Annotated in this window: 52 protein-coding genes (1 of these 52 running past the window's edge); 28 read left to right on the top strand and 24 right to left on the bottom strand. The window is 67.2% G+C overall.

Translation table 11 applies throughout. The features are described from left to right. Positions 1–317 carry the 3' portion of a YidH family protein gene (locus KQ910_RS27080; RefSeq protein WP_216966905.1) on the top strand. Its footprint begins 52 nt before the window's first position, so the window shows 317 of its 369 coding nt (coding positions 53–369); its start codon lies beyond the left edge, outside the window; its stop codon occupies positions 315–317. 21 nt (positions 318–338) lie between these two features. Here the strand turns inward: KQ910_RS27080 and KQ910_RS26060 are convergent, their stop codons facing one another. Next, positions 339–944, bottom strand: coding sequence for a VOC family protein (locus KQ910_RS26060; RefSeq protein WP_216966901.1), 606 nt, complete (start codon positions 942–944; stop codon positions 339–341). Positions 945–1,028: 84 nt separating this feature from the next. Here KQ910_RS26060 and KQ910_RS26055 point away from each other — a divergent pair, with 84 nt between their 5' ends. The 4 genes from KQ910_RS26055 to KQ910_RS26040 are packed head-to-tail and all read left to right on the top strand — an operon-like array spanning position 1,029 to position 4,727. Next, the gene (locus tag KQ910_RS26055) at positions 1,029–1,664 is read left to right on the top strand and encodes a TetR/AcrR family transcriptional regulator (protein WP_216966898.1); all 636 of its coding nucleotides are present in this window, start codon (positions 1,029–1,031) and stop codon (positions 1,662–1,664) included. Continuing rightward, positions 1,661–2,653: an HlyD family secretion protein gene (locus KQ910_RS26050; RefSeq protein WP_216966895.1), complete on the top strand. Its 993-nt coding sequence runs from the start codon at positions 1,661–1,663 to the stop codon at positions 2,651–2,653. The genes KQ910_RS26055 and KQ910_RS26050 overlap by 4 nt, the downstream gene beginning before the upstream one ends. Continuing rightward, a complete protein-coding gene (locus KQ910_RS26045) occupies positions 2,650–3,576 on the top strand; it encodes an ABC transporter ATP-binding protein (protein WP_216966894.1) in 927 nt (308 codons plus the stop codon). Before KQ910_RS26050 ends, KQ910_RS26045 begins: the two co-directional genes overlap by 4 nt. A 2-nt stretch (positions 3,577–3,578) precedes the next feature. Beyond that, positions 3,579–4,727 carry an ABC transporter permease gene (locus tag KQ910_RS26040; protein ID WP_216966891.1) on the top strand — a complete coding sequence of 383 codons (1,149 nt, stop codon included), beginning with the start codon at positions 3,579–3,581 and terminating at the stop codon, positions 4,725–4,727. A gap of 71 nt (positions 4,728–4,798) precedes the next feature. Here KQ910_RS26040 and KQ910_RS26035 read toward each other — a convergent pair whose 3' ends face one another. Continuing rightward, a complete protein-coding gene (locus tag KQ910_RS26035) occupies positions 4,799–6,736 on the bottom strand; it encodes a primary-amine oxidase (protein ID WP_216966888.1) in 1,938 nt (645 codons plus the stop codon). 178 nt (positions 6,737–6,914) lie between these two features. On the opposite strand from KQ910_RS26035, the gene KQ910_RS26030 reads away from it, so the two are divergent. The 7 genes from KQ910_RS26030 (at position 6,915) to KQ910_RS26000 (ending at position 13,032) form a co-directional block, all read left to right on the top strand. Continuing rightward, positions 6,915–7,841, top strand: a complete 927-nt coding sequence (locus tag KQ910_RS26030; RefSeq protein WP_216966885.1) for a DMT family transporter — start codon at positions 6,915–6,917, stop codon at positions 7,839–7,841. After that, positions 7,838–8,608, top strand: a complete 771-nt coding sequence (locus KQ910_RS26025) for an SDR family oxidoreductase (protein WP_216966882.1) — start codon at positions 7,838–7,840, stop codon at positions 8,606–8,608. Before KQ910_RS26030 ends, KQ910_RS26025 begins: the two co-directional genes overlap by 4 nt. A gap of 129 nt (positions 8,609–8,737) precedes the next feature. After that, a complete protein-coding gene (gene pcaD / locus KQ910_RS26020; protein ID WP_216966879.1) occupies positions 8,738–9,532 on the top strand; it encodes a 3-oxoadipate enol-lactonase in 795 nt (264 codons plus the stop codon). 92 nt (positions 9,533–9,624) lie between these two features. Then, entirely contained in the window at positions 9,625–10,791 is a 1,167-nt protein-coding gene (locus KQ910_RS26015; protein WP_216966876.1) for an acyl-CoA dehydrogenase family protein, read from the top strand. Between the two features lie 128 nt (positions 10,792–10,919). After that, a complete protein-coding gene (locus KQ910_RS26010; protein ID WP_216966874.1) occupies positions 10,920–11,303 on the top strand; it encodes a hypothetical protein in 384 nt (127 codons plus the stop codon). 95 nt (positions 11,304–11,398) lie between these two features. Next, the gene (locus tag KQ910_RS26005; RefSeq protein WP_216966870.1) at positions 11,399–12,544 is read left to right on the top strand and encodes an alpha/beta fold hydrolase; all 1,146 of its coding nucleotides are present in this window, start codon (positions 11,399–11,401) and stop codon (positions 12,542–12,544) included. Next, the gene (locus KQ910_RS26000; RefSeq protein WP_216967151.1) at positions 12,541–13,032 is read left to right on the top strand and encodes a GNAT family N-acetyltransferase; all 492 of its coding nucleotides are present in this window, start codon (positions 12,541–12,543) and stop codon (positions 13,030–13,032) included. Before KQ910_RS26005 ends, KQ910_RS26000 begins: the two co-directional genes overlap by 4 nt. 17 nt (positions 13,033–13,049) lie before the next feature. Here the strand turns inward: KQ910_RS26000 and KQ910_RS25995 are convergent, their stop codons facing one another. Next, positions 13,050–13,778 carry a haloacid dehalogenase type II gene (locus KQ910_RS25995; protein WP_216966867.1) on the bottom strand — a complete coding sequence of 243 codons (729 nt, stop codon included), beginning with the start codon at positions 13,776–13,778 and terminating at the stop codon, positions 13,050–13,052. 185 nt (positions 13,779–13,963) lie between these two features. On the opposite strand from KQ910_RS25995, the gene KQ910_RS25990 reads away from it, so the two are divergent. Beyond that, the gene (locus KQ910_RS25990; protein ID WP_216966864.1) at positions 13,964–15,433 is read left to right on the top strand and encodes an MFS transporter; all 1,470 of its coding nucleotides are present in this window, start codon (positions 13,964–13,966) and stop codon (positions 15,431–15,433) included. Here KQ910_RS25990 and KQ910_RS25985 read toward each other — a convergent pair. The 3 genes from KQ910_RS25985 to KQ910_RS25975 are packed head-to-tail and all read right to left on the bottom strand — an operon-like array spanning position 15,418 to position 18,191. Then, positions 15,418–15,981 (bottom strand): LysE family translocator, encoded by a 564-nt coding sequence (locus KQ910_RS25985; protein WP_216966861.1) that lies wholly within the window; start codon positions 15,979–15,981, stop codon positions 15,418–15,420. The two genes, KQ910_RS25990 and KQ910_RS25985, sit on opposite strands and share 16 nt — an antisense overlap. Before the next feature lie 53 nt (positions 15,982–16,034). Then, the gene (locus KQ910_RS25980) at positions 16,035–17,309 is read right to left on the bottom strand and encodes a M28 family peptidase (protein WP_216966858.1); all 1,275 of its coding nucleotides are present in this window, start codon (positions 17,307–17,309) and stop codon (positions 16,035–16,037) included. A gap of 3 nt (positions 17,310–17,312) precedes the next feature. Continuing rightward, complete coding sequence (locus tag KQ910_RS25975) at positions 17,313–18,191, bottom strand: LysR family transcriptional regulator (RefSeq protein ID WP_216966855.1); 879 nt, start codon at positions 18,189–18,191, stop codon at positions 17,313–17,315. Positions 18,192–18,307: 116 nt separating this feature from the next. Here KQ910_RS25975 and KQ910_RS25970 point away from each other — a divergent pair, with 116 nt between their 5' ends. The 5 genes from KQ910_RS25970 (at position 18,308) to KQ910_RS25950 (ending at position 22,899) form a co-directional block, all read left to right on the top strand. Further along, positions 18,308–19,072, top strand: a complete 765-nt coding sequence (locus KQ910_RS25970; protein WP_229601029.1) for an amino acid ABC transporter ATP-binding protein — start codon at positions 18,308–18,310, stop codon at positions 19,070–19,072. Positions 19,073–19,100: 28 nt separating this feature from the next. Beyond that, positions 19,101–19,907 carry an ABC transporter substrate-binding protein gene (locus KQ910_RS25965; RefSeq protein WP_082752152.1) on the top strand — a complete coding sequence of 269 codons (807 nt, stop codon included), beginning with the start codon at positions 19,101–19,103 and terminating at the stop codon, positions 19,905–19,907. 127 nt (positions 19,908–20,034) lie between these two features. Beyond that, the gene (locus KQ910_RS25960; RefSeq protein ID WP_216966849.1) at positions 20,035–20,700 is read left to right on the top strand and encodes an amino acid ABC transporter permease; all 666 of its coding nucleotides are present in this window, start codon (positions 20,035–20,037) and stop codon (positions 20,698–20,700) included. Continuing rightward, positions 20,700–21,956 carry a M20/M25/M40 family metallo-hydrolase gene (locus KQ910_RS25955; protein ID WP_216966848.1) on the top strand — a complete coding sequence of 419 codons (1,257 nt, stop codon included), beginning with the start codon at positions 20,700–20,702 and terminating at the stop codon, positions 21,954–21,956. Before KQ910_RS25960 ends, KQ910_RS25955 begins: the two co-directional genes overlap by 1 nt. Position 21,957: 1 nt before the next feature. Further along, positions 21,958–22,899 (top strand): arginase family protein, encoded by a 942-nt coding sequence (locus tag KQ910_RS25950; protein WP_216966845.1) that lies wholly within the window; start codon positions 21,958–21,960, stop codon positions 22,897–22,899. Here KQ910_RS25950 and KQ910_RS25945 read toward each other — a convergent pair. Genes KQ910_RS25945 through KQ910_RS26870 form a run of 3 tightly spaced genes read right to left on the bottom strand, consistent with a single transcriptional unit; the run spans position 22,896 to position 26,894 of the window. Next, on the bottom strand, positions 22,896–23,681 hold the full coding sequence (locus KQ910_RS25945; protein WP_216966842.1) for a dienelactone hydrolase family protein: 786 nt from the start codon (positions 23,679–23,681) through the stop codon (positions 22,896–22,898). The genes KQ910_RS25950 and KQ910_RS25945 overlap by 4 nt on opposite strands. After that, complete coding sequence (locus KQ910_RS26875; RefSeq protein WP_229601028.1) at positions 23,678–24,169, bottom strand: adenylate/guanylate cyclase domain-containing protein; 492 nt, start codon at positions 24,167–24,169, stop codon at positions 23,678–23,680. Before KQ910_RS26875 ends, KQ910_RS25945 begins: the two co-directional genes overlap by 4 nt. After that, the gene (locus KQ910_RS26870; RefSeq protein ID WP_229601027.1) at positions 24,111–26,894 is read right to left on the bottom strand and encodes an acyl-CoA dehydrogenase family protein; all 2,784 of its coding nucleotides are present in this window, start codon (positions 26,892–26,894) and stop codon (positions 24,111–24,113) included. Before KQ910_RS26870 ends, KQ910_RS26875 begins: the two co-directional genes overlap by 59 nt. Between KQ910_RS26870 and KQ910_RS25930 the strand changes: the two genes are divergently transcribed. Continuing rightward, the gene (locus KQ910_RS25930) at positions 26,893–27,786 is read left to right on the top strand and encodes a LysR substrate-binding domain-containing protein (RefSeq protein WP_216966839.1); all 894 of its coding nucleotides are present in this window, start codon (positions 26,893–26,895) and stop codon (positions 27,784–27,786) included. The genes KQ910_RS26870 and KQ910_RS25930 overlap by 2 nt on opposite strands. A 37-nt stretch (positions 27,787–27,823) precedes the next feature. Here KQ910_RS25930 and KQ910_RS25925 read toward each other — a convergent pair whose 3' ends face one another. Then, the gene (locus KQ910_RS25925) at positions 27,824–28,792 is read right to left on the bottom strand and encodes a Bug family tripartite tricarboxylate transporter substrate binding protein (protein ID WP_216966836.1); all 969 of its coding nucleotides are present in this window, start codon (positions 28,790–28,792) and stop codon (positions 27,824–27,826) included. Between the two features lie 60 nt (positions 28,793–28,852). Between KQ910_RS25925 and KQ910_RS25920 the strand changes: the two genes are divergently transcribed. Next, positions 28,853–30,538 carry an N-acyl-D-amino-acid deacylase family protein gene (locus KQ910_RS25920; protein ID WP_216966833.1) on the top strand — a complete coding sequence of 562 codons (1,686 nt, stop codon included), beginning with the start codon at positions 28,853–28,855 and terminating at the stop codon, positions 30,536–30,538. Here the strand turns inward: KQ910_RS25920 and KQ910_RS25915 are convergent, their stop codons facing one another. The 3 genes from KQ910_RS25915 to KQ910_RS25905 form a co-directional block, all read right to left on the bottom strand. Further along, a complete protein-coding gene (locus tag KQ910_RS25915) occupies positions 30,539–30,964 on the bottom strand; it encodes a hypothetical protein (protein ID WP_216966830.1) in 426 nt (141 codons plus the stop codon). A 100-nt stretch (positions 30,965–31,064) separates the two neighbouring features. After that, a complete protein-coding gene (locus KQ910_RS25910; RefSeq protein ID WP_216966827.1) occupies positions 31,065–32,132 on the bottom strand; it encodes a serine hydrolase domain-containing protein in 1,068 nt (355 codons plus the stop codon). Continuing rightward, a complete protein-coding gene (locus KQ910_RS25905) occupies positions 32,129–32,437 on the bottom strand; it encodes an RNHCP domain-containing protein (RefSeq protein ID WP_216966824.1) in 309 nt (102 codons plus the stop codon). Before KQ910_RS25905 ends, KQ910_RS25910 begins: the two co-directional genes overlap by 4 nt. Positions 32,438–32,577: 140 nt before the next feature. Here KQ910_RS25905 and KQ910_RS25900 point away from each other — a divergent pair, with 140 nt between their 5' ends. After that, entirely contained in the window at positions 32,578–33,516 is a 939-nt protein-coding gene (locus tag KQ910_RS25900; protein ID WP_216966821.1) for a CARDB domain-containing protein, read from the top strand. Between the two features lie 58 nt (positions 33,517–33,574). Here the strand turns inward: KQ910_RS25900 and KQ910_RS27315 are convergent, their stop codons facing one another. Both KQ910_RS27315 and KQ910_RS25890 read right to left on the bottom strand, forming a co-directional pair. Next, a complete protein-coding gene (locus tag KQ910_RS27315; RefSeq protein WP_369408454.1) occupies positions 33,575–34,138 on the bottom strand; it encodes a YMGG-like glycine zipper-containing protein in 564 nt (187 codons plus the stop codon). A gap of 186 nt (positions 34,139–34,324) precedes the next feature. Next, on the bottom strand, positions 34,325–35,272 hold the full coding sequence (locus KQ910_RS25890; protein ID WP_216966819.1) for an OmpA family protein: 948 nt from the start codon (positions 35,270–35,272) through the stop codon (positions 34,325–34,327). 172 nt (positions 35,273–35,444) lie between these two features. On the opposite strand from KQ910_RS25890, the gene KQ910_RS25885 reads away from it, so the two are divergent. Next, positions 35,445–35,723, top strand: coding sequence for a hypothetical protein (locus tag KQ910_RS25885; RefSeq protein ID WP_216966817.1), 279 nt, complete (start codon positions 35,445–35,447; stop codon positions 35,721–35,723). Positions 35,724–35,853: 130 nt separating this feature from the next. Continuing rightward, the gene (locus KQ910_RS25880) at positions 35,854–36,702 is read left to right on the top strand and encodes a TauD/TfdA dioxygenase family protein (RefSeq protein ID WP_216966815.1); all 849 of its coding nucleotides are present in this window, start codon (positions 35,854–35,856) and stop codon (positions 36,700–36,702) included. 24 nt (positions 36,703–36,726) lie between these two features. On the opposite strand, the gene KQ910_RS25875 is transcribed toward KQ910_RS25880, so the two are convergent. Continuing rightward, entirely contained in the window at positions 36,727–38,295 is a 1,569-nt protein-coding gene (locus tag KQ910_RS25875) for an ABC transporter substrate-binding protein (RefSeq protein WP_229601026.1), read from the bottom strand. Further along, positions 38,288–39,937 (bottom strand): GMC family oxidoreductase, encoded by a 1,650-nt coding sequence (locus KQ910_RS25870; protein WP_216966812.1) that lies wholly within the window; start codon positions 39,935–39,937, stop codon positions 38,288–38,290. Before KQ910_RS25870 ends, KQ910_RS25875 begins: the two co-directional genes overlap by 8 nt. Before the next feature lie 104 nt (positions 39,938–40,041). Here KQ910_RS25870 and KQ910_RS25865 point away from each other — a divergent pair, with 104 nt between their 5' ends. Then, positions 40,042–41,184 carry an amidohydrolase family protein gene (locus KQ910_RS25865; protein ID WP_216966810.1) on the top strand — a complete coding sequence of 381 codons (1,143 nt, stop codon included), beginning with the start codon at positions 40,042–40,044 and terminating at the stop codon, positions 41,182–41,184. Positions 41,185–41,264: 80 nt separating this feature from the next. Here the strand turns inward: KQ910_RS25865 and KQ910_RS25860 are convergent, their stop codons facing one another. The 6 genes from KQ910_RS25860 to KQ910_RS25835 all read right to left on the bottom strand — a co-directional run bounded on the left by KQ910_RS25860 (position 41,265) and on the right by KQ910_RS25835 (position 45,897). Continuing rightward, positions 41,265–41,876, bottom strand: coding sequence for a hypothetical protein (locus tag KQ910_RS25860; RefSeq protein ID WP_216966808.1), 612 nt, complete (start codon positions 41,874–41,876; stop codon positions 41,265–41,267). After that, positions 41,873–42,406, bottom strand: a complete 534-nt coding sequence (locus KQ910_RS25855) for a TIGR00645 family protein (protein ID WP_216966806.1) — start codon at positions 42,404–42,406, stop codon at positions 41,873–41,875. Before KQ910_RS25855 ends, KQ910_RS25860 begins: the two co-directional genes overlap by 4 nt. Positions 42,407–42,414: 8 nt before the next feature. Beyond that, positions 42,415–43,425, bottom strand: coding sequence for a serine hydrolase domain-containing protein (locus KQ910_RS25850; protein ID WP_216966804.1), 1,011 nt, complete (start codon positions 43,423–43,425; stop codon positions 42,415–42,417). 140 nt (positions 43,426–43,565) lie between these two features. Then, positions 43,566–43,805 (bottom strand): Lrp/AsnC ligand binding domain-containing protein, encoded by a 240-nt coding sequence (locus KQ910_RS25845; protein WP_216966802.1) that lies wholly within the window; start codon positions 43,803–43,805, stop codon positions 43,566–43,568. Positions 43,806–43,832: 27 nt separating this feature from the next. Beyond that, positions 43,833–45,449: a DEAD/DEAH box helicase gene (locus KQ910_RS25840; protein ID WP_216966800.1), complete on the bottom strand. Its 1,617-nt coding sequence runs from the start codon at positions 45,447–45,449 to the stop codon at positions 43,833–43,835. Positions 45,450–45,600: 151 nt separating this feature from the next. Next, the gene (locus KQ910_RS25835; RefSeq protein WP_216966798.1) at positions 45,601–45,897 is read right to left on the bottom strand and encodes a cupin domain-containing protein; all 297 of its coding nucleotides are present in this window, start codon (positions 45,895–45,897) and stop codon (positions 45,601–45,603) included. Positions 45,898–45,988: 91 nt separating this feature from the next. Here KQ910_RS25835 and KQ910_RS25830 point away from each other — a divergent pair, with 91 nt between their 5' ends. Together KQ910_RS25830 and KQ910_RS25825 are read left to right on the top strand one after the other, a co-directional pair. Next, positions 45,989–47,329, top strand: coding sequence for an MATE family efflux transporter (locus KQ910_RS25830; protein ID WP_369408458.1), 1,341 nt, complete (start codon positions 45,989–45,991; stop codon positions 47,327–47,329). Positions 47,330–47,403: 74 nt separating this feature from the next. Continuing rightward, positions 47,404–47,817: an MAPEG family protein gene (locus KQ910_RS25825; protein WP_216966794.1), complete on the top strand. Its 414-nt coding sequence runs from the start codon at positions 47,404–47,406 to the stop codon at positions 47,815–47,817. Positions 47,818–47,932: 115 nt separating this feature from the next. Here KQ910_RS25825 and KQ910_RS25820 read toward each other — a convergent pair whose 3' ends face one another. Beyond that, positions 47,933–51,436 carry an FAD-dependent oxidoreductase gene (locus KQ910_RS25820; RefSeq protein WP_216966792.1) on the bottom strand — a complete coding sequence of 1,168 codons (3,504 nt, stop codon included), beginning with the start codon at positions 51,434–51,436 and terminating at the stop codon, positions 47,933–47,935. 155 nt (positions 51,437–51,591) lie between these two features. Here KQ910_RS25820 and KQ910_RS25815 point away from each other — a divergent pair, with 155 nt between their 5' ends. Both KQ910_RS25815 and KQ910_RS25810 read left to right on the top strand, forming a co-directional pair. After that, entirely contained in the window at positions 51,592–52,614 is a 1,023-nt protein-coding gene (locus tag KQ910_RS25815; RefSeq protein ID WP_216966790.1) for a COX15/CtaA family protein, read from the top strand. 62 nt (positions 52,615–52,676) lie between these two features. Beyond that, a partial coding sequence (locus KQ910_RS25810; RefSeq protein ID WP_229601035.1) for an SEL1-like repeat protein occupies positions 52,677–55,763 on the top strand: 3,087 nt, incomplete at its 3' end.

Here is a 55,763-nt window from a genome sequence, read left to right as displayed (position 1 = left end):
GCACGTTCCTGGCCTGGATACGGACGGCGATCGCGGTGATGACGCTGGGCGTCGCCATCAACCGCTTCGCGCTCTTCCTGATGGAGATCCACCAGGTCCTGCCGGAGGTGCGCCACCTCGCCAACCGCCATGTCGAGAAGCTCGGCATCGGCCTGGTGATCCTGGGCATCGTCATGCTGGTCGGCGCGACCTGGCACTATCTCCATGTCGGCCGCACCATCGAGGACGAGACCTACCGGCCGGCCAACAAGGTAATGGTCGGCACCGCCATCCTGATCATCGTGGTCGGCGGCTCGGCCCTAACCTGGCTGTTCTAGGCGCGTGGCCGCGCGGGCGGACTAGCGAGGAGAAGGCGCCGACTGCGGCGCGGCGGGCGGGCCGTCGGGCATGTCGAGCAATTCGCTCTCCGGCGCACCGGCCTCGTACGCTTTCGCGAGAACCTCGGGATCGAAGGCGACGCCGATCGGATTCTTCCTGAACGCCTCGGTCTGGAAGTAGGCCGCGGTCGCCTCCTTCGTGGGATAGCGGTCGACCTGCAGCTCCACGCCGTTTCCGTCGGGGTCGCGATAGTAGATCGACACGGTCGGCCCATGATGGATGCAGCGCGACGGCTCGATTCCCAGCGCCTTCACGCGGCGCCAGGTCGAGAGCAGCGCGCCGATGTCGGCCAGCGTGTAGGCCACGTGCGCCAGGCCCGAGGTCTTGTCATCCGGCGCCTTCAATCCCGCCAGGTTCACGATGCCCAGGCGATGATGCTCGTCGTCGTAGGTCAGGAAGCAGATGTAGTCGGTGCGCTGGACGATGCGCATGTTCAGCACCGCCGAGTACCAGTCGATCATCGGCTGCACGTTCGAGGAACGCAGCACGAAGTGGGCGAACAGCACGGGCGTCGCGGGCTCGGCGCTGAGCGTCCGGCGGCGCGCGGTTTCGATCACAGTGTCCATGGCGACCTCCTGCCCCAGTCTAGGCCTCCTTATGCGGCGCCGGGAGCCCTTGCGGATAAACTTACTGACTGGTAAGTTACTTATATGAGCAACGCCAAGCAGCGCCGCGCGCCCGCCGAGCGGCCGCAGGAAATCCTCGAGGCGGCCCTCGCCCAGTTCGTGGAAACGGGCTTCGCCGGCACGCGCCTCGACGATGTCGCCCGGCGCGCCGGGCTCTCGAAGGCCGCGATCTATCTCTATTTCGAGGACAAGACCGCCCTGTTCAAAGGCGTGGTGCAGCATGCCGTCGCCAGCAATGTCGGCCGGATGGAGGCCATGCTCGCGGACCATCGCGGGCCGGTCGCGCCGCTGCTGCCGCGCATCCTGGAATTCATGGCCGACCGCATCGAGCATTCGCCCATGGCGGCTGTCGCCAAGCTGGTTCTCTCCGAATCGCGCGCCTTTCCCGAGATCGGCCAGTTCTACCTGAAGGAAGTGATCGGCCGCGGCCTGCCGCTGATGGAGCGGCTGATCAAGCGCGGCATGGAGCAAGGTGAGTTCCGCAAGGTCGATGCGTTCCTGACCGTCCGCTCGATGATGAGCCCCATGCTGCTCGCCATCCTGTGGCGCACCGTGTTCGAGCCGATCGGCGCCGACAAGCTCGATGTGCAAGCCCTTGCCCGCCATCACGCCGACCTCATGCTGCACGCCCTTCGTCCCGCGGCGGGAGACGTCGCATGAAACGCGCCCCGCTGGTCGTCGTCGTGGCCCTCGTGGCCGCGCTGCTCGTCTCCTACGTCGTCTGGGGCGACCGTCTGCTGCTGATGGTCGGTATCGGCACGGATGACGGGCGCTATCTCGGCTATGTCGAGGGCGAAACCAGCCTGATCGCGCCGCCGATCGCCGGACGGCTGATCGAACGCCCCGTCGAGCGCGGCGGGCGCGTGAAGAAGGGCGACCGCCTGTTCGTCATCGATCCCGTCACCGCGCGAGCCGAGGTAGCCCGCGCCGAGGCGATGCTGGCCGAGGCCAAGGCGCGTCACCAGAACATGCTCACGGGCAAGCGACAGGAGGAGCAGGACGTGATCCGCGCCCAGCGCCGCGAGATCGAGGCGGCGCTGGTGCAGGCCGAGACCGAGCTGAAGCGGCAGACCGAACTGGTGGCGCGCAATATCTCGACCCATCAGGCCTTCGAACAGGCCGATTCGCAGGTCCGCCAGCTGCGCTCGCGCGCGGCATCGCTCGAGGCGCAGGAGCGGGTCGGCGACCTCGCCGCGCGGCAGAGCGAGATCGCGGCCGCGGCCGCACTGATCGAGCAGAACCAGGCCAACCTCGCGCAGGCGCAGAAGCGCCTCGAGGACCTGATGCCGGTCGCGCCCGAGGATGCGCTGGTCGAGAACACCTTCTTCAATATCGGCGAATGGGTGCCTGCGGGCTCGCCCGTAGTGTCGCTGCTGCCAGACTTCCGCGTGAAGCTGCGCTTCTTCGTGCCCGAGGAAGAGGTGGCGCGCGCCCGGACCGGCCGCGAAGTCTCCTTCACCTGCGATTCCTGCCCGGCCGGGCTCAGGGCGACGATCATCTACGTCTCGCCGCGCGCCGAATACACGCCACCGGTGATCTACTCGCAGAGCGCGCGGACGAAGCTCGTCTTCCTGGTCGAAGCGCGGCCCACGAATGCGAGCACGCCGCTGCCGCCCGGCCTGCCGGTCTCGGTCGAGCCGCTCCCATGACGCTCGCCATCGACGTCCACGACCTGGTGAAGCGCTATGGCACGCGCACGGTCGTCGACAGGTTCAGCCTCTCCCTCGAACGGGGCCGCATCTGCGGCTTCCTGGGGCCCAACGGATCGGGCAAGACGACGACCCTCCGCATGATCTGCGGCCTGCTGACGCCCGACGGCGGCGGCGGCACCTGCCTCGGCTACGACCTCGTGCGCGACCGCGAGGAGATAAAGCGCCAGACCGGCTACATGACGCAGCGCTTCGGTCTGTACGAGGATCTCACCATCCGAGAGAACCTCGAATTCGTCGCCCGCGTCTACGGCCTCGACCGTCTCAAGGACCGGATCGACCGGTCGCTCGAGCGGCTCGCCCTCACGACGCGCCAGGGCCAGCTCGCGGGCTCCCTGTCGGGCGGCTGGAAGCAGCGGCTGGCACTCGCCGCCTGCGTTCTGCACGAGCCCAAGCTGCTGCTGCTCGACGAGCCGACCGCCGGCGTCGATCCCAAGGCACGCCGGGCCTTCTGGGACGAGATCCACGCCTACGCCGCCGACGGCATCACCGTGCTGGTCTCGACGCATTACATGGACGAAGCCGAGCGCTGTCACGAGATCGCCTACATCGCCTATGGCGCGCTGATGGCACGCGGCACCGCCCACGACATCATCCGCCAGTCCGGCCTCTCCGCGTTCATCGCCAGCGGCGCCGGCGCCGACCGGCTGGCCGCGAAGCTGCGGGAGGCGCCGGGCGTCAGCGCCGCCGCCGCCTTCGGCACGACCCTCCATGTCTGCGGCCCCGACCGCGCGGCACTCGAACGGGCGATCGCGCCCTGGCGCGGCGATCCCGGCATCGCCTGGGAAGAAGCCGAGCCGACGCTGGAAGACATCTTCATTCACCTTATGGGACGGGCGCAGGACAATGCGCCCGGTGGCTGACCATGCGTTGGTTCGCCGTCCGGCGCGGTTTCCTGAAGCGGCTCGGCGCCATCATCGTGAAGGAGGTGCTGCAGCTTCGCCGCGACCGGCTGACCTTTGCCATGATGTTCGGCATGCCGATCGTGCAACTGCTGCTGTTCGGCTATGCCATCGACACCGATCCGCATCGCCTGCCGACAGCGGTGATCGCGGCCGACCAGAGCCAGATCACACGCACCGTGCTCTCGGCATTGAACAACACCGGCTACATGCGGTTCACGCATCATCTGACGAGCGAGGACGAGGCCAACGCGCTGCTGCAGCAGGGCGAGGTGCAGTTCGTCGTCACCATCCCGTCGGATTTCACGCGCCGACTGGTGCGCGGTGAGCGGGCGCAGATCCTGATCGATGCCGACGCGACCGATCCGATGGCCGCGGCCAATCCGCTGGCCGCCGCCGGCCCGTCCATCGCCCAGGCCCTGAAGCGCGACTTCGTGGGTCCGCTGGCGGGCCTGCGCGACCGGCCCGACGCTGTCGAGGTCGTGGTGCAGCGCCGCTACAATCCCGAAGGCAAGTCGCGACTCAACATCGTGCCGGGCCTGCTCGCGGTGATCCTCACCATGACCATGGTGATGATGACGGCACTCGCCGTCACCCGCGAACGCGAGCGCGGCACCATGGAGAACCTGCTCGCCATGCCGGTTCGGCCGATCGAGGTCATGATCGGCAAGATCGTGCCCTACATCGCCATCGGCACGGTCCAGGTCACCGTCATCCTGCTGGTGGCGCGCGTGCTGTTCGACGTGGCGATCCAGGGCAGCGTGCCGCTGCTGGCGACCGGTACGGCTCTGTTCATCACCGTGAACCTCGCCATCGGCTTCACCATCTCGACGCTCACGCAGAACCAGTTGCAGGCCATGCAGGCCTCGTTCTTCATGATGCTGCCCTCCATCCTGCTGTCGGGCTTCATGTTCCCGTTCCGCGGAATGCCGGTCTGGGCGCAGTGGATCGGCGAGACCCTTCCCGCGACGCATTTCATGCGCGTGGTGCGTGGCGTCATGCTGAAGGGCGCCGGCTTCGACGACATCGCCACCGAACTCGCCGCCCTGCTCGCCATGCTGCTGATTGTCTCCCTCGTCGCGGTCAGCCGCTACAAGGTCACGCTCGACTAAGGCGAACGATCGACGACCAGCCGGAACGGGCTGGCGGCGTCGGGAGCGGTCTCAGCGGGATCGAGGACGGGTCAGTCGACGCAGCAACTCATGCTGCTTGCGGAGGGCGGTACGTCGAGAGCCGGATTCTCCGTGAAGAATCCGGCGGGATGAAGGGCGAAACCGGCGGTGATCACGGGCTGGACCGGAAAATCCTCGGGGCGCGGGATATGGTGCAGACCGAAGCTGTGCCAGACCACGACATCGGTATCGACCAGCGGGCGGTCCGAGGCCGTCCAGGCCGGCAATCCGTCGCCGCCGCTGCTCTGGTTGGGGTAGCGGCCGGCCGCGTAGATCTCGTCGGGATGGTAGGCGGTGACCCAGAGTTGCCGGGTCATGAAGGCCGCGCGACGGGAGACCATCGACTGGGGATGCGAGAAGGTCGGGATCGGGCTCAACGGCAGCAACTTGTAGGCCGTGGGCTGGCCCAGCCGGTTGCGGGCCTCCCCACTCTCGATCTTCCAGAAGCGGGCGGCATTGAAGTCGACGTTGCGCTGCGCGCCCTGCTCGCTTGCCAGGACCGTCTCGCGCGTGGTGAAGGCATTGCCGTACGGATTGTCAGCACCCATGGGCAAGGCCACGGTATCGACCTCGACGACGCGGTTGCGCTCGCCATCGACCGCCATGTCGAGGCGCATGTTGAACACGTGCTGATGGTAGTGGGCATAGACGCCCGGTGACACGATCGTCCCATAGTCCGGCGCTTCGCCGGGCCGCAGGCCGGCGGTGTTCAGGATGCCGGTCGCCTTCATTTCGAAGTGGATCGAGCCGTCCTGGTGAAAGTACCAGAACGAGCCGTACTCGTAGTTGCCGATCGTCGAGATCGACGACACGACCAGCCGGCGGGCGCGCCTCACATCGACCTCGCCCGTGAACAGGTCGGTATGCTTCCACAGGATGCCGAAATCCTCCTCGTGCAGGCAAACCGCGCTCTCGATGCAGTAGGGATCGCCCTTGCTGTCGGCCAGCCAGGCGTCGAAGTAGCGGATGGCGCCGAGACAATCGCAGCCCAGCGTCAGGGAATTGGCGAGCACGCCGATGCCGTACTCGCCGACATCGAAGGCATTCTTGCGAAAATGCCCGCCGCGGGGGTGTCCGTAGGGCACGACCATCTCGGACAACGCGGCCCGGTGCAGCACCGGCCGCAGCCGTCCATCGTCCTCGTAGCCGATCGCATGCAGCACCAGCCCTTCGCGGGCATTGAAGCCGACGCGGAAGCGCCATTTCTGCCAGCGCACCTCGTTGCCTTCGACGACGAAGCTCGGGCCGGCCGGCTGGACGATTTCCAGGGGCTTCACGTCATCGCGAAAGACGCTTCGATAGCGGGCGGCATAGTTGCGATCGAGCCTCGGGAGATCGGCCACGCCGTAGTCGTCGACACGCAGCACCTCGGCACGGTCGAGATCGACGACGGCACACAGACCTTCGATGGGATGGGCATAGCCGTTGTCGTGCTTCTCGCTCCGGTACCAGCAGAAAGTATGCGAGAGCCGCCGGCCCTCTTCGTCCGGCAGCCCGTAATTGCCGGCCGACCAGGGGTCGACTTGCACGTTTTCGATGTCGGTAATGCCGCGCCGGGCCAGGGCCTCGCGGAAGCGGGGATCGGCCCGCGCGACCTCTCCGACCAGCGTGATATCGTCGACCAGGATGCGCGGCCGAACGCCGGGAACGTGCCGCCAGTCGACGACCTTGTCGGCGACAAGGTCCACCCGGGCCTCCCAGACCTTGCCGTTGGTGCGGTCGAAAGCGCAGACGAACGCCTCGCGCGGAAACGAAGCACCCGCCCGGAAGTCAGTCACGACGCTCTTGTCGGGCTCGTGCAGACTCACCGTTTCGAACATCATGCCCGGCCCGAGATCGTGTGCCGCTCGCACGGCCGCCGACGCCTGGCGTATCTCGTGGGGGGTCAGTGGATCGAGCGGATGACCGGGGGCCGCGTGCGTCAGGGTCTCGGCGTTGGCATCGGGCATGTGTTCTTCCTCTCGACGGCATTCTCACGTTGACGATCGCAGATCGCAAGCAGCCCCGTTCCGAGTTGGGCCGCGGCGCCACAGACGACGATGTTGCCCCGCAATTACCGCGCCGAGGGGCTGACCTGCGAAAGCAGTACCTTGACCCGCTTCCCGTATCGGCTTCCTCTGCCGCGGCATGTCCGCCCCCGCTATCGACTCGCCCGATACGCTGTCACGCTGGATTCCCTCTCGCACGGCGCGGGGGTTCTTCCTCGCCGTCGTCTCCGGCATCTTCTTCAACTTCCTGAACGCCTCGGTGAAGGAGCTGGCGGGCGAGATGCCGCCGCTGTTCGTCGCGTGGGGCCGCTGGGCCGCCGGCATCGCCTTGATTGCGCCCTACCTGCTGTGGCGCGCCGGCCTCGCCGGCATGAAGACGCAGGACCTGAAACTCCACTGCTTCCGCGGCCTGTTCCACACGTCGGGCTACGCGCTGTGGTACGAGGCCGTCGTCTGGCTGCCGCTCGCCACCATGGCGGCGCTGAGCTTCACCGGGCCGATCTTCGTCACCGTGGGCGCGGTGATCTTCCTGCGCGAGACCGTGCACTGGCGGCGCTGGCTGGCGGTCGGCATCGGTTTCGCCGGCATGCTGATCATCGTCCGGCCGGGCCTCGTCACGGTGAATCCCGGCATCATCTACATGCTCTGCGCCGTGCCGCTGATCGCGGGCTCCAACCTCGTGGCCAAGGTCGTGTCGGGCCGCGACAAGCCGGCGGTCGTCGTGCTGTGGCAGAGCGTGGTCGGCGCAATCTGCTTCACGCCGCTCGGCATCTGGTTCTGGCAGACGCCGACCGCGGACCAGCTCCTGCTGTTCCTGTCGGCCGGCTTCTTCGGGACGATGGGCTATTTCTTCATCACCTGGGCCTATCGCCTGCTCGACATTTCCGCCCTGCAACCCATCACCTTCCTCGGCATCGTCTGGGCCGCCTTGATGGACGTGGCGGTCTGGGGCAAGACCTCCGACATCTGGACGTTCGTGGGCGCCGCCGTCATCGTGGCCTCCACGACCTACATCGCCCACCGCGAGGCAAAAGCGGGGGCCGCCGCGGGAGGAAAGAAGACATGACGGATCGTCTGGCAGGCAAGGTTGCGCTCATCACCGGGGGCGCCTCGGGCCTCGGCGCCAATGCCGCAGAACTGATGGCCAAGGAAGGCGCCAGGGTCGTCGTCGCCGACGTCGCCGCCGACCGCGGCAAGGCCGTGGCCGATCGGCTGGGCTCGGCCGGTCATTTCGTGAAGCTCGACGTCACCAGCGAGGACAACTGGAAGTCCGCCATCGCCGAGACCGTGACCAAGTTCGGCGCCATCCATGTGCTGCTGAACTCCGCCGGCATCGGCCTCAGCAAGACGGTCGAGGAGATCACGCTGGAGGAATGGCGCAAGGTCCACGCGATCGACCTCGACGGCGTATTCCTGGGCTGCAAGCACGGCGTCGCGGAGATCAAGAAGCACACCCAGAAGCTCGGCGGCTCGGTGATCAACATCTCCTCGATCTCCGGCATCATCGCCGGCGCCAACATGGCGGCCTACAACTCGGCCAAGGCCGGCGTCCGCCTGCTCTCCAAGTCGGTGGCGCTGCACTGCGCCAAGTCCGGCTACAACATCCGCTGCAACTCGGTGCACCCGACCTTCATCGACACGCCGATCCTCGACAAGTATCGCGACCGCTTCGGCCAGGACCTGATGCAGCAGAAGCTGGGCAAGCAGGTCCCGATCGGCCGCCTCGGCCGGCCCGAGGAAGTGGGCTGGGCGATCGTCTTCCTCGCTTCCGACGAATCGAGCTTCATGACCGGCTCGGAAGTGATCATCGACGGTGGCATCTCGGCGATGTGAACCATCTGTCGTCCTGAGCGCAGCGAAGGACCTCGCATTGCGGTCAGGGAGCGCCTACAGCCAGCGTGAGATCCTTCGCTGCGCTTAAGGGCGGGGATTACCCCGCCCGCGATGACATTGGGGCCAAAAATGCTTCTCAATCTCGACGGACGTAAGATCTACTTCGACCTCGCCGGGCCGCAGAACGCGCCGGCGGTCTGCTTCACCCATTCGCTGGCCGCGGATGGCGGCATGTGGACCGAGCAGCTTGTGCCGTTGCTGGCCGCCGGCTATCGCGTGCTGCGCCTCGACATGCGCGGTCATGGTGGCAGCCAGCCGGTCGAGGGCGACTACACGATGGACGAGCTGGCGGCCGACGTGAAAGGTGCGCTCGACGTGCTGGGCATCTGGAAGGTCCATTACATCGGCCTGTCGATCGGCGGCATGATCGGCCAGGGCTTTGCCCTCGCCTACCCCGAGCGCCTGCACTCGCTCACGCTGTGCGACACCCATCCCTCCTCGCCCGACGATTCCGCGGGCCAGTGGGACCAGCGCAAGGCGGCGGTCCGCGCGAACGGCGTCAAGGCGCTGGCCGACGGCAACATGGAGCGATGGTTCACGACGGAGTTCAAGGACGCCAATCCGACCCGCTGGAAGGAGATCCATTCGACGATCTGCGGCACCTCGGACGCGGGCTTCCTGGGCTGCGCCGCGGCCATCCAGAACTTCGACTATCTCGACCGGCTGCCGACCATCAAGATCCCGACCCTGGTGATCTGCGGCGACGACGATCCCGCCACGCCGCCGGATCGCAACAGGCTGATCGCGTCGAAGATCCCCGGCGCGCGCTACGAGGACATCGCCAAGGCACGCCACCTGCCCAACGTCGAGCGGCCCGAGCCGTTCAACCGCCTCATGATGAGCTTCCTCGGCCTGAACAGATAAACCCGGGTGTCATCCCGAGCGCAGCGAGGGATCCTTCACCTGTCACCGATAAAGCCCCCTCGCCGTTGGCCCGGGACGACACGGAGTTAGAAATGGATTTCGCCTTTTCCGAAGACCAGCTCGCCATCAAGGACAGCGTCGCCAAGCTCTGCGCCGGCTTCGACGACAAATACTGGCTGAAGAAGGACAAGGACGGCGGCTTCCCCGAGGATTTCTACCGCACGATGGCCGATGCCGGATGGCTGGGCATCGCCATGCCGGAGGAGTACGGCGGATCCGGCCTCGGCATCACCGAGGCCTCGATCATGATGCAGGCGGTCGCCGAATCGGGCGCGGCGCTGCAGGGCGCCTCGGCGATCCATCTCAACGTGTTCGGACCCAACCCCATCGTGGTGTTCGGCACCGAGGAACAGAAGAAGCGCATCCTGCCCGACATCATCAAGGGCAAGGTGAAGGGCTGCTTCGCCGTCACCGAACCCGATGCCGGCCTCAACACCACGGCGCTCGAGACCAAGGCCGAGCGCGACGGCAACGGCTATGTCGTCCACGGCAAGAAGACCTGGACCACGACGGCGCAGGTCGCCGACAAGATGCTGCTGATCGCCCGCACCACGCCCAAGGAGAAGTGCAAGCGGCCGACCGACGGGCTGTCGCTGTTCTACACCGACTTCGATCGCGGCAAGATCGAGGTGCGCGAGATCGAGAAGATGGGCCGCAAGGCGATCGACACCAACCAGGTGTTCATCGACGGGCTGAAGGTGCCGCTCGAGGATCGCATCGGCGAGGAGGGCAAGGGCTTCCACTACCTGCTGCACGGCCTCAATCCCGAGCGCATCCTGATCGCCGCCGAAGCGATCGGCATCGGCAAGGCCGCCCTCGCGCGCGCCACGCAATATGCCAAGGAGCGGGTCGTGTTCGGCAGGCCGATCGGCAAGAACCAGGCGATCCAGCATCCGCTGGCCGAGAGCTGGATGCAGCTCGAGGCGTCCAACCTGCTGACCTTCAAGGCGGCCTGGCTCTACGACAACGGCAAGGAATGCGGCGCGGAGGCCAATTCGGCCAAGTATCTCGGCGCCCGCAACGCCTACGACGCCTGCGAGCGCGCCATCCTGACCCATGGCGGCTACGGCTACGCCAAGGAATTCCACGTCGAGCGCTTCCTGCGCGAGGTCATGATCGCCCGCATCGCGCCGGTGAGCGAGCAGCTCATCCTCTGCTACGTCGCCGAACGGGTGCTGGGACTGCCGAAGAGCTACTGATCGCTTCGGGGAATTGGGGCTAAACCGGGGCGGTCGCCGGACGTTTGTATCGTTTGTATTGGCAACCGCCGGTCGATTCCGGACGTTTATTGGGTATCTGATCGCAACCCATTCCCCGGGAGCAGTCCATGACTCGCAACCAGCTCAACGCCGGCCTCGCGCTCGGCAGCGCCCTTCTCGTTGCGGGTATAGCAGCCTTTGCTCCACCGATCCCGCCGGCTTCGGCTCAGAGTCACGCCGAGCGGATCTGCCGTGAACAGGGGCTCAAGCCGACATCCGAGGGCTACGAATACTGCCTGTCGCAGGCGACACGCGCCCTCGAATGGGGCAAGCCGGAGATCGCCCACACGATGGCCCGCGTCACGGCCGATGCTCGCGATGCCTGCCGCGACTATGGGTTGGTGCCGGCAACGTCCGGCTACAAGGCCTGCATGGATCGCGAAACCCACGCGCGTCGCCTGCTCGTCTTCACCGACGAGCCGCAGTACGACAAGGAAATCGCGACCCAGTAGTCACTGACCAAGTTGGTGATCGCAGAGCGGACCGGCCAGCAAAACCAGTGCTGGACCGGCCTGCCATTCCGACTGCGGTACGCTAGACTCGTTCCATGCAACCGCTTCCCGCCTCCGTCCTCCCCGCCGGCGTTCGCGCCCGCATCCTTCCCGGCATCAATGGCCTCGACATCCATGTGCTCGAGGCGGGCTTCGAAAAGAAGGGAAGCCCCGCGGTGATGCTGTTCCACGGCTTTCCAGAAGTGGCCTACAGCTGGCGCAAGGTGATGCCGGCGCTCGCCGCGGCCGGCTATCACGCGATTGCGCCGGACCTCCGCGGCTATGGCCGCACGACCGGCTGGGACGCCGACTTCGACGCCGACCAGATCGGCTTCCGCTTCACCAACCTGCTGCGCGACGCGATCGGCGTACTCTACGCGCTGGGCCATCGCACCGCCGAAGCTGCGGTTGGCCACGATTTCGGCTCGTCGGTTGCCTCCTACGCCTCGCTGGTGCGGCCCGACATCTTCAGGCGCATGGTGCTGATGAGCGCGCCCTTCGCGGGCCCCTCGCCGGTGCCGTTCGACACCGACGGCAAGCCCGCGCCCGCCAAGGGAACCGACATCCACGCCGCGATGGCGACGCTGCCGCGCCCGCGCAAGCATTATCAGTGGTACCAGTCGACCCGCGAAGCCAACGAGGAACAGTGGCATCCCAAGCAGGGCCTGCACGACTTCCTGCGCGCCTACTATCACTACAAGAGCGCCGACTGGAAGGCGAACAAGCCGTACGAGCTGAAGGGCTGGACCGCCGAGGAACTGGCGAAGATGCCGACCTACTACATCATGGACCTGGCCGAAGGCATGGCCGAGACGGTGGCCAAGCAGATGCCGAGCGCCGCCGAGATCGCGGCCGCCAAGTGGCTCACCGACGACGAACTCGCGGTCTATGTCGGAGAGTACGAGCGCACCGGCTTCCAGGGCGGCCTCAACTGGTATCGCGCCCGCACCAGCGGCCGCGTGACGCCGGAACTGGAAATTTTCACCGGCCGAACCATCGACCAGCCTTCGACCTTCATCTCGGGCAAGAGCGACTGGGGCAACTACCAGTCGCCCGGCGCGCTGGAGAAGATGCAGAAGAGCGCCTGCACCAACATGAAGGAGATCTACATGGTCGAGGGCGCCGGCCATTGGGTGCAGCAGGAGCAGGCTGCGGAAGTGAGCCGGCTGCTGCTGAAGTTCCTGAAGGAGAGCGCGGCCTGACCGCGCCGCGTCCGGTCGCGGCCCATGACGAGGCCACGATCCTCGCGCTCAACAACGCCCATGCCATCGAACTCTCCTGGCTCGCGCCCGAGCGGCTGAGCCAACTGCTGCGGCAGGCCTTTTACGCACGCTGCATCGGCGAAGGTGCCGCGTTCCTCATGGCGTTCGACGAGGGCGCCGACTACGACAGCCCCAACTATCTGTGGTTCCGCGAGCGCCATCGCCGCTTCGTCTATGTCGATCGCATCGTGGTCGATCCGGCGATGCGCAAGCGCGGGCTGGCGCACTGTCTCTATGAAGACCTTTTCCGCCATGCCGCCGATGCCGGGCACGATCGTGTCGTCTGCGAGGTGAATTCCAATCCGCCCAATCCGGCCTCGGACGCGTTCCACGAGGCGCTCGGCTTCGTGGAAGTCGGCCACGCCGTCCTTCACGGCGGCGCCAAGACCGTCCGCTACCTGGCCCGTTCGTTCGTCCCGGCACCCTGACACGGGAGAGGCCCGGGCTAGGCTCCGAGAGCCTCGGCGAGATCCACGAAATCCGTAGCGAAGACGTCGAACCAGGGTTCGGGCGCGACGTCGGGCTGGACGCCCGGTCCGAACTCCAGCGGGCGCGCCACGAACGCCGTGCGCATGCCGAAGGCGCGCGCTGCCTTCAGATCGTATTTGTGGCAGGCCACCATCATGATCTCATCCGGCCGGAAGCCCAGAAGATCGACCGCCAGCTGATAGACGGCCGGCGCGGGCTTGTAGCTCTGCGCGAGTTCCGCCGTCAGCACCGCGTCGAACGGCAGCCCCGCATGCTTGACCACCGCGACCATGGTCCTCATGCCGGCGTTGGAAAGCGTCGAGGTAACGAAACGCCGGCGCAGCCGCGCGAGACCTTCCACGCTGTCGGGCCAGGCATCGAGGCGACTCCAGACCTTGTTCAGTTCGTCGCGTTCGGCGGCAGTGAAGGTGGCCGAGAGTCCGTGCTGCTGCAGCAGGACGTCCAGCGTCTCGCGATAGATGCGATCCACCCGCAGCCACGGACGCTTTCCCGCGATGATCTCGTCGAGCACCACACGATAGAGACCCCGCCAGTCGGCGGACAGGATGCCCCAGTCGACGGAAAGGCCCTTGGCGCGGTTTACCGCCTCGCCCATGCGCAGCAGCGGCCGGCAGAAATCGGCGCAGGTGCCCTGGACGTCGAAGGTTAGCGCCCGGACGGTCGCCAGTGATGCCGAAGCCGCCATGTCCCCGATCCTCTCCCCCTTGCCATTGCCCGAGCATCGCAGTCGAATTCGGCTGGCGTCAAACGACTGGCACGCGATAACGTCCTCGCGGCCGTCGCGCAGCATCGGCAACCACTCACGAGGATCCCGCCCTGACCGACGCGTCACCCGGCCCACTTTCCTTCAAGACGATTCGGGCCGCCGTGATGGCCGGGAAGGAGCCGCCGCCGCTGCCAGCCATCGCCCGCCTGAAGTCCTATCGCTGGTTTGTCGTCGGTACCGTGTGCATCGGCGCGTGCATGGGCCAGATCGACGCCAGCATGACGCAGGTGCTGCTGCCGCGGCTCGAAGTCGAGTTCGGCGCACGCCTCAGCAGCGTGAGCTGGGTCGCGGTCGCCTATCTGCTGGCCATGGCCTCGTTCACGCCGATCTTCGGGCGCCTGGCCGACATGTTCGGCCGCAAGCTTTTGTATCTCGGCGGATTCCTGCTCTTCATCATCGGCTCGGGCCTGTGCGGCTTCGCCACCGACCTGCCGACGCTGATCTTCTTCCGCATCCTGCAGAGCGTCGGCGCCGCGCTCCTGACCTCGAACAGCATCGCCATCGTCGTGATGGCCACCGGCCCCGAGGAACACGGGCGCGGCCTCGGCCTGCAGTCGGCGGCCCAGGCGATCGGCCTCGGGGCAGGACCGGCCATCGGCGGCCTGATCCTCGATACGCTGGGCTGGCAGTGGGCCTTCTGGATCAATGTGCCGATGGGACTGATCGGCATCCTGCTGGGCTGGCTCACCCTTCCCCAGACCAAGTCGTTGCCCAGTACGAGCCGCTTCGACTGGTACGGCGCGCTCCTGATCGCGCCGGCGCTGACGGCGGTCGTGGCCGTGCTGAACGAGGGCCATGCGTGGGGGTTCACCTCGCCCGCGCTGATCGGCTGCCTGTTCTTCGGCATCCTGTGCCTGGTCCTGTTCGTGCGGGCGGAACGCCGCGCCACGGCCCCCCTGCTCGACCTGCATCTCCTGACCAAGCGCGCCTTCCTGCTGGGCAACGCGGCGAACTTCCTGTCCTACGCCGTGCTGTTCGGCGTGTTCTTCCTCATCCCCTTCGTCCTCGTGCGGATCTACGACGACTCGGCCCTGGCGGCGGGACTCCGACTGTCGATCCTGCCCATCACGCTGGGACTTCTGGCCCCGGTCGGCGGCGCCCTCTACGACCGACTGGGCGCCCGCACGCCGACCTCGTGCGGCATGCTGATCTGCATCGCGAGCCTCGCGATGATCTATGCCTTCCTCGACGGCTCGGCCGAGAACCTGCCGCTGGTCACGCTCGCGCTCGCAATATTCGGCGTCGGACAGGGCCTGTTCATCTCACCCAACACCAGTGCGATCATGTCGACCGCGCCGCCCGAACAGACAGGACAGGCGGGAAGCGTCCTGAACGTCGTCCGCCTGATCGGCATGAGCACCGGCATTGCCGGCGCCTCGACCCTGTTCGCGCTGGGCCTCGGTCGAGCCGACGGGAGTACGCTGGACCTGCCAACCGCATCGCTCGTGGCGGCGAGCCGCGAGGTCATCCTCCTGCTGGGCGGTCTGGCGGCCCTCGCCGGCCTGATATCGTTGCTGCGCCCCGCGCCACCTCAGGCTCCGCGCACGGACGCGGGCCGTTACGTGAGCGAATAGACCGTCACCGCCACGAGAGCCGCGGCGAGCCAGACGTTGACGCGCCGCGACCACATCGGATCGCGCAAGACTCGCCCGAACGCTGTCCCCGCCGCCAGCCACGCGCCATGGATCAGCACGACCATGCCGGCAAGCACCACGATCTTGACGGAGGCTGGCAGGCCCGAGCCCGTGAACACCGCCGCGATGGCGACATAGGCCTTGGGATTGGCGAGGGCCAGCAGGAGACCGCCGCCGAAAGATGGCGCATCGCGCGACGCGTCATGCATTGCGAGCGGCGGTGCCGTCGCGATCCGGAAGGCGAGATAGAGGATGTAGCCGACCGATGCGACGAGCAGGACGGGCGCGATCCGCGGCAGCGCCAGCAGCATGGCCACCACGCCGGTTGCCACCGCGAGCAGGACGAGAACGGTGCCGGCAATCAGCCCCGATGTGTAGGCGATGGACCGTCGCAGACCGAACGCCGCCCCAACGGCCGTGACGCTGATCGTCGAGGGACCGGGGCTGCCCATGACGAGGAGAGAGGCCACGAGGAGCGACAGCAGCATGCGCCGAGCCTAGGGCCCGCCCGGCCTCGCCGTATTGAACGTTCGTGCGATGCCTACGCCATCCGCCAGCGCGCCGCTTCCGCGGGATCGACGGTGCAGGCGGCCGCGACCAGCGCCGCCGTGAGCAGCGTGGCCTGCCGCAACTCCGATTGCGCCACCTTGTCCCGCGTATCGGCCGGCGTCAGCACGACCCGTAGATGCGCGTTGGGATCGTCGAAGCCCGCCACGAGACGGATGGCCGGAATGCCACCCGCAGCAAAGTTCGCGTGGTCGGAATTGGTCATCAGCGGCCGCACGGTACGCAGGGATTGACCGTTGGCTTCCGCCACCCCCAGCAGGAACGGCTCGACGCCGGCATAGCCGCTGGTGAGTGCCGCGAGGTTCGGACTGCCCGCCACCGAATCGAGATTGACGTTCAGCGCGATCTTCGCGCGCTCGGCCTCGCCCAGCGCCTTCACATATTGCGCCGAGCCGGTCAGCGCCCATTCCTCGACACTGAAGAACATGACGCGCAATCCCCGCCGCCACTTCGCCACTTCCGGCGACAAAGCGCGCGCCACCGCCAGCACGGCGGCGAGGCCGGTGCCGTTGTCCATCGCGCTCTCGGCGAGGTCGTGGCCGTCGACATGCGCCGACAGCACCACCCATTCGTCGGTCTGGCCGGGATAGTCGTAGACCAGCGTCTCGGTCTCGGCCGGCCCCTCCGCGGTCTCGATGGCGATCGTGACCGTGGGAAAGCCGGTCGAACGGCGCGCCAGCTTCGCCGCCGTCTCCGGCGAAATGCCCAGCGCGGGAATGCCCTCGCCCGTGTCGCGGCCCGAGGAGCCCGCCACCACGTGACCGGCCAGCGGCCCGGCGATCAGGAAGCCCACGGCGCCGTTCGCGCGCGCCATGTCGTACTTGCGGCGGCGATGAATGGTGCCGGCCGCGAACATCAGCTCGTGCCGCACCAGCACGATGCGCCCGGCAATCTCGGCCTTGTGCGCCTCGAACTCGTCGGGCGTGCCACGGCCGAGATCGATCACCTCGGCCGTGAGGCCCGACGGCGGCGTGGCGATGGTGCGGACCAGCGGATGGCAGGGCGCGAAGCTGCCGCCGGGCAGTTTCAGCGTAGCCGACTTCGCCTGCCAGCCATTGTAAGGCACCGGGATCGACCGCCCGGAATTGGCCGGTGAGGCCGCGCGGACGCGCTCGCGCAGCAGCGCGAAGGCCCGCTTCTCACTCTCCGTGCCGGAGAGACGCCCGCCGCAGTCGCAGATGTCGTTGAAGTCGCGCCACAGCGCCTCGTCGGCCGCGAGGCGGCCCATCAGTCCCGCGTCGAGACGCATGGCTTACCCTTTCAGCTTGTCGTCGAGCATGTCGAGGAACGCCGCGGCGAGCACCGACGGCTCGCGGTCGCGGCGATGGAAGGCACCGATCTCGTAGGTGACGGCCGGCTCGAACGGCCGCGCCACCAGCCCGAGATGCTCGAAGCCGCGCGCCGACAGCGGATCGACGATCGACCAGCCGGTGCCCGCCGCCACCAGACCGCAGAGCGTGGCAAAGAACTCCGCCTCGACCACGGCATTGAGGGACACGCCGGCCGCCGAGAAGACGCCGCGGATGCGATTGGGCACCTGGTGCGAGCGCGCCGGCATCACCATCGGATGCGGCGCGAGCAATTGCGGCGTCAGCAGCTTGCAGGCCGCGAGCGGATGGCGCGGCGGCAGGATCGCGACGCAGCGCATCCCGTAGCGCCGGACCTCGACCTGGCTCTCGTCGATCGGCAGTTCGGCGATGCCGATGTCGAAGCCTTCGCTCGGCAGGAGCTGGCTCACGACATCGGAATGGCGCGAGATCAGCCGCACCGACACGCCCGGCCGCTCGTCCAGGAACTTCGCCACGAGGTTGGGCAGCAGCGAGATCGCGGCCGAAGGATGGCTGGCGATCACCAGCCGGCCCGACTGGCCCTCGCGGATCTGCGCCGTCGCGGCCTGCAGCCGGTCGACCTCGCCCAGCACGCGGCTTGCTTCGGCATAGAACAGCACGCCCTCGGCCGTCGGCTTCAGCCGACCGTTGGCCCGCTCGAACAACGGGAAACCCACCGTCTCTTCAAGGCGGGCGATCTGGGTGCTGACCGCGGGCTGGGTCACGCCCATGGCGCCCGCGGCGGCGGTCATGGAGCGATGGTCGACCACCGCCCGGAAGGCTTCGAGGAGCTTGACGTCCATATGCTATAAACAGTCGTTATTGGTCATTTTTGCAATTCCTTAGGACTCTACTAGCAAAACCCCTGCCGATCCGGCAGTCTCCGATGGAGCGGCATAGGAATTGCTTATGGAGTGACATGAGCAGCACGGCCCCCCTCATCCTCGCGGACGGCATCACAAAGCGCTTCGGCGCCAACCAGGTACTGACCCGGGTGTCTCTGGACGTTTCCGAGCGCGACGTGGTCTGCGTCGTGGGCCCGTCGGGTTCGGGAAAGACCACGCTGCTGCGCTGCCTCGCCCTGCTCGAGGAGCCGAGCGAGGGCCGCATCGTGATGCAGGGCGTGCCCATTTCGACGCCGGCACCGAACAAGCAGGTCAAGGCGGCCGGGCGCGCCGTGCGGTCCGACATCGGCATGGTGTTCCAGCACTTCAATCTGTGGCCGCACATGTCGGTGCTGCAGAACCTGATCGAAGCGCCGATACGCGTGAAGAAGATGCCCAGGGACGAGGCAGTCGCCATCGCCGAGGCCCTGCTGAAGAAGGTCGACCTGTCCGACAAGCGCGACGCCTATCCCGCGCGCCTCTCCGGCGGCCAGCAGCAGCGCGTGGCAATTGCCCGCGCGCTCGCCATGTCGCCCAAGGTCCTGCTCTTCGACGAGGCAACCAGCGCGCTCGATCCCGAGCTGCGCCGCGAGGTCCTCGCGGTCATGCGCCAGCTTGCTCGCGAGGGCATGACCATGCTGGTCGTCACTCATGAGATGGGATTCGCGCGTCATGTCGGCACGCGCACCGTATTCATGGATCGCGGCGAGATCGTCGAGGCGGCGCCGGGATCTGCGTTCTTCGATGCACCGCAGACGGAGCGCGCCAAGCGCTTCCTGCAGCAGTTCGAGGATGAGTAACGGGGAAGGTTAAACAAGGAGGCTTGTCATGGGTGTAGCAAGGATTTTGGGAGCGCTCGCGCTGGCGGGCACGGTTGGCGCATTTTCGATCACGGGCGCCGAGGCACAGCAGACGCAGTCGCGTCTCTACGAGGTGACCAAGAGCAAGAAGCTCCGGGTCTGCCAGTTTCCGCTCTACTATTCGATCTCGTTCCGCAATTCCAAGACGGGCGAGATCGAGGGCATCGATGCCGACCTGGCGAAGGAATTCGCCAAGGAACTCGACGCCAAGCTCGAGATCGTCGAATCGAGCTTCGGCTCGTTCATCGCCGACCTTCAGGCCGGCAAGTGCGAGATCGGCATGTTCGGCGTCGGCGCCACGATGAAGCGCGGCCAGGCCGTCGAATTCTCCAAGCCCTACCTGCTGACCAACCTCTATGCGGTCACGCGCAAGGACAGCAAGATCAAGGAGTGGAAGGACATCGACCAGAAGGGCGTCAAGGCCGCCGTCTCCCTGGGCAGCTACATGGAGCCCTTCATGAAGGGCTATGTGAAGAACGCCGAGGTGGTGTCGGTGGCGCCGCCCAACACACGCGAGGCCGAGCTGGTCGCACAGCGCGTCGACGTCATCATCACCGACTTCCCGACCGCCATCAAAGTGACCGACGAGTTCGACTGGGCGACCTACATCCTGCCCAACGAGAAGCTCGCCATCACGCCGTACGCGTATGTCGTGCCGCAGGGTGACCAGATCTGGCTGAACTACGTCAACCTGTTCGTGGACACGATCAAGCTCGACGGCCGGCTGCTGAAGTACGCCAAGAAGCACAAGCTCGACCCGATCGTCGCGCCATAATCAAGCTTGCCTCCCCCGTCAGCGGGGGAGGTGTCAGCGTCTTATGCTGACGGAGGGGTCATGACCCCTCCGTCGCCGCAAGCGGCGCCACCTCCCCATTTGAATGGGGAGGAAAAGTGAGGAGTGGATGTTCAAATACCAATTCCGCTGGGACACGGTCTGGGGAAGCTTCGACTTCCTGATGGGCGGACTGCAGATGACGCTCGTCATCTCGGCCATCACCCTGGTGCTGGCGATGCTCGGCGGGCTGATCATCGCCCTGCTCGACATGTCGCGCTTCCGCGTGCTGCGCTGGATCGGTATCTCGATCGGCGAGGTGGTGCGCAACACGCCGATCCTGGTCCAGCTCCTGTGGGTCTACTACGTGCTGCCGATCGTGTTCGGCGTGCGCATCGAGGCGCTGGTCGCACTGATCATCGGCCTCGCCCTCTACCAGGCGTCCTTCATCTCCGAGGTCTACCGCTCGGGCATCCAGAGCGTGCCCAAGGGCCATCGCGAAGCGGCCCAGGTGCTGGGCCTGACGCCGTTCCAGTCGTTCAACCGCATCGTGCTGCCGCAGGCGATCCGCATGACCCTGCCGCCGCTCGCCTCCAACTTCGTGCAGCTCATCAAGTTCTCCTCGCTGGGCGCGGTCATCTCGGTGAGCGAGATCACAAGGCGTGGCATGGAGCTTTCGGCGACCAACTTCCGGCCGCTCGAGACCTTCACCTTCATTGCCGTGGTCTACTTCTTCATCTGCTGGCCGCTCGCCATGGCCATCCGCTTCTGGGAACGCAGGCTGCAGGCTCGCTGATGTCATCCAAAGTCCGTACCGAGCTGGCGCGCAAGGTCGAAGGCTCGCTCGACCGTCTCATCGAGGTGACGCGGCGGCTGGTGGCCGTCGCCTCGCCCAACCCGCCGAGCGACACGTTCGACGTCGCGCAGGTCGCCGAAGCGCTGCTGCGCGAGATTCCCGGCATCGAGATCGAGCGGGTCGAGCCTGAGCCGCGCATCGTCTCGCTGATCGGCCGCATCCGCGGCCGCGCGCCGGGCCGCCGCCTGATCTTCAACGGCCATCTCGACACCTTCCCGCTGCTGGAGAACCTGCCGTGGACCGTGCCGCCGCTGGGCGGCGTGCTGAAGGACGGCAAGCTCTACGGTCGTGGCGTCTGCGACATGAAGGGCGGCATCGCCTGCTCGCTGCTCGCGGCTTTGCTGCTGGCCGAGAATCGCGACGCCTGGGACGGCGAGATCGTGCTGACCCTGGCCGGCGACGAGGAGAACATGGGCTCGCTGGGATCGGGATATCTCCTGAAGCATTTCCCGCACGCCGCCGGCGACGCCAATATCTGCGGCGATGTCGGCTCGCCCAAAGTCGTGCGCTTCGGCGAGAAGGGCCTGATGTGGGTCGAGGTCGAGGCCACCGGATCCCCGGCGCACGGCGCGCACGTCCACAGGGGCACCAACGCCATCGACCGGCTGCGCACCGCGCTCAACTGCCTGAAGCAACTCGAGGACGTCCCCTTCCAGTCGCCCCCGGTCGTCACCGCGGCGATCGGCAAGGCCAAGCCCATTTCCGAACCGCTCTCCGGCGCCGGCGAGGCCGACACGCTGTCGCGGGTCACGGTCAATATCGGCACGATCGAGGGCGGTACCTCGCCCAACCTGGTGCCCACGCACGCCATCGCACGCGCCGACATCCGGCTCCCCGTGGGCATCACGACCGACGTGCTCGCGGCCAAGCTCGACGAGTGGCTGGCGCCGCTCGAGGGCGTGAGCTGGAAGGCGATCCGCCGTTTCGAGCCCTCCTTCACCGACCCCGGCCACGAGATCGTGACGCGCACCGCCCGGGTTGCCGCCGAGGTGCTGGGCGAGACGCCAGCCGTGAACATGCGCGTCGGCGGCTCGGACTCGCGCTGGTATCGCATGTTCGACGTGCCGACCGTGGTGCTCGGCCTGACGCCGTTCAACATGGGCGGGGCCGACGAGCATGTTCTGGTCGACGAGCTGCTGGCCGTTGCCAGGATCCACACGCTAGTGGCCTACGATTTCCTCTCCGCGGAGCCCTGACATGGACCGTCTGTCCGACGACGAACTGTTCACCCTGCCCCTGACCTTCATGGGCGTGCCCTACGGCCGCCCCGGCCCGGCCAACAAGGCCGCGATCCTCGGCATCCCGTTCGACTGCGGCACCAACATGCGCATCGGCGCGCGCGGCGGCCCCGATTCGGTACGCCAGCAGTCGCAGCTCATGCGCCGCTTCAATCCGACCAATGCCGACTTCGATCCCGCGACGGCGCTGGGCCTGGTCGATTGCGGCAACGTCAAGCTGACACCGTCGAAGATCGTCGATGCGTTCGAGCGGATCGAACAGGCCGCCGACCGGATCGTCGAGGCCGGCGCCGTGCCGATCACCATCGGCGGCGACGGCTCGGTCACCGTCCCGGTCGCGCGCGCGGTCGGCAAGAAGTACCCGAAGATGGCGGCGCTCCACATCGATTCGCACACCGATTCCTACCCGTATGGCTCGGACGAGAAGTACAACTCCGCCACCCAGTTCACGCATGTCGCCGAGGAAGGCCTCGTCGATCCGGAATTCTCCTGGCATGTCGGCATCCGCAGCACGACCTACGCGCAGGGCGTCGTGCCGCGCGCCATGAGCCTCGGCTACAAGGTCGTCTCGATCGACGAGCTGATCCGCGGCGGCTTCGCCCAGCGCATGGCGGAGTTCCGCGACAAGGTCGGCAAGCGTCCGGTCTATCTCTGCTTCGACATGGACGTGTTCGATCCGTCCTGCGCGCCGGGCGTCTGCACCCCCTCCTGGGGCGGCCTCAGCGCCCGCGAAGGCATCGACCTGCTGCGCTGCCTCACCGACCTCAACATCGTGGCGGTCGACGTGAACACCGTGAGCCCCCCGCAGGACGTGAACGGCATGGCCGCCCACCTCTGCTCGCACGTGATCTACGAGACTCTCGTGCTGCTCTGCCGGCAGATGGGGCTGGCCAACGCCTAACGCAGATACTTCGCGAAGAACGCCCTCGTCCGTGCCTCGGCGTCAGGAGCGGCGGCGGGGTCGTAGGCGAGATGGTGCTGCTTGCCCGCGGCGCCCGGCACGTTGCGGTCGGCGGACCTGGAATCGAAGCTGTGATAGGCGTTGGGATAGTAGACCGCGGCGACGATCCCGGTGCGCGACAGGCTCGACACCAGCGACCGGCAGCGATCGGCCGGCGTCCAGTCGTCCTTGTCGCCGGCTAGCAGGAGGACCGGCACATCGACGCCGCCGTCGAACTGCGGGTTACAACCCGGATAGTAGGCGACGCCCGCGGCGAGACCCCGCTGCGCCAGCCCGAAATTCCTCTGCGTGGAGCGCAGCACCGTCGAGCCGCCATGGCTGTGGCCGATGATGCCGATCTTGCCCTTCACTACGTCCGGTCGCGTTGCGAGATAGTCGAGCGCGCCGGCAATGTCTGCCACGCGCATGTTGGGCGTCACGAAGCCCGGTGTCGTGCACACCGCCTTGGTGCCGCGCGGACCGAAGGAGTCCGGCGCCAGGACGAGATAGCCCCAGCCCACGAGCAGCTTGCCCCAGACGTCGGTGTGGGCGTTCGTGCCGGCGCAGCTATGGGCCAGGATGATCGCGGGGAACGGGCCGCTGCCGGAAGGCTTGTAGACCCAGCCCTTCACCTCGGGCCCCGCCTGGCTGCTGCCGACGGTGACGCTGGGGAAACCGACGGACTGAGCGGCGGCGGGACCGGCAAACAGCAGGACGAACAGGATCACGCCCCAGCGTTTCATGGCACACCATAGATCGAGATGGGAGCGGCGAGGCCGCGCAGTTCGTGCTCACCCAGCGGTACGAGCGGCCGGTCCAGAAGGCGCATCACGGGCTCCGTAATGACGATGGAGCGCCCTACCGACTTGCTGAACGCCTCGACGCGGCTGGCGGCATTGACGGCCCGACCGATGACCGTGAAATCAAGCCGCTCGGGCGCACCGACATTGCCGAAGAACACTTCGCCGTCGTGCAGGGCGATCCCGGTTCGCAAGGGTCGCCAGCCGGGGATATCCGCGAAAGCCTGCGGATCGCCATTGAGGCGCTCTATCGCCTGAAGCGCGCTCTCCGCCGCCGCCAGCGCCGCCGCGGCTGTGGCCCTTTGATCGGCAAACGCCGAATAGGGAAACACCGCCAGAAGCCCGTCGCCGATGAACTTCAGCACCTCGCCGTCATGCGCCAGGACCGCGCCGGCGAGACACTCGAAGTAGCCGTTCAGCAGGGCGATCATGTCGGGGCCGTCGAGACGGTCGGCGAGATCGGTGAAGCCGCGCAGGTCCGATGCCCAGATGATGGCCCGGATCGGCTCGCCGGCACCGCGCTTGATCGAGCCGCGCAGCACCCGCCCGCCGGCGGCCGCGCCGAGATAGGTGTCCAGGACATTGGCGGCGATCCTGAGCGCAATGTGCCGCTCGACGTGAAGCGCGGCCAGCCGCAGGAGCCGCGTGAGTTCCCCGAACTGGGCTTCGGAGAAGCCACCGGCGCGCTTCGTCGCCACCGTCGCGGCGTTGTGATAGGCGCCGCCCGCGCGCAAGGGGATGGCGGCATAGTCGACGTAGCCCTGCAGCGCCAGTTCGGCCATCAGCGGGTAGCGCTGTGCGGCATCGCCGGTCCGGCCCCTGAAAGCCTCGCCCTTCTCGATCACGTGGAACAGCGGATTGCGCCGGTAGGCATCGTTGGCCAGCGCCGCCTCGGCCACCCTGACCTCGTCGCACAGCCCGTCGACGCGGTTCCAGTTCCAGCCAAAGCCATAGAGCTGGGGATGCAGCGTCCCGACATGCAGGCTGGCCCGATCGAGCGGCAGGCCCGCCGCGACGAGGCGCCAGCACAACTGCTCGAAGAACGGCAGGACATCCTCTTCGCCGAGCGCGTCGGTCAACAGCCAGCTTTCGACATCGGCGATGGACGAAGTTCCGGCCGCCACGGCAGGGCCGCCGTCTGTCCTGCGGTGCAGGGAGACCGAGGCGGGATAAGTCCGCGGCGCAGGATCGGGACGGGCCACCGGCATGACGCGTGATCTTCCCACCGGCCCGGCGGGAGCGCCATTGGGAAGATGGCGCGCGCCCTGCCCGCCAGGTCGTGAGCAGCGAGGATACCCGGTCGAGCGAGAGCGGTGCCTCGTCGAGCAACGCCGAGTTCGCGGCCTCCTCCCAGCCGCCTCCGTCGGCGGCGAGCTTGGGCCGGTCCGACAGCCGATGCTCCAGGACGAAACGTGCCATCATCATGCGCCGCGCATCGCCGCCGCCTGGGCCGAGACGGGCGCCTTCGTGGGCCATCAGCACCGCGGTGGTGACATGATAGAGCGCACTCGCAGCGACCCGGCTGAAGCGCTCCTTCGACGGCGTGTCGGCGACTTCCTCGGCAAAGCGCAGGGCCTGCGCCAGCGTCGTCTCGAGCCGCGTCCGGAACTGGCCGGGCAGACCGCGCGTATCGGCCAGCCGCTCGCCCAGCGCCTCGCCCAGCTGGACATGCGCGCGCTCCTTGCCGACCGCCCGCTGGATGACGTCGAGGGCGTTGACGCTGGACGTGCCGTCCCAGATCACGCCGAGATGGGCGTCGCGCACCAGCCGGGCGTTCGGCCAGTCCTCGATGTAGCCATTGCCGCCGCGCGCCTCCATCGCCGCCGTGGCGACGGCGATATTGTCGCGCGACGCGCGGTACTTGCCGATCGGCGTGAGGATGCGCACCACCTTCGCAGCCACCGGGTCGTCGACCCGCCCCATCATGGCGGTCGTCAGCATGAGTGCCGACAGCGCCTGCTCGGTCTTGATCATCATCTTCACGAGCTGGCGGCGCATCAGCGGATGATCGATCACCCGCCTGCCGAAGGCATTGCGGTGATGCGCCACCTGCATCGATTCGTTGAGGCAGCGCCGCATCATGCCAGCGGCGCGCGTGAGATGGGAGACGCGGCTGGGATTGACCATCTCCAGCATCTGCTTCATGCCGCGATCGATGGCCCCGAGCTGGTAGGCGACGGCGCCGCTGAAGACGATCTCGCCGCTCGGCATCGACTTGCTGCCGAGCTTGTCCTTCAGCCGCACGATCCGATAGTCGTTACGCGAGCCGTCCGGCAGGGTCTTCGGCATCAGGAAGAGACCGAGGCCGCGGCTGCCCTCCCGCGCGCCTTCGGGACGCGCCAGCAGCACGGCGACATCGCCGTCGGCGTTGGAGCAGAACCACTTCTCGCCATAGAGTCGCCAGTGCTCGCCGTCGCGCACCGCCGTCAGCTCGGCGGCGCCCGCGTCGGAGCCGCCGATCTTCTCGGTCATGAACTGCGCGCCGTAGAGCAGCCGGTCCATGTCCTGCGTCAGCATGCGGTCGAGATAGCGCGCCTTCAGCGCCTCGCTGCCGTAGCGTTCGAGCAGGTCGGACGTGCAGTCGGTCAGGTTGACCGGGCACAGCACGCCGAACTCGGCCTGGGAGAAGAGATAGAAGAAGGCCTGCTTGGCGAGGATCGGCAGCTTGTCGTGCCAGCCCAGTACGCCAGGCCGATGCGTCATGGCATGCATGCCGAAGCGCGCGAACGCAATGCGTCGGATCTCGTCGTAGGCCGGATGGACCTCGATCCACTCCTCGTCGCGGCCGAACCGGTCGCGCGGGTGCAGCACCGGCGGATGCTTGTCGGCAAGGTCGGCGAGCTGGTTGAGGCGCCCGCCGGCAAGCTCTCCCAGCTCGTTCAGGGGCTTGGTCAGATGGGCCAGCAGCGGCCCCTCCATATAGAGACCGAGCAGGTCGCGCAGACTGCGATCGATCGCAAAGAAGTTCAGCCCGCTGCAATCCGGCGCGATGTGTTCGGAACGTTGGGCAACGGCCGCGCGCCCGGCGAGCGAGGCCGGAAGCGTCGGGGTGGAGGCGATGGGAGAAAGGTCATTCATGGGGGCGAGGATGCGTGGAGTCCTGCGCACTCTCAAACGATTACTTTTCCAAGCATTTTGACTGATACTCAACACCATGAGCACCCGCCGATTGCCTCCCCTTCACGCCGTCCGGGCCTTCGAGGCCGCCGCGCGACACCTATCGATCACCCATGCCGCACGCGAGCTGAACGTCACGCCCGGCGCGGTCAGCCGGCACGTGCGGACGCTCGAGGAAAACCTTCAGGCCTCCCTGTTCGTGCGGCGCGCCACCGGGCTCGAGCTGACGCCGGTCGGCCAGTCACTGGCGGAAGGAACGCGCGAAGCGCTCGACCGTCTCGAGGAGGCGGCCGCGGGCGTGAGGCTGCGCCACTACCGGCAGCTCTCCATCGGTGTCTACGGCCATTTCCTGTCGCGGGCGCTGTTGCCGATCCTGGCGCGTCTGCGCCGCGATCTTCCCGAACTCGGGGTCGACTTCCATGCAAGCACGAACCCGCTCGACCTGCTGCCCAGCCGCTTCGACGCGGTGATCGCCGTCTCGGGCATCGGACGCCAGTCGGGTCTGGTCGTGCGGCCCCTGATGCCGATCACGACCGTGGCGGTCGCCGCGACATCGCGGCTCCGCAAGGGGCCGGTCGATTTCGCGCGCGTACCGCTGCTCCATACGAGACCGCGTTCGGAGGACTGGCGGCGCTGGCTGGATCATGCCGGCTTCCTGGCCGTGCCGGTCCGCGGCGGCAGCACCTTCGAAAGCGCCAGCCAGACACTGGAGGCGGTCGTCGCCGATCTCGGGCTGGGCATCGCCATCGAGGAGCTGCTCGGGCCCGATCTCAAGGCTGGCCGTATCGCCATCGCCCATCCGGCCCGGCGGCCGACGCGCCGGCACTTCACGCTGCAGTACGACGTTCGCTTCGCCGGCGATCCGTCGCTCGTGACTTTCGCCGACTGGCTGTGTCGCTCGCTCGACGCCGAAAGACACTATTCGACGTAGGCAACGTATCGCGTGTCGGGCGGCGGCCCCTTCGACGTTACTCCGGTTCGATACCTGCCAGCTTGGCCACTTCCTTCCAGGTCACCAGCTCGTTCCTGATGCGCTGGGCGAAGGCGTCGGGCGACTCGCCGCCGGGCAGGCTCGACAGGTCGCGGATCTTGGCCTGCATCTCGGGCTCGGCCAGGACCGCCACCACATCGTCGCGCATGCGGTTGGCAAGCGCGGGCGACATCTTGCCCGGCCCGAACAGCGAGAACCAGGCGAGCGTGTCGACGCCCGGCACGCCGGCCTCCGCCATGGTCGGAATGTCCTCGAGACCCGGCAAGCGCTTGTTGCCGCTCACCGCCAGCATGCGCAGCGTGCCGGCGCGATGATGCGCCATCACCGTGAGCGGGCTGGTCAGGCCGACCGGGATATGGCCGCCGGCCAGTTCCTGCATCATGGGGGCCGCGCCCTTGTAGGCCACGTTCTCGATCTTCAGGCCGCTCTTCACCCGGAACAGCTCGCCCACCATGCGGGTCGTATTCTCGGTGCTGCCGAACTGGTACTTGCCCGGATTGGCCCGCGCCGCGGTCATGAACTTTTCCATCGTGTCCATGCCGGCCTTGGGCGAGCCGACCAGCGCGATCGCGCCCTGGACCAGCGGCGTGACCGGCGTGAAGTCGCGTTCGGTGTGGTATGGCAGCACCTTCGTGGTGAAGGGATTGATCGTGTGGGCGCTGGTCGTGACCAGCAGCGTGTAGCCGTCGGGGGGAGACTTGGCGACGATCTCGCTGCCCAGGATGCCGCTCGCCCCGCCCTTGTTGTCGATGATGACGGTCTGCTTCCAGCGGTCCGCCAGGCGCGGGATCACCAACCGTGCCACCAGGTCGGTACCGCCGCCCGCCGGATAGGGAACCACTACGCGAACCTGCTTGGTGGGAAATTCCTGGGCGCGTACCACCGCCGGCGCCAAGCCAAGCGCCACTCCTGCCGCCACCAATCCGCGGCGCGTCATGCCAGACATGCAATCCTCCCGTTCCATTTCCTTGGCCAAAGACTAGGGTTCTTTCCGGAGGAAACAAACATGTTCGACCTGGTCATCAAGGATGCGGAAATCCACGACGGCTCGGGGGCCAAGCCGGTCCACGGCGACCTCGGCGTGCGGGACGGGAAAATCGCCGCCATCGGGCCGAATCTCGGCGCCGCCCGGGAAACCGTAAAGGCCGACGGGCTCGCACTGGCTCCGGGCATCATCGACGGCCACACCCACTACGACGCGCAGATCACCTGGGACCCGTTCGTCGATCCCTCGCCGGCGCTGGGCGTCACCACGGCAATCCTCGGCAATTGCGGCTTCACGATCGCGCCCTGCAAGCCGGCCGACCGCGACCTCACCATGCGCCATCTCACCCATGTCGAGGGCATGTCGCTCGACGCGCTGCGCGCCGGCATCAACTGGGGCTTCGAGAGCTTCCCGCAATATCTCGACATGCTGGAGAAGAACGGCGTCGGTCCCAACGTCGCCTGCTTCGCCGGCCACTCCGCCATCCGCACCTTCGTTATGGGCACCGACGCCACCGAGCGCGCCGCCACCGAGGCCGAGGTCTCGAAGATGGCCGACCTGGTGCGCGAGGCGATGAAAGCCGGCGCCATCGGCTTCGCTTCCTCGACTTCGGAGGCGCACAATGGCGAGGGCGGGACGCCGATGCCGTCGCGCCTCGCCGACGACCACGAGCTGCGCACGCTGGTGAAGGCGATGGGCCAGGGCGGCACCGGCGTCTACATGCTGACCAAGGGCCGCACGACCACGATCCCCTATCTCGAGGAGATCGCCGCCGAAGCCAACCGCCCGGTGGTGATCGCCGCGCTGTTCCATTCGAACACCAACCCCGAAGCCGCGTTCACCACGCTCAACCAGGTGAACGAAGCGCGTGCCCGCGGCCGCGAGCTGGTGGCGCAGACCTCGTGCTGTCCACTCAGCATGGATTTCACCTTCCACAGCCCGTACCTGTTCGAGAGCATGCAGGCTTGGAAGCCAGCGATGGCGGCGCACGATCCTGCCGAACTCAAGAAGATCTACCGCGATCCGGCATGGCGCGCCTCCGTGCGCGAGGAACTGCAGGCCAAGCGCGGCCGGCTGCTGTTCAACGGCGAATGGGACAAGCTGTTCGTTGTCGAGACCGCGAAGGACGAGAACCGCGCGATGGAAGGCGCGACGCTGGCCCAACTCGCCAAACAAGCAGGCAAGGAGCCTCTCGACTTCATCCTCGACTTCGCCCTGTCGGAGAACCTCGACACGATGTTCGTGGCGCAGCTCCTGCACAACGACGACAAGGAGGTCGGTCGTATCCTAGCCGATCCCAACACCCACATCTCGCTGAGCGACGCCGGCGCGCATCTCACCTTCTTCTGCGACGCGGGCTTTGGGCTTCACTTGATGGGCCACTGGAGCCGCGACCTCGGCGTGCTCGACCTGCCGCAGGCGGTGCATCGCCTGACCGGCCAGCCGGCCAAGCTGTTCGGCATCCAGGATCGCGGCTTTCTGCGCGAGGGTCTGGCCGCCGACCTGATGCTGTTCGACCCGAAGACGGTCGCGCGCGGCCCCAAGCGCCGGGCGCACGACCTGCCGGCCGGGGCGGCGCGCCTCACCGCGGGCGCGATCGGCCTGCACGGCGTCTGGATCAACGGCGCCAGGGCCGCCGACGAGAAGGGCTTCTGCGCCGACCCGGCCTCTCGGCCGGGCAAGGTCCTGCGCTCGTTCGCAGCCTAGCTAGGAACGCGTGCGCAGATAGACCACGACGGCGCGACCGGACAGGTAGGTCGCGCCGAAGCCGGCGAGGCTGGTGGCATACGGCACCCAGGCCGATGCCGGGCCGGCGACCAGCGGCGCGAAGATGGCGACGGCCATCGCGGCGGCGATGACCAGGGTGACGAGCATCCCGTCGCGCGCGCCGGGCAGTCGCGTCAGCCCGTAATTGTCGACGTCGGCCTTCAGGAGAAAGCCGCGCACGAGGCCCAGCGCAAGACCGGCAACCAGTGCCGAGCGCAGCAGCCACGGCTCGCGATTCTCCGGCGTCACGAACCCCATCATGATGTAGGCGCAAATGAAGGCCAGGACCGGTGGCACGAGCAGCAGGCTTCTCGACCGCGCCCGCCCCTGCCATTCCGGTACGGACACGTAAAGGCACGCCGCCATGACGGCGACTGCCAGGAAATGCAGAAGATTCAGAACTCACTCCCCCAGTCCAGGACTCCCCCAAGCCCACGATCCTAGGTAGCTCAGCGCGCGGAGCGTGTCACGGCCACCGCTTCACCCGACGCGCGGCCGCGCCCAGCGCGGCGTCCAGTTCACCGTCACCACGTTCCTGCCTCGGCTCGGCGAAGCTCACCATGTTTACGTCGAGCGCTCCCAATCGAACGGCGAAGGTCGCGTAGGAGGTGTGGATTGGCCCGTCATGGGCATTGGCGAGATCGTAGCTCCAGGCACCGGCGTGCCAGAAATTGCCTCCGCCGCGCGGCGTCGGACGGACGAAGGTACCAAGCCCGTAATGGGCGCCACCGCCCACCTGCTTGCCCTCCGGCGACATCATCCAGGCCCGTGCGCGCGGGCCGATCGCAGGATTGCTCGGCGCGAAGGCCTGGTAGAAGCGCCCATACTGGGCGAGCGGCATCTTCCAGCCGCCATAACTCGACAGGATGCGCCATTGCGGATCGAGCATCGCGTCGCGCGCGCCGAGCTGTGCCAGGACCGTATCCCTGCAATAGCGTTCATAGGATTGGCCGGCCGCCTCCTCGACGATGGCGCCCAGCATCAGGTAAGCGGCGTTCGAGTATTCGAAGCGCTCGCCCGGCCCATAGGCGAGCGGGCGAGCGAACAGCCAGCGCAGCTGCTCCTCGAAGGCCGTCCGGCCGCCCGAATTGCGGCGCAGCCAGCGCGCCATGTCTTCCCCTCCGCCGGGGCCGAGGCCCGCCCGGTGAACCAGCAGTTCAGAGACGGTCACCTGCAGGAGGCGCGGATCGACCGGCCGCCCGGTGCGCGACAGGGTCCGCGCCAGGGCCTGCGATACCGGCGTCTCGAAGGCCAGAGTCCCGCGTTCGATCAACGTCGCAATACAGACGCCCGTTATCGCCTTCGACAGGCTGGCAAGAGGTACCGCGGCGCCGGGAGGGAGGCGGCCCGACTCGGCCTCGCGCACGGGCTGGCCTGCGCGCATCACCACCAAACTGCCGCGCGTGCGCTGGGTCTTCTCCATCCAGCCGCGCCAGGCCTGCTCGATTTCCTCGACGCCCTGGGCGCGCGACGCTCCGGCAGGCCAGGCGAGGAGCAGGCCAGCCGCGAGGATCGCCAGGCCGCACCGGATCACGGCAGGGCCCGCCGCCGGGCCACCTCCACCAGGGCCTTCGAACTGTCGTTGGGGGAGGCCTTGTTGCGCTTCACCTGGCCGCACTTCAGGCAGCGATGCACGACGATGTAGCGCCCGCGCGACTGCTCGATAGCGATTGGCTCCATCAGCCCGCCGCACTCCGCCGCGCGGTCTCCGGGATTTTCGTCGACATGCTTGCTGCACAGGCAGTTGGGGCAGTGATTGGTGAAGCCGTTGCCCTCGACCGCGGTGCCACAGCGCTCGCAGGTGAAGTTTTCGATGTTGCGCGTGAAGAGACGGGCCATCGCAGCAGTTTCGCATCGGGGCGGCACTCGCGCCATATGGCGGGTCGATGCAGGCTCGCGACGCCGGGTGTCTTCAGAGGTTGAAAAAGCCGGCCAGCTTGCGAGGATGCCGCACTTGTCCGCTCGAAGCACGGTGCTCCATGAAATTCTCGCTCGCTACCGTCGCTCTCGTGCTCGCCCTGGCCGGTGCGCAGCCCGCGGACGCTCAACCCTTCCCGCGCCCGCCCGCCGCGCCGGACTCGCGACCGGACCTGGTGATCACCCAGGTCGACGTCAGCGCCAGCCGCGTCGTGGTCGGCGAGACGTTCAAATATACGGTGACCGCCAAGAACATCGGATTGCTGGCCTGCAACCGCTTCAAGATGTGGCTTCTGTTCCCCAGCCAGACCGAGCTGGCGCGTGTGGATCACGACACCAATCTTGACTGCGATCGCGAGGTTTGCACCGCGCCGCCCTGGTTCCTGCTATTGCCGCAGCACTCGGTCACGGCCACCTACACCGTCAGGGCCGTAACCCCGGGCCAGCAGCTCACCGCGACCGCACAGGTGGACCCGGATAACGCCTGCCGCGAGTCTAGCGAAAGCAACAACAACGGCACCAGCCCGCCGGTGGAGATTTTCCGCAGGCCGCGCCTCGTGATGTCACTGAACCGGCCGCTTCCCGCGGCGAGAGCAAGACCAGGAGACCGGGGCCCAACGACGCAGATTTTTCCGGTCACCATCAAGAATGAGGGCGAGGGTCCGGCGCGGTCGGTCGTGCTTGCGATCGCGGATGCGAATTGGAGCAACGCGCCGACCGTGGTCAGCGCCCATATCGGCGAACTCGTCGCATCGACCCACGCTCCCCCGCCGCCTCTCGAGATCAATTGCCAGATGTCGAGCGATGGCCGCCGCACTACGGCCCTGTGTCCGTTCAACGAGCCCCTGCTGCCGCAAAAGTCATTGCAGCTGAAGGTGCGCTTCATCTCGTGTCCTCGCCCGGGCGGCAGCGTGTTCACCTCGACGCTCAGTGTCGCGGCGCCGGATGACATCACCCCGTCCAATCACTCCGTAAGTCTTCATGCCGCTTGCGGTCTGTAAGCCGCGCACGAAAAAGCGGGCGCCCTGCAGGCGCCCGCCATTCCGGTCGAAGCGAGAGTTAGCGGTAGTAGCCGTAATCGTTGCGGGGGGTGGTGGCGGCACCGATCGCCGCACCGCCCAGGCCGCCGACCACGGCGCCCGCAAGCGGGGCACCCATCGTCGAGCCAACCACGGCGCCGGTGCCGGCGCCGATGGCGCCGCCGGTCAGGGCGCGATCCGTCGGATTGTTGCCGCAGGCCGCGACACCCAGGCCAAGAGCCGCAACCAGCGCGATATTCGTGAACTTGAGCATGAGAGCCTCCTGCGAGTGAACTGTTGGCGAGAGAACGGTGCAGGCCTCCTCCCGGTTGCGTCCGAAGGTTCGCGTGCGGGGCTGATCACAAGGCGACCACAGAGTGTTGCCCATCTGCGTCCACCGGCGTTCGCCCACCGCGCCGCTCGAATCGACCTCGACCTTGGTTTCGCCGCTGTTGCCGACCGCATTCCCGCTGATCTTGCCGTCGGACGTGACGCCGAGACTGCGCACGTCCTTGTAACCGGCGGGCGACAGCGTGGTCGGGGGCGAAGACAGCGACTGGGAATTCTCGGACGTTTGCACCCGAACAGGCGAGGTGGCGATCACGACCGATGCCAGGACGGGCGGAGGATTTCCACGGCCACAATTGTTGGGTTAAAGAGGTCTCCGGTCGCAGCCGCCGCCACTCGGGGAGAGGGTTGGGAAGCCGCAACCGGAGGGCCGGACCTTGCGATCCGGCAACCGTCTAACGGGGCCGCCCCCGACCTGTTGCCGGGGCGGTGATTTTTCGCGTTATTGAATCACGATCTCGACGCGGCGGTTCTGCGGCTCGCGGACGTTGGGGCCGGTCTGCACCAGCAGACCCTGCTCGCCCCGGCCCAGGACGCTGATGTTGGTCGCCGGCACGCCCTCGCGGACCAGCGCGTCCTTGACGGCGTTCGCACGGCGCAGCGACAGCGCCATGTTGTAGGCCTCGGTACCCGACGTATCGGTATGACCGGTCGCGGTGATGCGAGCGTTGCCCTTCTGCTTGTAGGCCGAAGCGGCCTGACGGATCGTGGTCAGCGCCTGCTCGCTCAGGTTGGAGCGATCCCAGTCGAAGAACACCATGAACGACGGCGGTGCGACGGTCTGCGCCGGCGGCGGCATCGGCGCGGGAGGCGGCGACACGAACTTGTACGAGACGCCGGCCAGGGCCAGGATGTTCTGGTTCTGGAACGAGACGTTGCCGAAGGGCGTGTTGACGCTCGGATTCGTGGTGCCGACGTAACGGCCCTCGACCATGAACCGCAGCTGTTCGCTCACGTTGTAGGCCACGCCCACCATGCCCTGATAGGCGAACTGGGTGCTGCCGAACGCGGAATTGCTGTCGACGAACGCGATACCGGCACCGGCACCGACATAGGGCGTTATCACCGAGGTCGGCATGAAGTCGTACAAGAGGTTTACCATCGCGGTCAGCTGACCGACCTTGCCGTTGATCGCCGTACCCGGAATGTTGGCCGAGACCGGGATCTGGCCATAGCCGACCTCCAGCTCGAGACGGGGACCGACAAAGTCGTAACCGGCCTTTCCGCCCACGGCCCATCCGGTCCAGCTCTGGCTGTTGGGATTGGAACCGATGAACCAGGCGGCGCCGCCGCCGGCACCTATGTAAAAGCCTTCCTGGGCATTGATCGTCTGCGCCTGGAGGCCGACCGGCGCCAGAAAGACCAGCGCCGCTGCGAACATCTTCTTCATTGGGAATACTCCCCGCTCGTGGTTGACTGCGAGCTAACACCCCCGCCACGGTTTGGTTGCATTGCCGCCGCACTTCCGGTGGCGACAATTGGCGCGTCCACTGGGGGTCGCGGTCTGTTGCACCCACGTTTCACGCTTGCTATCAGACAGTCCGCTGAGGGGAGACCGACATATGGCTGAAGAAGGCAATCAGAAGCGCATCTTGATGCGTGAACGCGACTATCTCTCCGAGCGCCTGCCCGAGGTGATGATGGAGCGCCAGCGCCTGAAGGCCGAGAGCGAGGGGCTCAAGGTCGAGAAGGCCGAGGCGACGCCGGAACGGCTGAAGTCGATCCGTCGGCGCCAGAACTACATCAAGCGCCGCATCGGCGAGCTGCGCACCGAGCACGAGACCGTGACCGGGCAGCGCCGTTCGGTGAACGAGCAGATCAAGGAACTGAAGAAGGCCTGACGGATGCGGCGCCGACCCGGTCGGCGCCCCTCTTCCGACCGCGCGGCGAAAGCCTCCGTCGAACCCGACTTGCCCCACCTGGGCATCCATACGCATCATCGCCGTCCAATCGCACCATCGCGAGCGAACGATGCTTGATTATCAACGGATCACCGTCTCCCGGATTGCCGGCGCCCTCGGGGCGGAGATCGGTGGCGTCGATGTCGGCGCTCCTCTCGACGACGAGACGATTGCCGAGATCCGACGCGCACTGCTCGAACACCTGGTGATCTTCTTTCGCGGCCAGACGCTCGACGATGCCGGGCACAAGGCGTTCACTCGCCGCTTCGGCGACATCTTCATCCACCCCAACTTCAATACCGGCACGGGCGATCCGGAAATCGTGCGCGTCGTGCGTGCGCCCGGCGACGAGCGAATTGTCGGCGAGGAATGGCATTCCGACACCACGATGATGTCGGAGCCGCCGATGGGTGCCATTCTGTACGCGCTCGAAGTGCCCCCTTATGGCGGCGACACGCTGTTCGCCAACCAGTATCTCGCTTACGAGAGCCTCTCCGACGGCATGAAGGCGATGCTCGAGGGATTACGCGTCGTGCACAGCGACATCCGCGTCGCCGGCCCGCAGGCCGGACTGAATGCCCGCCGCTCGATCAAGGTGCGCGAGGATTCGAACTGGCGGCCGACCGAGAGCGTGCATCCGGTCGTGCGCACCCATCCCGAGACCGGCGCCAGGTGCCTGTTCGTGAACCACTCCTATTCGTGCCGGTTCGAGAACATGACAGAGCGCGAGAGCAAGCCGCTGCTCGACTTCCTGATGGATCACGGCCACCGGCCGGAATTCACCTGCCGCTTCCGCTGGGAGCCCGGCTCGATCGCCTTCTGGGACAACCGCTGCACCAAGCATCTGGCGATCCACGATGCCGGTCCGTTCCACCGCCGCATGCAGCGCACGCAGATCGTGGGCGACGCCGTCGTCTGAGCGACGACGGCGTCGCGATACCCGCTACTTCTTCTCGATGTTCCAGAAGACCGGCACCGGCGAAACGACGCTGCCGCTGACGTTCTTCCGGATCGCCATCGCATTGTTGTACTGGCCGAGGAAGGCGTGCGTGGGCACCTCGGCGGCGCGGAGCTGCAGCTTCTCGACGATCTCCTTGCGCTTGGCCTCGTCGGTCTCGTCCGCAAAGGCCTCGCGCAGGCGCGTGATTTCGGCGTCGCAGGGCCAGCCGAACCAGGCCTTGTCGCAGGAGGCGCTGATGAAGCTGTAGGTTAGAGGGTCGAGCGAATCGGCGCCCGAGGTCGAGGTGATCAGCACGTTCCAGCCACCCTTGTCCGGCGCGTCTTTCTTGGCGCGACGCGCGACCAGCGTCTGCCAATCCATCGACTGCATGTCGACCTTCATGCCGGCCTTCTCCATCAGCGACTTGGCGATCGGCGCCATGTTGGTCAGCACGTAGAGGTCGGTCGAATGCAGCAGCACGACCGGCGTGTTGTCGTAGCCGCCCTCCGCGAGAAGCTGCCTGGCCTTGGCGAAGTCGCTCTCGTACTTGTCGGCGAAGCCCGCCGTCGTCTCATAGGGGCCACCGCACATGAACATGGCCTTGCAGACCGTATAGAACTCCGGATCGCCGATGACGCCGTTCAGGAAGTCCTTCTGGTTCAGCGCATAGAGCATCGCCTGCCGGTTCTTGGCATTGTCGAACGGCTTGAAGAGCTGGTTGAAGCGATAGATGTACTGGTTTCCCCACTTGTTGGTGGTGACCAGCGAGACGTTGCGGTCCTTCTTGATCAGCGGATAGAGGTCGTGCTGCGGCGATTCGATGATGTCGATCTCGCCGGCCTGCAGGGCATTGACCGCGGTCTGCTGGTCGGGAATGGCGACCCACTCGACCCGGTCGACCTTCGCGACCTTGCCCCCGGCCAGGCCGGACGCAGGCTCGGCCCGCGGCTTGTATTTCGGGTTCTTCACATAGACGGTCTTGTCGCCGGGCTTCCATTCGTCGGCCTTGAAGATAAAGGGGCCGGAACCCACGAACTCCTTGATCTGGTCGGAGGGCGGCGTCTCGGCGACCCGCTTGGGCATGATGAAAGGATTGCCCGAGGGCTTGCCCAGCGCCTGCAGCACAATGCCGGTCGGCGACTTCAGCACGAGCTGGAAGGTCTTGGCATCGACGGCCTTCACCTCGGCCACCTTGCTCCACAGGAGCTGGCCCAGCGAATCGCGCACGGCCCAGCGCTTCAGCGAGGCGATCACATCCTCGCTGGTGACGGGCTGGCCGTCGTGGAACTCCAGCCCGTCGCGCAGGGTGAAGGTCCAGGTGAGCTTGTCGTCGCTCATCTTCCAGGTATCGACCATCTGCGGCTTGATCTTGAGCTCGCCGTCGAGCGCGAACAGCGTGTCGTAGATCATATAGCCGTGGTTTCGGACGATGAACGCCGTCGTCCAGATCGGGTCGAGGATCTTCAGATCCGAATGGGCGACGACCCGAAGCGTCGTCGGTTGCTGCGCCACGGCCACAACCGGCACCGTAAGGCCGAGTGCCGCGATCATTCCCAGAATTGTCTTACGCATGCCTGCCTCCTTGCTTGTTGTCCGCGAGGATCATTGCTGCCGCCTTGTCGGCGATCATGATTGTCGGTGTGTTGGTGTTGCCCGAAGTGATGGTCGGCATGACCGACGCGTCGATCACCCGCAGCCCCTGCAAGCCGATGACGCGAAGTCGCTCGTCCACCACGGCATGCGGGTCCGACGGCAGGCCCATCTTCGCCGTACCGACGGGATGGAAGATCGTGGTGCCGATATCGCCGGCCGCCTTGGCGAGCGAGGCATCGTCGTCCCCGACGGCCGGCCCCGGCAGATATTCCTCGGGACGATAGGGCTGCAGGGCGGCCTGCCGCATCAGGCGCCGCGTCACGCGGATGGCGTCGGCCGCCACGGTGCGGTCCTCGTACGTCGCGAGATAGTTCGGCGCGATGACGGGCTTGGCCGTCGGATCGGCCGAGCGCAGCCTGATCGTGCCACGCGAGGTCGGGCGCAGATTGCAGGCGCTCACCGTGATCGCCGGGAAGCGGTGCAGGGGCTCGCCGAACTTGTCGAGCGACAGAGGCTGCACATGGAATTCGATGTTCGACCTTTCCTGATCCGGCGAGGAGCGCGTGAAGATGCCGAGCTGCGAGGGCGACATGGTGAGCGGCCCCTTCTGCAGCAATGCATATTGCATGCCCATCAGCGCCCGGCCGACCAGCGAGTGATAGGCCGTGTTCAGCGTTTTTACGCCGTCGACCTTGTAGATTGCGCGCTGCTGCAGATGATCCTGGAGATTGCGGCCGACCCCCTGAAGGTCCTGCACGACGGCAACGCCCGCGTCGCCCAGCCAGTCCGCCGGGCCGATCCCGGACAGCTGCAGGATCTGCGGCGAGGCGACCGCACCGGCCGCGAGGATGATCTCGCCCCCGGCGCGCGCCTCGATGAGGCGTCCGTTCTGCCGGTAGAGCACGCCGGTACAGCGCCGGCCTTCGAAGGCCAGCTTCTCGACCAGCACGCCGGTCTCCAGCCTGAGGTTGGGCCGATTGAGCACCGGCTTCAGGAAGGCGCGGGCCGCCGACATGCGGATGCCGCGCTTCTGGTTGACGTGGAAATAGCCCACGCCGGTATTGTCGCCGGTATTGAAGTCCGCGGTCGTCGGAATGCCCATCTCGTTGGCGGCCCTGATCACCGCGTCGAGCACCTCCCACCGCACGCGCGATTCCTCGACCCGCCATTCGCCGCCCGCGCCGTGATGCTCGGTGTCGCCCATGAAATGGTTGTCGAGCTTGCGAAACACCGGCGCGACATCGTCCCAGCCCCAGCCGGTGAGGCCGAGCTGCCGCCAGTGATCGTAATCCTGCGACTGGCCGCGCATCGAGATCATGCCGTTGATCGCCGAGCTGCCGCCCACCACCTTGCCGCGCGGATAGTTCAGTGCGCGGCCGTTGAGGCCGGGCTCCTTCTCGGTCTGGAACATCCAGTCAGCGCGCGGATTGCCGATCGCGAAGAGATAGCCGGCTGGAATGTGGAACCAGATCCAGTTGTCGCGGCCGCCCGCCTCGAGCACCAGCACGCGGTTCTTCGGGTCGGCCGAGAGCCGGTTGGCGAGCACGCATCCGGCCGAGCCGGCGCCCACGATGATGTAGTCGAAGTCTCCGTCGAGACGGGAAGGAGTCGTGTCGGTCATCGGGCGATGCCTAGCACACAAGCCGACCCGCGAAATAGTAGGGGCATTGCTCCGACGGTCAGACGGCGCATAATTCCCGCAGCGAAATCAGGGGAGCAAACGCCATGCAGTACAAGCGGATCTCGGCCGACAGCCACCTCGATCTTCCGTGGATGCCGCCCGATCTCTTCACGTCGATGGCGCCGCGCGATCTCAAGGAGCGCATGCCTTACGTCACCGACACCGACGACGGTCCGAAGTGGGTGGCGAAGAACGGCGCCTCGTTCGGCTTCAAGAACGGCGTCGGCCCGTCCGGCTCCAAGTTCGTGCCCGGCAAGCATGGCCGCGTCGACATCATGGCGGAGACCGGTCTCTATGCCGACGGCGCCAAGGACATCCGCCGAATTTCAGACCCGCATCTGCGCATCAAGGATCTCGATCGCGACGGCGTCGACGCCGAGGTGATCTACGGCATCCTGGGCGCCGCCAGCCGCCTCAACGACCGCGAGGCCGGCAACGAGATGCTGCGCATCTACAACGACTGGCTGAAGGACTTCTGCAGCCATTACCCGGACCGGCACATCGGTCTCGCGTGCCTGCCGTACGGCGACATCGACGCCGCGGTGAAGGAGGTCTACCGGGTCGCCAAGATGGGCATCAAGGGCCTCGAGCTCTCCTGCTCGTGGGACATGGAGCCGATGTGGCACCCGATGTGGGATCCGCTGTGGAAGGCGGTGAACGACGTGCAGCTGCCGCTGCACTTCCACACCTTCCCCAACGTCCCGCCGGGTACCATCGAGAAGTATCCCGGCCGGGTCGGCCGCTCGGTGTTCTTCACCGTGGTCTCGGGCTTCCAGATGAACCTGGTGAACATCCTGGCAGCGATCATGGGCGCCAACGTGCTGGAGCGCTTCCCCAACGTCCGCATCGCCTTCGGCGAATCGGGCTGCGGCTGGATCCCCTACGCGCTCGACCGCATGGACTTCGAATGGGAGGACCGCTTCCACGATCTCGGCATGAAGATGAAGCCGTCGGACTACTGGCGCCGCCAGTGCAAGGCCACGTTCCAGTTCGACCGCATCGGCGCCAAGCTGATCGACGACATGGGCGCGGAGAGCCTGATGTGGGGCTCCGACTACCCGCACGGCGACGGTGTCTGGCCGCACTCCGACAAGTACATCAAGGAACAGTTCGCCGAGGTCCCGGCCGAGCAGGTGAAGATGATCACCTGCACCAACGCCGGGAAGTTCTACGGGCTGATCAACTAACAGGGGAGCTGTCATCCCGAACGCAGTGAGGGATCTTTTCGTTCGAGTAAGGATCCCTCGCTAACGCTCGGGATGACAAATCAGAGGTCGCCCTTCGACACGGTGTGGCGGAGGGCGAAGACCTCGCCTTCGGGGGCGTGACGCTCCCGCGCCGCCTGGGCGGCTTCCACCGACCAGAAGAACGCGACCAGCGCCCGCTCGATCTGCTGGTCGGGCGTGCCGCGCAGGTCCTTCTCGACCGTTTGCGCCTGGCCGACCTTCGCGCGGCCACTCAGCAGATCGACACGCGCCGTCTCGGGCGAGGCGAGCCTGTCGAAGGGCGCTACATTGTTGGCCTTCATGCGCAGGGTGAGAGCGGCCGCGCCGATGCCTTCGCCCCAGCGCTGCTCGACCGCGCAGACGGTTCGGGATGTGTCGCGGAACTTCGGGAAGATCGCGCGGCTCATCTCGCTGGGCGCGCGCAGGCGGGCGTAATAGGTCTCGCTCTCGAAGGCGGCCTGGGTCTCGGCATCGTAGAACAGCAGGTAGCGGTCGGGCCGCGCGACGCCCCGGAACCGGCTGCCGCGCAGCCAGCCGGGACAGGAGACGCGCTCGCCCAGATGCTCGCGGCTGTGCCAGTGCTCGAAGAAGGCCTGGTCGGCCGGATCGACGTCGACCCAGATGGCGAGGACCGCCTTGCCCCCGGCGCTCAAGGGCCGCCGGCCGCTTTCTTGTCGGAACCGATCTTGTCGATGTAGGTGAGCATCAAGGCCGATACCACGAATGCCATGTGCATGACGACCAGCACGTAGAGCTTGCTGTTGTCATAGTCGCCGGCCTCGAGGAAGCGCTGCAGCAGGTGGATCGAGGAGATCGCCACGATCGAGCTGGCCAGCTTGATCTTGAGCGAGCCCGCGTCGAGCTTGCCGAACCAGGCGAGCCTGTCGCGCGTCTCGTCGACGTCGATGTGGCTCACGAAGTTTTCGTAGCCGGAGATGATCACCATCACCACGAGGTTTGCCACCATGATCAGGTCGACCAGCGACAGCACCGCGAGCACGAGATCGGCCTCCTCGGCGGAGATCGCCTTGCGCATCAGTTCCCAGATCTTGAAGGGAAACTTCACGACCACGACGCCCAGCACGAAGACCAGTCCAATGTAGAGCGGCGCCTGAAGCCAGCGGCTGCCCATGACGATACGCTCGATGAAGACTTCGAGCTTCTTGGCGGGCGTCGTCGACATGCGTTGGCTCACTCGTTGGAGTTCGAGCAGGCCGCCCTCACGGCCTGCGTGAAGGTCACGATCTCGGCGCGCCGATCGTGATCGGTCGCGGGAACGAAAGGCGGCTGCGGCAGGGCGGCGAGCGTCACCACCGACAGATCCTCCGCGCGATAGATGTCGATGCGCTGGCCGGCATGGCCGATCGCGGCCATCACGCCGTCGCCCAGCCACCAGCTGTAGCCGTAATGCGTGATGTCGGGGACGACCGGCGCGGGCACCTTGAAGGCGGGCGTCGCCGCCGCCGCGACCCAGCCCTCGGGCAACACGCGCGCGCCGTCGATCACGCCGTCTTTGCGCACGAACTCCGCGAAGCGGCCGAAGTCGCGCAGGACCATGCCGGCGCGACTGCCGCCGATCTCCTGCCCGCCTTCGCTCTCGAGCGTATAGAAGGCGTCGCATTCCATGCCGGCCGGCTGCCAGACCTTCTCCGACATGTAGTCGGCCAGCGGCCTGCCGACCGCGCGGGTGAGCGCGGCGCCCAGCAAGAATGTGTCTCCGGAATTGTAGAGGAAGGTGCTGCCCGGCGGATGCGCGCGCGGCAGGGACGCCATCAGCTTCAGCACGCCGTCGGGCACCTTGTCGGCCAGCGACTTGCTGTAGCGGTTCACGTCGGAGTTCCGGTCGGGATAGACCTCGGTCCAGCGCACGCCCGACGACATCGTCATCACATGCCGCAAAGTCACGCCCTCGTAAGCCGATCGCCGCAGCGCCGGCAGGTAGTCGGTCAGCGGATCGTCGATCGACTTGATGACACCGTCGTGAACAGCGGCGCCCACCAGCATCGCCGTCATCGACTTCACGGTCGACATGGTCGACCAGCGATCGTGCTCCTGCAGGCCGAGCCCGTAGCGTTCCAGCACGATCCGGCCGCGATGGATCACCAGGATGCCCACGACCACGTTGCGATCCATGAACGAGGCGACGTCGTGCTCGCGACCGCCGGCGGCATAGACCGGAGCGATCTCGGCGCCACGCGGCAACTCGCGCGGGCTCGCACCCCGGCGGATCACCCGATGGGCGAAGAGCTTGTCGACGTTGCGATAGGCGTAGGGCTGAATGGAAGGCGGGAGGAGAAGGAAATCCTCGCCCCTCGGGAGATGCCGGCGCGGAAGGGCCGTACTCAGGAAAACGCCTTGAAGGTGATCAGGGTGAAGGTGTCCTTCACGCCCGGAAGCGTCTGGATCTGGCTCGTCACGAAATGACCGATGTCGGTCTTCTCGTCGAGATAGCACTTCATCAGAAGATCGTATTGCCCGGAGGTCGAATAGACCTCCGAGACCTGCTCGACGGCCACGGCGTTGTCAGCAACGTCGTAGGCCTTGCCGAGCTCGCATTTCACCATGACGAAAATGGTCTGCATGAACGCCCTCCGCCGCGACGCGCGATTCTAGCGCGTCGGACGGGCGAGGAAAGCCGGCACGTGATCGCCGAGGCCGAGCGGCGCGGGCGAGTCGTCTCGATCGCGACGATCCTGACGGGGACGTTCCGAGCGATCCGGACGGCGATCCGAACGGGGCTCGCGCGGCGGCCGTGCCTCACGATCGGGACGTGCCTCACGTTCGGGACGCGGCTCGCGCTCCGGACGGGCGGCCTCACGCGGCGGACGCTCGGCCCGCGGCTCGCGCGGCGGACGCGCCTCGCGCTCGGGACGCGGCGCCCGCGGCGGGCGGGCCTCACGCTCCGGACGGGCCTCGCGCTCGGGACGGGCCTCGACTTCAGGACGGGCGGCTTCCGCTTCCGGGCGCGGCTCGCGCTCGGGGCGTGCCTCGCGCGGCGGACGACCGCCGCCGGCGCTGCGGCCACGGCTGCTGCCGCTGCTGGAACCACCGCGTCCGCGGCCACGGCCGCGACGGCGTCCATCGGACGGCTCGAAGGCGAGTTCCGCCATGCCCGGCACTTCGACGCGCGGGATGGTGGTGCCGATCAGCTTCTCGATCGCCTCGACCAGGCCGCCCTCGTCGGGCGAGGCCAGGGTGAAGGAATGACCGGTATTGCCGGCGCGGCCGGTACGGCCGATGCGGTGGACGTAGTCCTCGGGCGAGAACGGCACGTCGAAGTTGAACACATGGCTCATCGCCACGATGTCGAGGCCGCGGGCGGCGACGTCGGAGGCGACCAGGATCTGGATCTCGCCCTGCTTGAACTTCTCGAGCGTCTCCATGCGTGCCGGCTGGCTCATGTCGCCATGCAGCGCGCCCGCATTGAAGCCGTGCTTCTTCAGCGAAGTCTGGAGGATCGCCACGTCGCGCTTGCGATTGCAGAACACGATCGCGTTCTTGATGTCCTGTTCCTTGATCAGGGCCCGCAGAGCCTCACGCTTGTCGTCTTCCTGCACGACCACGAGGCCCTGCACGATGTTCTTGGAGGCCGAGGCCGGCGCCGAGACGGTGACTTCCTTCGGGTTGCTGAGGAAGCGGTCGGCCAGGCGCTTGATCTCCGGCGGCATGGTCGCGGAGAAGAACAGGGTCTGTCGCAACGGCGGCAGGGTGGCTACGATGCGCTCGACGTCCGGAATGAAGCCCATGTCGAGCATGCGGTCGGCTTCGTCGATCACCAGGATCTTGACGTCGTTCAGCAGGATGCCGCCGCGCTCGAAATGGTCGAGCAGCCGGCCCGGCGTGGCGATCAGGACGTCGGCGCCGCGTTCGAGGGCACGTTCCTGGTCGGGGAAGCTCACGCCGCCGATCAGCAGCGCCATGTTGAGCTTGTGGTTCTTGCCGTAGATCTCGAAGTTTTCGGCCACCTGGGCGGCCAGTTCGCGGGTCGGCTCGAGGATGAGCGAGCGCGGCATCCGCGACTTCGACCGGCCTTCCGCGAGAATGTCGATCATGGGGAGGACGAAGGAGGCAGTCTTGCCTGTGCCCGTCTGGGCGCATCCGAGGACATCGCGACCCATCAGGACGATGGGGATGGCCTTTTCCTGGATGAGGGTCGGCGTCGTGTAGCCCTTGTCGGCCACCGCCTGCAGTACCGGGGCGCTCAGCCCCAAACTCTCAAAACTCATTTAATTTCCGTAGTTTAGTCCATTCTTTCCGCTGGACTTGGAGCGGTCACATAAGGCTCGTGGATCGGGCCGGACCGCTGGGCGGACCCCATATGACCCCTGCAGGGTGTCAAGTCAATGCGACCGGGCGCGGGGCTGCCCGGCAGCAGGGTCAGGCCTTGACCTCGATCTCGACGAAGACGAACTCGAAATCGTTGGGGTTGATGACGTCGTGCTCGACCCCGGTCTGGCGGGCATAGGACACACCGGCCCGGAGCGGCGCCGGCACGGTCGCCTTGCCGTCGAAAATGTGCAGTTCGCCGGTCGTGACCGGGACAACGACATAGTCGTGATTGTGGCGGTGCCAGCCGGTGTGGCTGCCCGGCGGAAAGCGCCATTCCGTGACGATCACGCGATCGTTGTCGATCTGGACCGAGGGCCTGGCGAGCGGGCGTTCCTTGTCTGTCATGGGCAAAACCTAATGGGCTGCCGCAGCCTTTGTCAGGTGACACGATCGCGCGGGCTGATAATGTGCATATGCACGCAATCGGAGCTCCAACCTGGCCCATCCCCTTCTCACGGCCCCCATCGGCAAGAGCCTGTGGAAGCTGTCGGCGCCCACCACCGCCGTCATGATCGTGCAGACCTTCGTGGCCATCGCCGAGACCTTCATCTTTGGCCGGCTGGGCACCGAGGCGCTGGCGGGATTCGCGCTCGTCTTCCCGCTCATGATGATGATGACCATGATGGCCGCCGGGGGCATGGGCGGTGGCGTGGCGGCCGCCATGGCCCGCACACTGGGCGCCGGCCGGACCGAGGACGCCCGCAAGCTGGTGCTGCACGCGCTGGTCCTGGGGACGGTGCTGGCGCTGCTCTTCACCCTGCTCGCCTGGACAGTCGCGCCCGCGCTCTACCGGCTGCTCGGCGGCGAAGGTCGCTCGCTGGCCAACGCCCTCACCTACTCCAACGTCCTGTTCACCGGTTCGATCTTCATCTGGGCCAACTTCTTCCTGTCGGCCCTGTTGCGCGGCGGCGGCGATGCGACGACGCCCGGCCGCTACATGCTGGTCTCATCGATCGCCCAGGTGCCGCTCTCCTACGTGCTGGCGCTGGGTATCGGCGGCTGGCCGGGCATGGGCATGGCCGGGCCCGCGGTCTCCGCGCTGCTCACCTCGGCAGTGTCGGCACTCCTGCAAGCGCGTGCCCTGTGGAGCGGCAAGCTCGGCTTCGTGCCGGCGGCCGCCGGCGTGCCTCTGCAGGCCCGCCTGTTCTGGGAGATCCTGCGGGTCGGCCTGATCGCCTCCTTCTCCGCCTTCACCGCGAACCTCACCGCCATGCTGGTCACGGGCCTGGTCGGCCGCTTCGGCGTGGCTGCGCTCGCCGGCTACGGCATCGGTGTCCGGCTGGAGTTCATGCTGGTGCCGCTGGCCTTCGGCATCGGCTCCGGACTGACGACCATCGTCGGCGTCGCGGCCGGCGCCGGCGACTGGCGCCGTGCCGTGCGCGCCGCCTGGATCGGCAGCCTGGTCGCGGGCTTCGGCATCGGCGCCTTCGGCTGGATCGTGGCGCTCTTTCCCGAAGGCTGGGCTCGGCTGTTCACAGACGATCCCGACGTGATTGCCGCGACCGTGGCCTATGTCACGCGCGTGGCGCCGTTCTACTTCGTCTTCGGGATCGGCATGACGCTGTCCTTCGCCAGCCAGGGCGCGGGCCGCATGAAGGCGCCGTTCGCCGCCGGCGTGATGCGCCTGTTCGTGGCCTCGACCGGCGGCTGGTTCGCGATCGAACATCTCGGCTGGGGTCTGCCGGGCGTATTCGTCGCCATCGCCGTGGGCATCGTCACCTTCGGCAGCCTGATCGCGGGGCCGCTGCTCGTGCACCCCTGGCGCGGACGGGCGTGACACCACGCAGATTTTCCCAAAGTGTCCCCCCGTTTGAGCTATGACAGGCCGATAGCCTCGGGGAGACTCCGTTCATGGCAATGCCGGCCCTGCCGTTCGTCACCGCCTTCTATGCCGCCCTCACGGGTCTTCTCTGCGTCGTGCTCGCGTCGCTGGTGATCCGCCAGCGCATGCGGCGGCGCATCAGCGTCGGGGATGGCGGCGATGCCGAAATGAGCCGGATGACCCGCGTCTTCGGAAACTTCGCCGAATATGCCCCGCTGGTCCTGATCCTGCTCGCCCTGCTCGAAATCTGCCACGGGCCGCGCTGGCTGGTGCATGCCCTGGGCGCCACCTTCATCGTCAGCCGCCTCGCCCATGCCTTCGGGCTTGCCGGCGGAGCGGGCATCAATCCCGGCCGCTCGGCCGGCATCGTGCTCACGCTCCTCACCATCCTCGTGGCGTCGATCGCGCTGCTGGCAATCGTCGGCCGGAAGATCTTCGTCTAGGGCGCACAGCCGAGCGATTGGAGCGCGCAACTCCAGTTGCGCTCAGGTTTCGTCGATCAGAAAGGCATAAGCGCCACTGGAGTGGCGCGCTCCATTGAGCGGCTTCGCGCCGATCTCAGCCCCGCATCCCGAGCTGCCTGAGCGAGCGATCAATCCACAGCGCGCCGATCTTTTCCTGCACCGAGTTCTGACGCAGGCGCTGGCGCAGGTTGGCGAAATCGACGAGGTCGAGACGCTGGTCCTGGTTGAAGCAGGAGAAGACCACGGTCTCCTTGCCCGTCTCCGGATCCCTGTGAAGCTGCAGGCACTGGGCGCAGATCTCCTTCATCATGCATTGCATGGGGGAGTTGATCGAGCCGAAGGCTACATGTTCGGGCTTGAGATACGACTTGAGAGCCGCGTGTCGCGCCAGGCGCACGGCGTTCATCATGCCGTCCGAGCCGATCGCCACGATGCGATCGGCGGCGCTGTAGGGGATCGGCTGGTCGCCCAGCTCACCCGACGCATACTGGCGCATCGCCTCGACGATGTTGGTGACGACCGACTTGTCCTGCGGCCGGCCCGGCATGAAGCCCGGGGCCTCGTCGCAGCACCAGACGACGACATCGGCCGCGGCCTCGATCTCCTCGACCTTGTAGCGGTCGATCATCTTCTTGTAGCCCGCGAAGTAGAGCACCTTGCTGCCGGCCTTGCGGAAGGCCTGGCCGATCGAGAACAGCACGGCGTTGCCGAGGCCTCCGCCCACCAGCACCACGGTCTCGCCCGGCTCGATCTCCGTGGGCGCGCCCGTGGGACCCATGACGATCACCGGCTCGCCCGGCTTCAGCATGGCGCAGAGGTCGGACGAGCCGCCCATCTCCAGCGCGATCAGCGACAGCAGGCCCTTCTCCTTGTCGACCCAGGCGCCGGTCAGCGCGAGGCCTTCCATGGTGAGCAGGGTGCCCTCGGTGCGCAGGGAGCGCGCCTCGTAGTTCTGCAGCCGGTAGAACTGGCCGGGCTCGAAGTTGCGAGCGGCGGCCGGCGCCTCGACGATCACTTCGATGATGGTGGGCGTCAGGCGGTCGACGCGGACCACGCGGGCGCGCCACGAACGATTGGCCTCGTCGAGGATCTCCGCCGGCGTGCGCATCGGCGCCGGCAGCGCCGTCATCGACCGGGTCAGCACCGGGTACCCCTGCTTCGCCCCCCCCATCGCCTTCACGACATTGCCGGCGAACGAAGGATGCAGGTCGCCGAAGAAGGACATGAAGCGGTTGTCGGCATGGCGATACATCAGCACGCGCACGTCGGCGGGCTTGCAGACGCGTTCCGGCGTCGCGGGATTGCCCTCCTCGTCGAGGGCGCGAAAATACTTGCCGTCGATGAAGGCGTGTGTCGCATCCTCGCGCGCCAGCACCGTGTTGGGCTGCGTGCCCGCGGCCACCAGGATGGTGCGCGCCGGCAGGGTCGCCTCGACCTTGCTGCCGTTCTGCTCGCCCGCGACCTTCAACGCCTTCGCCTGTCCCGCCTCGTCGATCTCGACGGCGACGGGCGACAGGCCTTCGACGAAGCGGATGTCCTCCTCGAGCGCCTTGAGCACTTCCTCGTGGTTCAGCGTGTAGGACGGCGAATCGATCAGGCGGCGGCGATAGACCAGCGAGACGCCGCCCCAGCCGTTCACCAGATTGGTGATCGCAGGCTCGCGGCCCTCGCGCGCCGCCAATTCACGCTCGGCGCGGATGGCCCGGGCGTGGGCGATGAATTCCTCGGCGATCTCGCGCTCCTCGGGCGACCAGTTCGCGCCCACCGCCGCTTCGCCGCGCTCGGCGACCAGCGTCTCGTGGCGGGCGAGGAACTTCTCGACCTGCAGCGGATAGTAGGCGAGCGATTCCGTCGCCGTGTCGATCGCGGTGAGGCCGCCGCCGATCACCACCACCGGCAGGCGGATCTGCAGGTTCGCAATCGAATCCTTCTTCGCGGCGCCCGTGAGCTGCAGCGCCATCAGGAAATCCGACGCCGCGCGCACGCCGCGCGCCAGCCCGTTGGGCAGGTCGAGCACTGTGGGCTTGCCGGCACCGGCGCAGAGCGCGATGTGGTCGAAGCCCATGGCAAAGGCGCCCTCGACCGTCACCGTGCCGCCGAAGCGCACGCCGCCGAACATCGAGAACTGCGCGCGCCGCTCCAGTAGCAGGCGCACCATCTTGAGGTAGTTCTTGTCCCAGCGGACCGTGATGCCGTACTCGGCGACGCCGCCGAACCCCGCCATCGCGCGCTCGCCGAGATTTTCGCGCAAGGCCGCGACGTCCTTCACCGCCGCGAAGGGCACGCGCGTGCCATCCATGCGAACGCCGGACTGCAACTCGGGCAGCGGCTCGATCTTGAGTCCGTCGATGCCGACCACAGTATGGCCGTCGTTCATCAGGTGATGCGCGAGGTTGAAGCCGGCGGGACCGAGTCCGACCACCAGCACCGTGCGGCCCGTCGAGGGACGCGGGATCGGGCGGCGCAGGTTCAGCGGGTTCCAGCGCGTCAGCAGCGAGTAGATCTCGAAGCCCCAGGGCAGCGCCAGAACGTCCTTGAGCGTGCGGGTCTCGATCTGCGGGATGTCGACCGGTTCCTGCTTCTGGTAGATGCAGGCCTTCATGCAGTCGTTGCAGATGCGGTGGCCGGTCGCCGCCAGCAGCGGATTGTCGACCGCGGCCATCGCCAGCGCGCCGATGGAGAAACCCTCGCTTTTCAGCAGGTTCATCTCCGAAATCTTTTCCTCGAGCGGGCAGCCCGCCAGCGTCACGCCGAACGGCGACTTCTGGAAGGCGCCGGTCTTGCGATCCTTCAGCCCGCGCGAGCAGCTGTCCTTGCCCTGGTTATGGCACCAGATGCAGTAGTTGGCGTGATCGAGCGCACGCACGAGGTCGAAACCCTGGTCGGTGAGCGCGAAACCCTCGCGATGGCGGAGCATCGGCCGCGGCAGCTTCATGCGCGTCACGCCGTCGACGATCTCGGTCTCGATCGGCACGAGATGCTCGAAGTCGAGCTTGTGCGGCACCTTGAACAGCGGCCCGTCCTGGTGGCGCTTGCGGCCCTGGGGATGATGCAGCGCCCATGCTGCATATTCGGCGAAGGCCGTGACCTGCGGCGTCGGCGCCTCGACCTTGAACTCCGCCCCGATCAGGTCGCGGACAGCGAGCGCAAAGGCCAGTTCCCAGGCTTCCAGCCCGTCGGCCTGTGTCACCGACAGCGGAAGGGCTGCGGTGACGGCGGCGCCGTCGAGCGCGGCGGCCGCGTCGGGCTTGAGCGCCCGCGTGACGTAGCGCTGCACGAAGAGGCGCTTGCAGTCGTAGAGCGGCGCCAGGCGACGATGGCGTTCTCGCAGGGAGGCTGCTTCGTCACTCACGCCGAACAGGGAGCCGATGAAGTCCTCGAGTGGCCGTGCCACCTCGATCAGCAGATTGGACTCGTCCTTGGCGGCCAGCCCATCGGGCGCGGCGCGCGCAGCCATCAGGCGGGCATGGGCGTCGACGTCGGCATCCTTCAGCCACGCCACGAAAGCGGCGTCGAGACGGGCGATCCCGTCACGGTCGTGGAGATCGTCGAAGCTGAGCCCGTGCGAGAGCGGTGGGGCCAGCTGGAAATCAGACATGGACGAGGATCCGGGGCGAGAGGGCAGGCCGTTCGTGTACGAACCGATTTAACAAGCCGTTCCGGCAGAGTGCAAGGTATCGCAGGCGAGGGTCAGGATTAGCGACATTTATGCCTGATGACGCCGCCGCATCCTTCGCCCATGTTCCGCCAGCCATGAGCCAAGTCCCCGCCTCCGTGCGCCAGTGGTTGATCGTCGTCGCCGGCATGATCTTCTTCATGATCGTGATCGGCGCGCTGACACGGCTCACCGAATCGGGCCTGTCGATGGTGGAGTGGCGGCCAGTGACCGGCTGGCTGCCGCCTTTGTCGGACGCGGCGTGGCAAGCCGAGCTGCAGAAGTATCTGGCGTCGCCGCAGGGACGCCTGGTCAACCGCGACTTCACGGTCCCGGAGTTCCAGGAGATTTTCTGGCTTGAATATATCCATCGCGTGTGGGGGCGGCTGATCGGCCTGGTCTTCGCCCTGCCACTGGCCTGGTTCTGGTGGCGCGGCGCCCTCAATGCCCATCTCAAACCCCGACTGCTCGCGCTGCTCATCCTGGGCGGACTGCAGGGTGCGATGGGCTGGGCGATGGTGGCGTCGGGCCTGGTCGACCGGCCGTCGGTCAGCCACTACCGGCTCGCCGCCCACCTCTTCCTCGCGATCGTCCTCTATGCCTACACGGTCTGGCTGATCCTCGAACTCACGCCGCGGGCGATACACCGCGACGATCCGAAGGTCGCGCGCAAGGCCACGGCCCTGATCGGCTTCCTGCTGGTCGTGCTGGTATGGGGCGCCTTCATGGCCGGTCTGCGCGCCGGCACCGCGCACAGCACCTTCCCCACCATGTCGGGATACTGGATCCCGCCCGGCCTGTTCGACCTTTCGCCGGGATGGATCAACTTCTTCGAGAACGGCACCACCATCCAGTTCGTGCATCGCTGGCTCGCCAAGCTGCTGGTGCTCGGCGTGCTGGTCATGGCGTGGCGCGCGCCACGCTCCGAGACGCTGGCGGCCGCCGCGATGGCCTTCGTTCAGCTGGGGCTCGGGATCGCCACCATCCTGAGCGGCGTCAGCATTCCCATCGCCACGCTTCACCAGGCCGGCGCCGTTCTGCTCCTGACCGCCCTGCTGGTCGTGCGCCACCGCGCTATGCCTTCTCCGCAGAGGCCCGTCTCGGCTATTCTCCGGGGATGACCGGCAAGCCGGCGACCGCCCCTGCCTCCCTGAAACGGCCCCTCCTGAAGCGACCCGTCGTGATGACGTCGTTCGCCATCATGTTCGCGGCCGCCGCGGGGGCCGGCACCTGGGTCCTGCGCCCGCCCGAAGAAGGTCCGAAGCCGCCCTCGCAAGCGCTGGCGTCCCCGGTCGCGCCCGCTACGCCGCCAGGCCCGTCGCCGATCGTGCAGAGCCTGCCCATCGCGGCGGAGCTGCCACCAGCCGCCCCGTCCCCGCCCCTAGCGACGGAGTCGCCGCCGGTCGCCTCGGAAGCGGCTGTTCCCAATCCCCTGCCGCCCGCGTCTGCGCCAGCGCCAGCGCCAGAGCGGCCTCCAGCGCCAGCACCGGCCGCCACGAACGACAGGTCGATTGATTGGGCCTCTCTGCCGATCGCCGACCTGCGCAGCCAGGCGGACGGCAACAGTATCCCGGCGATGGAGGAAATCGCTCGCCGGCTGGTGCAGGGCATCGGCGTCGCCAAGGACCAGCAGGCCGGCGCCGGCTGGCTGATGCGCGCGGCAGAAGCCGGCTCCGCCCAGTCCGCGTTCAACGTTGCGGTCATGTACGAGCGCGGCTTCGTCATGGAGCGGGACTCGGCCAAGGCCGTGGATTGGTATCGCAAGGCCGCCAACGCCAACCTCGCAATAGCAAAGCACAACCTCGCGCTGATGCTGCGGGACGGCAAGGGTGCGGCGCGCGACGGAAAGGAGGCGGTCGAACTGCTTCACGCCGCGGCGCGACAAGGCATGGCCGCGTCGATGTTCACCCTGGGCGACATCTACGAGCGGGGCGATGCGGCGCTGAGAGATGCCACGATGGCGATGGCCTGGTTCGCGATCGCCGCCGAGTTCGAGCGCCAGACGAACAAGGGTGCCGAGACGGCGCTCGGCAAGACATCGGCCACGCGGGCACAGGCACTGCAACGCGGTTTGACGCCGGAGGATCTGCAAAAGGCGGAGCTGGTGGGCCAGACCGAATTCAGGCGGATCGTCGAAACCATGAAGCAGGAGCGGCCGCCCGCCCGGGTGGCGCCAATGCAAACCGCAGCGGCGGCGCCTTTGCGAACGGCGCCAGCGCTGGCGCCGCGACCATCGGCCCGTCCCGAGCCACCCGCTCCCCGTGCGCCGGTGGCTTCTCCCCCGCCGCCGCCCATCGATCTCGTTCCGGCCGACTGGCCGAAGGCGCGGAAGGATCAGATCCGCGTCATCCAGCAGGCCCTGTTCGATCTCAAGCTGCTGCGCGACAAGCCTGACGGCGCGATCGGGCCAATGACACGCGCCGCGATCCGGACTTTCCAGCGCATTTCGGCCCGCAACGAAACCGGCGAGCCGACACCGGAACTCTACGGCGCACTGAAGGAGGCCCTGGCACGCCGCGATGCGCCGATACCATCCAGGCCGGAGACCACGCCCGAAGCGGCAGTCGCCGTCGCTGCAGCGAGCCCATCGAAGCCCCCCGCCCCGAAGACCGAACCGGCCAGACCTGTCGAAATCGCGATGGCCGACCCGCCGCCGCCTCCCAGTTCGGCCGACATCGCCAGGCAGATGCCGGCCCCGGCCCACCCACCCAAACCGATCGTCGTTGCCGTGGCCGAACCGCCACCGCCCCTGAGGTCGACCGACATCGCGGCACTCATGCCCGCGCCACCCAAGCCCATCGAGCTGGCCGCCGCAGAGCCGCCGCCTCCGCCGCCGAGTTCGGCCGATGTCGCCGCGCTCATGCCTGCGCCGCCCAAGCCCATCGAGCTGGCTGCCGCCGAGCCGCCGCCGCCGTCCCCGAGTTCGGCCGATATCGCCGCACTCATGCCCGCGCCGCCCAAGCCCATCGAGCTGGCCGCCGCAGAGCCGCCGCCTCCGCCGCCGAGTTCGGCCGATGTCGCCGCGCTCATGCCCGCGCCGCCCAAGCCCATCGAACTGGCTGCCGCAGAGCCGCCGCCAGCGCCACCGAGTTCGGCCGACATTGCCGCACTCATGCCCGCGGCCCCCAAGCCCATCGAGCTGGCAGCCGCAGAGCCGCCGCCTCCGCCGCCGAGTTCGGCCGATATCGCCGCGCTCATGCCCGCGCCGCCCAACCCCATCGAGCTGGCTGCCGCAGAGCCGCCGCCAGCGCCACCGAGTTCGGCCGACATTGCCGCGCTCATGCCCGCGGCCCCCAAGCCCATCGAGCTGGCAGCCGCAGAGCCGCCGCCGCCACCGCCGAGTTCGGCCGATGTCGCCGCACTCATGCCCGCACCGCCCAAGCCCATCGAACTGGCAGCCTCCGAGCCACCGCCTCCGCCGCCGAGTTCGGCCGATATCGCGGCGCTCATGCCCGCGCCGCCCAAGCCCATCGAGCTGGCTGCCGCCGAGCCGCCACCAGCGCCACCGAGTTCGGCCGATATCGCCGCACTCATGCCTGCGCCGCCCAAGCCTATCGAGCTGGCAGCCGCAGAGCCGCCGCCTCCGCCGCCGAGTTCGGCCGACATCGCGAAGCTCACGCCCGCGCCACCCAAGCCCATCGAGCTGGCAGCCGCAGAGCCCCCGCCTTCGCCGCCGAGTTCGGCTGACATCGCCAGGCTCATGTCGGCGCCGCCAACTCCGCTCGTCATTGCCGCCGCAGCGCCACTGCTCGCACCGCCCACGTCGGCGGACATCATGAAGCTGATGCCGCCGCCACCAGCGCCGCCGAAGCCGATCCAGCTCGCCGCGACGGCGCCGCCTCCACCGCCGCCGACTTCGGCTGATATCGCCAAGGCCATGCCCGCGGCACCGCCACCGCCGAAGCCCATCACGCTCGCCGCAACGACACCGCCTCCACCGCCCCCGACTTCGGCCGACATCGCCAAAGCCATGCCCGCGGCGCCACCGCCACCGAAGCCCATCAAGCTCGCCGCGACGGCTCCGCCTCCACCGCCGCCGACTTCGGCCGACATCGCCAAAGCCATGCCCGCAGCGCCACCACCGCCGAAGCCGATCCAGCTCGCCGCGACGGCTCCGCCTCCACCGCCGCCCACTTCGGCTGACATTGCCAAAGCCACGCCCGCAGCACCGCCTCCGCCGAAGCCCATCAAGCTCGCTGCGACGGCGCCGCCGCCGCCGCCACCGACTTCGGCCGACATCGCCAAAGCCACGCCCGCGGCGGCGCCTCCG

This window comes from Reyranella humidisoli (assembly GCF_019039055.1).
Lineage (GTDB): Bacteria > Pseudomonadota > Alphaproteobacteria > Reyranellales > Reyranellaceae > Reyranella > Reyranella humidisoli.
Note: the sequence above shows the minus strand (reverse complement) of the source record. Positions and strands in the feature narration are given on the sequence as shown.

What these genes read in the sequence shown, in the direction of transcription:
- KQ910_RS26060 (WP_216966901.1), bottom strand. Translation starts at nt 944, where the DNA reads ATGGACACTGTGATCGAAACCGCGCGCCGCCGGACGCTCAGCGCCGAG.
- KQ910_RS26055 (WP_216966898.1), top strand. Translation starts at nt 1,029, where the DNA reads ATGAGCAACGCCAAGCAGCGCCGCGCGCCCGCCGAGCGGCCGCAGGAA.
- KQ910_RS26050 (WP_216966895.1), top strand. Translation starts at nt 1,661, where the DNA reads ATGAAACGCGCCCCGCTGGTCGTCGTCGTGGCCCTCGTGGCCGCGCTG.
- KQ910_RS26045 (WP_216966894.1), top strand. Translation starts at nt 2,650, where the DNA reads ATGACGCTCGCCATCGACGTCCACGACCTGGTGAAGCGCTATGGCACG.
- KQ910_RS26040 (WP_216966891.1), top strand. Translation starts at nt 3,579, where the DNA reads ATGCGTTGGTTCGCCGTCCGGCGCGGTTTCCTGAAGCGGCTCGGCGCC.
- KQ910_RS26035 (WP_216966888.1), bottom strand. Translation starts at nt 6,736, where the DNA reads ATGCCCGATGCCAACGCCGAGACCCTGACGCACGCGGCCCCCGGTCAT.
- KQ910_RS26030 (WP_216966885.1), top strand. Translation starts at nt 6,915, where the DNA reads ATGTCCGCCCCCGCTATCGACTCGCCCGATACGCTGTCACGCTGGATT.
- KQ910_RS26025 (WP_216966882.1), top strand. Translation starts at nt 7,838, where the DNA reads ATGACGGATCGTCTGGCAGGCAAGGTTGCGCTCATCACCGGGGGCGCC.
- pcaD (WP_216966879.1), top strand. Translation starts at nt 8,738, where the DNA reads ATGCTTCTCAATCTCGACGGACGTAAGATCTACTTCGACCTCGCCGGG.
- KQ910_RS26015 (WP_216966876.1), top strand. Translation starts at nt 9,625, where the DNA reads ATGGATTTCGCCTTTTCCGAAGACCAGCTCGCCATCAAGGACAGCGTC.
- KQ910_RS26010 (WP_216966874.1), top strand. Translation starts at nt 10,920, where the DNA reads ATGACTCGCAACCAGCTCAACGCCGGCCTCGCGCTCGGCAGCGCCCTT.
- KQ910_RS26005 (WP_216966870.1), top strand. Translation starts at nt 11,399, where the DNA reads ATGCAACCGCTTCCCGCCTCCGTCCTCCCCGCCGGCGTTCGCGCCCGC.
- KQ910_RS25995 (WP_216966867.1), bottom strand. Translation starts at nt 13,778, where the DNA reads ATGGCGGCTTCGGCATCACTGGCGACCGTCCGGGCGCTAACCTTCGAC.
- KQ910_RS25990 (WP_216966864.1), top strand. Translation starts at nt 13,964, where the DNA reads ATGGCCGGGAAGGAGCCGCCGCCGCTGCCAGCCATCGCCCGCCTGAAG.
- KQ910_RS25985 (WP_216966861.1), bottom strand. Translation starts at nt 15,981, where the DNA reads ATGCTGCTGTCGCTCCTCGTGGCCTCTCTCCTCGTCATGGGCAGCCCC.
- KQ910_RS25980 (WP_216966858.1), bottom strand. Translation starts at nt 17,309, where the DNA reads ATGCGTCTCGACGCGGGACTGATGGGCCGCCTCGCGGCCGACGAGGCG.
- KQ910_RS25975 (WP_216966855.1), bottom strand. Translation starts at nt 18,191, where the DNA reads ATGGACGTCAAGCTCCTCGAAGCCTTCCGGGCGGTGGTCGACCATCGC.
- KQ910_RS25970 (WP_229601029.1), top strand. Translation starts at nt 18,308, where the DNA reads ATGAGCAGCACGGCCCCCCTCATCCTCGCGGACGGCATCACAAAGCGC.
- KQ910_RS25965 (WP_082752152.1), top strand. Translation starts at nt 19,101, where the DNA reads ATGGGTGTAGCAAGGATTTTGGGAGCGCTCGCGCTGGCGGGCACGGTT.
- KQ910_RS25960 (WP_216966849.1), top strand. Translation starts at nt 20,035, where the DNA reads ATGTTCAAATACCAATTCCGCTGGGACACGGTCTGGGGAAGCTTCGAC.
- KQ910_RS25955 (WP_216966848.1), top strand. Translation starts at nt 20,700, where the DNA reads ATGTCATCCAAAGTCCGTACCGAGCTGGCGCGCAAGGTCGAAGGCTCG.
- KQ910_RS25950 (WP_216966845.1), top strand. Translation starts at nt 21,958, where the DNA reads ATGGACCGTCTGTCCGACGACGAACTGTTCACCCTGCCCCTGACCTTC.
- KQ910_RS25945 (WP_216966842.1), bottom strand. Translation starts at nt 23,681, where the DNA reads ATGAAACGCTGGGGCGTGATCCTGTTCGTCCTGCTGTTTGCCGGTCCC.
- KQ910_RS26875 (WP_229601028.1), bottom strand. Translation starts at nt 24,169, where the DNA reads ATGATCGCCCTGCTGAACGGCTACTTCGAGTGTCTCGCCGGCGCGGTC.
- KQ910_RS25930 (WP_216966839.1), top strand. Translation starts at nt 26,893, where the DNA reads ATGAGCACCCGCCGATTGCCTCCCCTTCACGCCGTCCGGGCCTTCGAG.
- KQ910_RS26870 (WP_229601027.1), bottom strand. Translation starts at nt 26,894, where the DNA reads ATGGTGTTGAGTATCAGTCAAAATGCTTGGAAAAGTAATCGTTTGAGA.
- KQ910_RS25925 (WP_216966836.1), bottom strand. Translation starts at nt 28,792, where the DNA reads ATGTCTGGCATGACGCGCCGCGGATTGGTGGCGGCAGGAGTGGCGCTT.
- KQ910_RS25920 (WP_216966833.1), top strand. Translation starts at nt 28,853, where the DNA reads ATGTTCGACCTGGTCATCAAGGATGCGGAAATCCACGACGGCTCGGGG.
- KQ910_RS25915 (WP_216966830.1), bottom strand. Translation starts at nt 30,964, where the DNA reads ATGGCGGCGTGCCTTTACGTGTCCGTACCGGAATGGCAGGGGCGGGCG.
- KQ910_RS25905 (WP_216966824.1), bottom strand. Translation starts at nt 32,437, where the DNA reads ATGGCCCGTCTCTTCACGCGCAACATCGAAAACTTCACCTGCGAGCGC.
- KQ910_RS25900 (WP_216966821.1), top strand. Translation starts at nt 32,578, where the DNA reads ATGAAATTCTCGCTCGCTACCGTCGCTCTCGTGCTCGCCCTGGCCGGT.
- KQ910_RS25890 (WP_216966819.1), bottom strand. Translation starts at nt 35,272, where the DNA reads ATGAAGAAGATGTTCGCAGCGGCGCTGGTCTTTCTGGCGCCGGTCGGC.
- KQ910_RS25885 (WP_216966817.1), top strand. Translation starts at nt 35,445, where the DNA reads ATGGCTGAAGAAGGCAATCAGAAGCGCATCTTGATGCGTGAACGCGAC.
- KQ910_RS25880 (WP_216966815.1), top strand. Translation starts at nt 35,854, where the DNA reads ATGCTTGATTATCAACGGATCACCGTCTCCCGGATTGCCGGCGCCCTC.
- KQ910_RS25875 (WP_229601026.1), bottom strand. Translation starts at nt 38,295, where the DNA reads ATGCGTAAGACAATTCTGGGAATGATCGCGGCACTCGGCCTTACGGTG.
- KQ910_RS25870 (WP_216966812.1), bottom strand. Translation starts at nt 39,937, where the DNA reads ATGACCGACACGACTCCTTCCCGTCTCGACGGAGACTTCGACTACATC.
- KQ910_RS25865 (WP_216966810.1), top strand. Translation starts at nt 40,042, where the DNA reads ATGCAGTACAAGCGGATCTCGGCCGACAGCCACCTCGATCTTCCGTGG.
- KQ910_RS25855 (WP_216966806.1), bottom strand. Translation starts at nt 42,406, where the DNA reads ATGTCGACGACGCCCGCCAAGAAGCTCGAAGTCTTCATCGAGCGTATC.
- KQ910_RS25845 (WP_216966802.1), bottom strand. Translation starts at nt 43,805, where the DNA reads ATGCAGACCATTTTCGTCATGGTGAAATGCGAGCTCGGCAAGGCCTAC.
- KQ910_RS25840 (WP_216966800.1), bottom strand. Translation starts at nt 45,449, where the DNA reads ATGAGTTTTGAGAGTTTGGGGCTGAGCGCCCCGGTACTGCAGGCGGTG.
- KQ910_RS25835 (WP_216966798.1), bottom strand. Translation starts at nt 45,897, where the DNA reads ATGACAGACAAGGAACGCCCGCTCGCCAGGCCCTCGGTCCAGATCGAC.
- KQ910_RS25825 (WP_216966794.1), top strand. Translation starts at nt 47,404, where the DNA reads ATGGCAATGCCGGCCCTGCCGTTCGTCACCGCCTTCTATGCCGCCCTC.
- KQ910_RS25820 (WP_216966792.1), bottom strand. Translation starts at nt 51,436, where the DNA reads ATGTCTGATTTCCAGCTGGCCCCACCGCTCTCGCACGGGCTCAGCTTC.
- KQ910_RS25815 (WP_216966790.1), top strand. Translation starts at nt 51,592, where the DNA reads ATGAGCCAAGTCCCCGCCTCCGTGCGCCAGTGGTTGATCGTCGTCGCC.